The following is a 57,671-nucleotide window of genomic DNA, read 5'->3' as shown; positions in this document are numbered from 1 at the left end:
TACGAACGACATCAAGACCAGTACGAATACCAGAGTCTACGAAGATCTTAAGATCACCTTTTACCGTATCCGCAATGCTTGGCAGTGCTTTAGCACTTGAAAGTACGCCATCTAACTGACGGCCACCATGGTTAGATACCACAATGCCATCTGCGCCGAAACGTACCGCATCTTTCGCGTCTTCTTCATCTAGAATGCCTTTGATAACCATTGGGCCATCCCAAAAATCACGAATCCACTCAAGATCTTTCCAGGAGATAGAAGGGTCGAAGTTTGCGCCTAACCAGCCGATGTAATCTTCTAGCTTTGTTGGTTCGCCACGATAAGTTGAGATGTTACCTAAGTCGTGCGGTTTACCAAGTAGACCCACATCCAGCGCCCAGCTTGGGTGGCGCATCGCCTGGAATACACGACGCATGGCCGCGTTAGGGCCACTCATACCTGAGTGCATGTCACGGTAACGTGCGCCAGGAACTGGCATATCAACGGTAAACACCAGCGTTGTTACGCCTGCTGCTTTTGCACGCTCAAGTACGTTTTTCATAAAGCCACGGTCTTTAAGCACGTAAAGCTGGAACCACATTGGACGTTCAATTGCAGGTGCGACTTCTTCAATCGGACAAACCGAAACAGTCGACATAGTAAATGGGATGCCTTTTTTCTCGGCTGCTTTTGCTGCTTGCACCTCGCCTCGGCGCGCGTACATACCAGTTAGACCAACAGGAGCTAGCGCGATTGGCATTGCCAGTTTCTCACCGAAGATCTCGGTTTCGAGGCTCAAATCTGTCATATCGCGTAGGACGCGTTGGCGAAGAGCGACATCACCTAAATCGTCAGTATTACGCTTCAGCGTGCGTTCGTCGTAAGAGCCGCCATCAATATAATGGAATAGAAACGGGGGAAGCTTGGCTTTCGCGGCAGCGCGGTAGTCAGTAGAAGCTGAGATAATCATAATGGTGTCCTAGCGGTTATTCTAAGCAAAGTTGTGGAGCAATTTGCTCTTTCGTTGAGCCTTCATCGCAAAGCAGTGAAGACATCAAAATGAGTATAGTTACCTATGGTTCACTTACGTTTGAATCGGTGATGTTGGTAACCCATTTACATAATTGGTTGAAAAATTTTATTAAATCACTCAATCAGTTATGCAAACTGGAAAGGGTGACACAGCTGTCGGGGGAATTGATGTAGCAAGCTAAATCAACATGTCGGGGTAGTAGTGCAGACAGCTGTGTCAAATTAGGCAGGGCTGTAAACCCTGCATTTCGCGTTACTTCATTAAGACATCTGTCATTTGGAAGCCATAAATCAGCACCAATCCAATAATGCCTGTCATTACAATGTAGTAGAACGTAGGGATAATCGTTTTACGCAATGTTGCGCCTTCTCGACCAAGCAAACCTACCGTGGCTGATGCGGCAACAACGTTGTGAATCGCAATCATGTTACCTGCGGCAGCACCGACGGCTTGGAGTGATACAACAATCACACTCGAAATAGACAACGTTTGTGCCACTTCGAATTGGAACTGGCTGAACATCATATTTGATACCGTGTTTGAGCCAGCGATGAACGCACCCAGTGCACCAACGGTGGCACTCAGCGCTGGGAACGCAGAACCAACAAGGTCAGAGGCGAAGTTTGCGGTTGTGACGGGCATACTTGCTAGGTCAGCACCGTTGATGCCTGAGTTGATAAAGATACGAACCATCGGAATGGTAAATACCAAGACAAAACCCGCCCCAATCAGTGTTTTGCTTGACTCGCCAAACGCTTCACGCAATGGCTTTACACTACCGCTTTGTAACATTGCAGCAAGTAGTGCGACAAACACCAGAATGCCACCAGGAAGGTATAACGGCTGAATCGCAGCGCTAACGCCAGTCTCACCAAGAATGTTGCTGAACGACAAACTTACGCTTTGTACAAAGCCTTTCAGCTCAGGGCTTACGCGGCTTGCGACGAGAATAACTGCCAGCATTACATATGGAACCCAAGCTTTTACGATGCTCATTGGCTTGCCCGGATTGTCGTTTAGATCGACTTTTAGCGAACCTAACCACTCTGCAGGCCATTTGTCTTCGCTTTCGAAATCCCACTTAGTCTTTGGTACTAAGAAGCCTTTTTTCGCTGCGGTAACAACGATAGACAGACCAACCAAACCACCGATAAGTGAAGGAAACTCTGCGCCCAAGAATACGCCGGTTAACGCGTATGGAACGGTGAAAGAGACACCAGCGAATAGCGCAAATGGTAGAATATCCAGGCCTTCACTCCAGCTTCTGTTCTTGCCGAAAAAACGTGTTAACATCATCGCCATTAATACCGGGATCATCGTACCTACGACTGCGTGAATGACAGCAACGTGTGCTGTGATATCTTGCAGGTACATTTCCCACGTTGCACCTTGTGCGGCCAACGACTCACTGATGTTATGGGTGTCTAAACCTTTGTTTACACCTACGATGATAGGCGTGCCTACCGCGCCGAATGAAACAGGCGTAGACTGAATCATCATGCCCATAAGGACAGCGGCTAGCGCAGGGAAGCCGATTGCAACCAGTAGTGGTGCAGCGATTGCTGCCGGGGTACCGAACCCAGATGCGCCTTCAATGAACGAGCCAAAGCACCAAGCAATGATGATGGCTTGTACACGGCGGTCAGCCGAAATATCGGTAAATCCATTACGGATTGTGGTGATCGCTCCAGTGTGTTTTAAAGTGTTGAGCAAGAAGATGGCACCAAACACGATCCATAGAACAGAGACAGTAATGCCCAGTCCTTGGAATACGGAGGCCAGTACGCGATTGGCTGACATATCCCAAAACATTAGTGCGATAGCGACGGTTAGACCGAACGCAACAGGCATGGCTTTTTTAGCAGGCCAGTTGAGACCAACCAATAAGATGGCGGCAACAACAATTGGCGAAAATGCCACTAGGGCAAGTAGGGTTTCACTCATTTGTACATCCTTCGTACGCTGACTTCTCGAACGGTGTCAATCCGCTGTAGAGGTGACTTTTTGTTGTAATGGTTTTGTTAATTTGGCGTGAATTTACTCCTTTATTTTTTGTTGATATAGGGAAATAATGAAAATAATTAATTCCAAAAGTGACATAATGGTATGAGAGCAGACGACTTAATCCTATTTTCTCAAGTAATCGAACTTGGCAGCTTTAGTAAGGTTGCAGAGGCAAATAACCTTACAAATTCGGTAGTTAGCAAAAGAATGGCGAGGTTGGAGGAAGAAATAGGGGCTCAGCTATTATATCGAACAACGCGCAAATTAACCTTGACCGAGGCAGGTAAGGTGTTACTCCACAGTGCTAAAAATGTGAAGCAGGCCACTCAGGAGGCTATGGATGCTGTTGCAGGCTTTGGAGAGAATGTGAGCGGTCATATAAAAATGTCCGTGCCGTGTATCTCTGGAGATTTGATACTTGCTGATGCTGTTGCCGAGTTTTGTAACCTTCATCCGGGTCTGACCGTGGACATGTCATTGGATAATCGCTTTGTCGATTTAGTGGCTGATGGTTACGATTTAGTCATTCGAACTGGCTACCTAGCCGACTCTAGTTTGATCGCACGACATATTCTCGATTCCCAATGGGTGGTATGCGCGTCACCTTCTTATATTGCGAAAAATGGGAAACCGATCGAGCCGATTGATCTCACCACGCACAATTGTCTGCAATACGCTTACCAAACCACAGGTGCAACGGATTGGGAGTTTAAAGGAGAAGATGGCAATTACATCGTCAAAGTATCGGGCTGCTTTTCTACTGATAACGCGACCGCATTACGTAAAGCCGCTCTGGGCGGCCATGGTATAGCTTACGTCCCGCGATGCTTGGTGTATCATGATATTCGCAATGGCCAACTGGTGGATATTTTTCCTGAACTAGTAGGTAAAAAGTTGGGTATCTACGCGGTGTATCCGTTTACTCGTCAACCACCGAACAAAGTGAAGCTGCTTATTGAGCACATTCGCGACCGGTACTTAACGATATCTCATTATTTCTAGGTTCTTCATAGATTTAAAACAATGTCGTTGAAATCAAAATTGGGTGCTCTAAGGTAATCACCGCAATAAAACGATTGAAGATAAACAACTTAATAAAAACAACGGAGTAACACGGACGTTATGCATTACCCAAAAACACGTAAAGATTCTGTCGTGGACACTTATTTTGGTCACGACATTGCCGACCCTTATCGCTGGTTAGAAGATGATCGCAGTGAAGAAACCGCACAATGGGTTTCGGGTCAAAATTCGGTCACCTTCGATTTCCTTGGTCAGATACCGTACCGCCAACAAATCCGTGACTTAGTGGCGAACAGTCAAAACTACGAAAAATATTCCCAGCCATTTGTACGTGGTGACTACACCTACTTCTACAAAAACGACGGTTTGCAAAACCAAAGCGTATTGTATCGACGTAAAGGCGAGGGAGAAGCCGAGGTTTTCCTTGATCCAAATACTTTCTCCGAAGAGGGCACGACCTCTCTTGGCGAAGTCAGCTTCTCTAAAGACTACCGTTTGGTCGCGTATTCCATCTCAGAAGGGGGTAGTGATTGGCGTAAGATCTTTGTCATTGATATGGAAACCAAAGAACAGTTAGAGCCTGAGATTGTTGATGCGAAGTTTACGTCGATTTCTTGGCTGGGCAGCAAAGGCTTCTATTACTCAAGCTACGATAAGCCGCAAGGCAGTGAGTTGTCTGCTCGAACTGAGCATCACAAGCTTTATTATCATGAACTTGGTACCCCTCAATCTGAAGATAAAGTGATTTTTGGTGAGTTGGATACGCAAGTTCATCGTTATGTGTCTGGTACGACGACGACAGATGATCGCTTCCTCATTATTTCTGGCGCAGAATCTACATCGGGTAATCGTCTGTTTTATATCGATTTACAGTCTGACTCCCAAGCAATTGTGACGCTGCGCGATACAACGCAAGGCGACACCTACTTAATTGATAGCCAAGACGCAACCTTGCTGCTTTACACCAACCTAGACGCGCCGAATGGCAAAGTTGTCAGCTACAACACTCAGACAGAACAATGGGCTGACGTGATTGCTGAACAAGAACAGCCGTTAGAAATCAGCAAAGGTGGCGGTTATCTGTTTGCGACTTATATGGTAGATGTGCTTTCTAAAGTGCAGCAGTTTAACTACCAAGGTGAGTGGATTCGAGATGTACAATTGCCGGGAGAAGGCACGGCTTATGGTCTGGCGGGTAAAAAAGAAGAAACCACACTTTATTACACATTCACTAACTACGTGACGCCTCCGACGATCTTCTCATTTGATGTCGAATCTGGTGAATCCACACTGTTTCAGGAATCAAAGGCACCGTTCGATCGTAATGAGTATGAATCAAAACAGGTGTTTTACACCTCAAAAGACGGCACGCAAGTTCCGATGATCATTTCATACAAGAAGGGCGTTGCACTTGATGGTAGATCACCAACCATGTTGTATGGTTACGGCGGTTTTAACATCAGCCTTACTCCAATGTTTTCTGGCAATGTAGCCAACTGGCTAGAGTTGGGTGGTATATACGCTGTCGCCAACATGCGAGGCGGCGGTGAATACGGTAAAGCCTGGCACAACGCAGGCACTCAGCAGCAAAAGCAAAACGTGTTTGATGACTTTATTGCGGCGGCGGAATACCTGATTGAAAACGACTACACTAGCTCGGATCGCCTAGCGATTCGCGGTGGTTCTAATGGTGGTTTGTTAGTTGGAGCGTGTATGACGCAACGCCCTGAACTATTCAAAGTCGCGCTGCCTGCGGTTGGCGTGCTTGATATGCTGCGTTATCACACGTTTACTTCTGGAGAAGGCTGGAAGTATGACTATGGCACGTCGGAGCAAAGTGAAGCGATGTTCCAATACTTGCTTGGTTACTCTCCTGTTCACAATGTAAAAGAAGGCGTGCAATATCCTGCTACCTTGGTGACAACTGCTGATCACGACGACCGAGTTGTGCCAGCACATTCGTACAAATTTATTGCGGAGCTGCAAGACAAACAGCAAGGCGCTAATCCAGTATTAATACGCATTGATGTCAATGCAGGTCATGGTGCAGGAATGCCGCTGAGTAAGCAAATTGACCTCACCACAGACGTGTATGCATTTACGTTACATAATATGGGTATTGAGTCGATTTAATGCCCTAGTTGTTCGAAGCTTCTGAGAATAAAAAAATGCCGCGACAGTGTCGCGGCATTTTTCATGGTTGGGGGAACTCAATTCATACTGTTTGCCAGTATTTGAGCCAGGTTGACTAAGTCTGACTCTTGAACCAACCAGTCTCGGCGGCCAAACCGAAAGGCAGCTACGCCATTCTTAAGACAAGATGAATTTATCACCTTTTCTTAATCCTAGTTTATGAATATGAAACTGTGATGAACCTAAGCCGCATTGTGCTGATTTTCACTGTTTTCAAGATCAAATGAGGCATCTATCAGTTTTTTCGTGTAGTCATTTTTAGGGTTTTGGAAAATCTTTTCGGCCGTACCTTGTTCCATGACCTCGCCCTTTTGCATGACTAGAACACGATCAGAGAGTGCTTTAACTACTGATAGATCGTGGCTAATAAACAAGTAGCCAATATTGTGTTTTTTCTGCAAATCTTTCAGGAGATCAATCACAGTCAGTTGAACCGAGCGGTCCAATGCAGAGGTTGGCTCATCAAGCAAAATAAACGAAGGCTCAAGAATTAGTGCTCGCGCGATAGCAATACGCTGACGCTGGCCTCCCGAAAACTCGTGTGGATAACGGTTGATGGACGCGGGATCTAAGCGAACCTCTCGAAGCACGTCGCGTGCTTTCTGCATACGTTCTTTTTTACTCAACATTGGCTGGTGGACAGTTAATCCTTCAGTGATGATCTCGCCGATAGTCATACGAGGAGAAAGCGAACCATAAGGGTCTTGGAATACCATCTGAACGTCTTTTTTCAGCTCAAAACGTTCTTTGTTTGTCAGCAAGGCCATATCTTGGCCTTTATATTCTATTTTGCCAGTTGAGGGCAGTAGACCTATCAAAGCTCGGCCGAGTGTAGACTTACCTGAACCGGACTCCCCAACGATCCCGAGGGTCTCTCCTTGTTTAAGCTCAAGAGAAATGCCTTTTACCGCTTCGAAGTACTCATTCTTGCTCGCAATAAAATGCGACTTTACCAAGAATTTGACTCGTATATCGTCAGCCTTTAACAGCTGCGTAGCACTTTCGCTAATAGGCTCCTTACTGCCTTTAGGAATCGAATTGATTAGCATACGTGTGTATTCGTGCTTTGGGTCCTTGAAGAGTGTTTGTGTTTCGCCTTCTTCGACGACTTCTCCTTTACACATCACAATGACACGGTCTGCAAAGTGTTTTACGACGCCTAAGTCATGAGTAATAAATAGGATTGCCATGCCCATCTGAGCCTGAATTTCTTTAATCAGGTGCAACACTTCTGCTTGAACCGTGACATCCAACGCCGTTGTTGGTTCGTCGGCGATCAAAATATCGGGCTCGTTAATCAGTGCCATCGCAATCATGATACGTTGCAATTGACCACCAGAAAATTCGTGTGGGTACTTGTTGTACGCTTTTTCTGGGTTTGGCATATGAACCAATTCAAACAGCTCTAACACCTTTGCTTTTGCTGTTCGTTTGTCGACCGGGCGGTGACACATGATGGCCTCAGCGACTTGGATACCCACCCGCATGTACGGGTTTAGTGAGGTCATCGGCTCTTGAAAAATCATGCCAATGCGATCACCGCGAATACTTTGCATTTCACGCTCTGTTTTATCCAAGATGGAGCTACCCTCAAACATGATGGATGAGCTTTCATGCAAAATAGCGTTGTCTGGCAGTAGTTTCATCAGTGCATTGGTTGATACTGACTTGCCAGAGCCAGATTCGCCAACGATGGACAGCGTCTCGCCTGCTTTTAAATCGAAGCTAACATTCTTTACTGCATCGACGATCCCATCGTTTGTCGTAAAGCTGACTGATAGGTTGTTCACCGAAAGAATGGTTTTAGAAGACATCACAGATCCTTGTGGTTGATAAAGCAAATGATACTCAAGCAATGGACAGTACAAACCTAGCTGGCCTCAATGCTTGAGCTTTAGATTAATTATACAGGTGAGAAGGCGAAGCTTTTGCCGAACTCATTGCTTGCAAATGTAAGAACTGCTCATGCGCGCGCGTTACGTGCTCGAGTTCTATCATCCATTGAGCATTACGTTGGGCAGAGCAAAATGCCGCCATGTGAGCTAATAAGTCTTCGCTCTGTTGACCAAGTAGGTGACCTACGCGCTCAATCAGTTCATGGCTCTCTAGCTGCAAAAATTGAAATAGCGCGTAAGTTTGATTGAGTATTGAGAACGCATCATGCTGTAAGCCGAGTTTGTTGAGAATCTCTGATTGCGTCACGCTAGCATCTCTAAGTCCCGTAATGAGACATACAAATTGGCAAGGTTTAGTTTGTGCATTTTCTAGCGCTAAATGAATGTGGTTGGGTAGATTGTTGAGCACGTCGTCATATAAACGATGAGCTTCTGGCCAATGGCCTTGTTCCATCAGTTGCTCCGCTTTTAAGTAGCGCATCCAGCATTGCTCAATATTCATATCCATCTCCACAACATTTGATTTGTTTAGATATTAAATGAAATTGATTATCAATTGCAAGTGCGTGTTAATATCACTTATGTGTTCATAAAATGTCCAATCAATCTAGGGTGGAAGGTAAATCACTTAAAATTAAGCAAATAATCTCTACACTCAAATAACGAAAATAAGAAAAAAGGAAGTGGATATGGCAATACTAAGATTGGAAGCTAAGCAGCTATATTCTGTAGCAGATCTAGAGAATATGCCATGTAAGTCGACCAAGGAGTTACCTCCAATTGATGAAATCGTGGGCCAAGAGCGCGCGCAAAAAGCGGTCGAGTTTGCGATGTCCATCAAAGAGAAAGGGTATAACATCTACGCCATTGGTCAGAATGGGCTAGGTAAACGCACCATGATCTTGCGCTATCTGAATCGTCACCAGCACGATGCAGCAGCCCTGTTTGATTGGTGTTACGTTGCGAACTTTGAGGATACCCGTACACCAAAGGTATTAAAGTTGCCTTGTGGTATCGGAAATAAGCTACGTGTTGATATTGAAGCTTTAATGGGCAAATTATTGAATGCTTTACCCCTAGCATTCGACAATGAAATGTACTTTAGCCGCGCTGAGCGATTAAAAAATCAATTGGCAGCTAAGCAACAAAACGAGCTGGATCGTATTAGTCGAGAGGCAAAAGAAAAGGGCATCAGCCTAACACTGACTACGCAGGGGGATTATCAGTTTGTCGCCATGAACGGTGATGAGCTTCATACGGAAGAGTCTTTTGATGTACTAAGCAAAAAAGAACAAGAGCAATTCAGCGATGCTATTGATGAACTCGAAGTGCGATTGCGCTCGATGGTTCGTGAGCTTACGGAGTGGGAAGAGACATACAGCGATAAAATCAAAAAGCTCAATGATGAAGTGACGCTTGATGTGATTACTCACTTCATCAAAAAACTCAAAGTGGATTACGCGCAATATTCCGAAATCAAAACCTACTTAACTGAGCTGCAAAAAGATATTGTTGAAAACGCAGATATTTTCCTTGACCAAAGTGGCGAGCAAGGCGAAATTGCGACGGCATCCTTGGATAAAAAATTGCCACGTCGTTATAAAGTGAACGTCTTGGTAAGCCGTAAAAGCAGCGAATTTCCTATCGTTGTTGAAGAAAATCCCAATTATCATTCACTCTTCGGGTCGATTGAGACTGCCACTTTCAAAGGAACGGTGTTTACCGACTTCTCGCTGATTCGTGCAGGGAGCTTGCATAAGGCGAATGGCGGCGTTCTATTAATGGATGCTCAGAAAGTACTTGAACAGCCTTACGTTTGGGATGGTTTGAAGCGCGCATTGCGTGCTCGTCAATTGAGTTTTACGTCTCTAGAAAAAGAAGTCACATTGACGGGGGCGGTATCACTCGATCCTGAACCGATTCCGCTTGATATCAAAATTATCTTATTTGGTGATTATCGAACTTACCAATTGCTCCAACATTACGATCCAGAGTTCAGCGAGTTGTTCCGTGTGACGGCAGATTTCGAAGACGAAATGAAACGTACGCCGGAGTCTGAGCTGCATTACGCGCGCTTTATCTCTAGCGTGGTGCATGACAACAATATGCTGCATTGCGATCGCAAAGCCATTGCTCGGATCATCGAATACAGCTCACGTTTGTCTGGCGACCAATCCAAGCTATCTCTACATTCGGCTAATATCGCCAACTTGCTTCGAGAGTCGAATTACGTGGCTCGTCAAGCCAACTCCAACATGATCCGTATTGGTCATGTTGAAGAGGCGCTCAATAACCAAGAAATGCGAGTAAGCCGATTACGCGATAACGTAATGGAAACCTTTATTAACGGCACAACGCTGATTCGCACCGAAGGAGAAGCCGTAGGCCAAGTGAACGCACTTTCGGTATTGAGCACTAGTGACTACATGTTTGGTGCACCGAATCGCATCACAGCGACGACGTGTTACGGTGATGGGGAGGTTATCGATATCGAGCGCAGCGTGGATTTGGGGGGCAGTATTCACTCTAAGGGTGTGATGATTTTGTCTGCCTACTTATCTTCCGTATTTGGTAAAACGGCACGAGTGCCATTAACGACAACCATTACCTTTGAGCAATCTTATGGTGGTGTTGATGGTGATAGTGCCAGCATGGCTGAGTTATGTGCGGTTGTGTCTGCTTTTTCAAAGCAACCAAATCGACAAGACATTGCGATAACAGGGTCGATGAATCAATTTGGTCAAGCTCAGCCTATTGGTGGCGTAAACGAAAAGATCGAAGGCTTTTATGATGTGTGTGTAATTAAAGGTCGTCATGACGGGCAGGGGGTCATTATTCCGCGCTCTAATGTTCACAATCTAATGCTTCGTTCCGACATCGTGAAAGCAGTCGAAAAAGGCGAGTTTAATATTTGGGCGATTGACCATGTTACTGAAGCTATCGAATTGTTTACGGGGAAAGTTGCTGGTGAGCCAACTGATGAAGGTTCTTATCCAATCGATACCATTTTTGGCCTTGCTCAAGCTAAGCTCAATTCGTTGAGAAAATAGGCTGAAACCGTCCTAAATGTGAATGTATCTCATCATAAGTGATCATAATTTATCATAACGACAATATCCCGACGCTACTGTCGGGATATTGTCAATAACAGATTGAAAATGGAGAGTTTTTGTACTAGACAAAAGTGTGATCGACCTCTAATATTCGCCACTTGTTTATTCGTCTGGGAGTTATCCCGTCGCAAGGAAGCATAGATATTCAAACTGCCGAAAAGTAACGTTGTTATAAGCACTGCTCGAGTTTGTTTGGATATAGACATCACGCATACAACTGAGGCCCTGTCATGCAGTTATCACTGAAAAATTTGTCAGTACGAACGCAAATTTTGGTTCCGGTATTATTTACCGCGATTGTTTTGTTTATTGCTCTTTGGATTACTAAAAACAATCTTCAAGCAGAGCAAGATGTTATTGCTTCCAACCAAGAATCTTTGGTTTTTCACAAAGACACATTGGCGAGTATTGACGACCAAATTTACCCTCTGCGCATAAGCGCGGTTTACGCTATTTACGATGCTTCTCGTCGTGAGAATTTTCTAACCGAATTGAAAGAAGGCTTAAAGCAAGTTGATGCCGATTTAAGCGCAATTGAAGCCCGAAACCTATTCCGTGACGATGCCGTTAAAGTTCGCCAAGCAATTGAATCCTATGTGCGATATTCAGAGCGCTCAGTTGCTTTCTTCAACCAATACGATCAAGGTTTGAAATCGGATAGCGAGTACCGTGCATTTGTCAAAGAGTATCGCAATGTTGGCCGAGAAATGGTCCAACAAATTAACACACTATCAAAGCATGTAAACGAGCAAGCTGAACAATCTACTATCAGAAGTCATCAGCAAAATGAACGTGTGCAAAATAACGCTATGTTGACGGTTTTAGCGGTATTTGCTTTCTCATTGATAGGCGCTTGGTTCCTATCTGGCATGATTGTTACACCAATCCAAAAGCTGCAAGAAGTGATGCGTCAGTTAGCAATGGGTAATCTATCTGTACGTGCAGATGTCGATGGGGACAATGAGATCTCTAAGCTGAGCAAAGATGTAAACCAAACCGCAGAGCAGTTATACAACACTGTGGACCAGTTAACCCGTATTAGTGAGGAAGTTGCATCTGCATCGACCGAATTAGCTGCGGTAATGACGCAAGCGGAAGCGAACGCGAACGCTCAATAAGAGTTGGCGGAGATCGAGCAAGTTGCATCTGCGGTTAACGAGCTTGCAAGTACTGCGAATAATGTGAGTGATAACGCGACCTCTGCTGACGCAACCGCGCGTGAAGCTGATGGACTTGCTCAATCAGGTTTGGCTATCTTCCAAGAAAGTGCGGAAGCAAGTGCGCAAATGTCTCAAGCATTGAACGATGCAGCGCAAGTTGTTTTGCGTCTAAAAGAGCAATCTGTACAGATCAACGATGTTATTGAAGTGATTCGCGGCGTATCTGAGCAGACCAACTTGCTAGCATTGAATGCTGCGATTGAAGCGGCGCGAGCTGGTGAATCTGGTCGTGGTTTTGCGGTAGTAGCTGATGAAGTACGCATGCTAGCAGCGCGTACTCAAGACTCGACACAAGAGATCCAAACGATCATTGAAGAGCTTCAAGCGCAGTCTGGGCTGGCGAATGACAGTATGCAAGTCAGCCTTGATATGCTTAGCCGCAACAACGAGCTGACGCAACAAGCGAATGAAGCGTTGGTTGGAATTACCGAGTCGGTCGCCAACATCAACGATTCAAACACGCAAGTAGCAACCGCAGCCGAAGAGCAGTCTCAAGTTACTCAAGATATCAATCGCAACGTGGTTAACATGTCGGAGCTTGTAAACCAAAATGTAGCGGGCATCAGCCAGAGTGCAAGTGCGAGTACTGAGCTTTCATTACTTGCAGAGAAGCAGAAAGAGCAATTAAGTTTCTTTAAGCTTTAATTTACCATCTACTTATCAAATCTCTAAATCCCTGAGTGAATGCTCAGGGATTTTTTTGTTTGTAATAATCGGATTTATTATCAATAAGTCTATCTAAAACAGTCAGTTAACAAGATTTTTTTGCGGGCAATATCACGTTTTGTGATATTGTTTTTACATTTTTTTCGTCAATTTTTTTTGACGCGAACATTTTTTTTAACTCAACCGATAACTTGATGGTTGAGAGGTATTCATATCGTCATTTTAAGTGGTGTTTTCTTCTATAAGCGCTGTTTATTCAACACGTTGCGTGAAAAATAACAGCTGCTACTATGCCGCCAGTTTTCTCGTTGGTACAGAAAAGTCCTGTTTTTCTGGTGAGAAAGCACATATAAAACAATGATATGGAAAATAACAATGAAATTAAAAACTTTAGCTGTAGCAGTGGCGCTAATGGCATCAGGATCTCAAGTTGTCGCTTCAGAACTATACAACCAAGATGGCACTTCTCTTGAGATGGGCGGCCGCGCTGAAGCGCGTCTTTCTATGATGGATGGTAAGGCAGAAGACCGTACTCGCATCCGTCTTAACTTCCTAGGCAAACAGGAAATCAATGAAAACCTATACGGCGTTGGTTTTTGGGAAGGTGAGTTTGTAACTAAAACTTATGATGTATTTGATTCTAAAGGTAACAAAGTTGGTGAGACAGATAGTCTTGAAACTCGTTACGCTTATGCGGGTCTGGGTGGCAAATACGGTGAAGTAACTTACGGTAAAAACGACGGCGCACTAGTGGTTCTTACTGACTTTACTGACATTATGGCTTACCACGGTAACACAGCAGCACTTAAACTGCCTGTTTCTGACCGTACAGATAACATGCTGTCTTACAAAGGCCAATTCGAGCAACTAGCTGTACGCGCTAGCTACCGTTTTGCTGATCGCACAACAGATGCACAAGGCTTTACAGACAACGAGGAAGATGGCTTCTCTCTATCTGGTGTTTACGCGTTTGCTAACACTGGTTTTGAACTAGGTGCTGGTTACGCAGATCAAAACGACAGCGATGAGTTCATGCTGGTAGCTGCATACTCTGTAGGTGACTTCTACTTCGCTGGTAACTACACTGGCGCGGATATGGATGTTGCAGGTAAGACTTTTGATTACAAAGGCTACGAACTAGCCGCTGCTTACACTATGGGTCAAACTGTATTCACTTCTACGTTCAACAAAGGTGAACTAGAAGACGCAGATACTGTAGAAAACCTAGCTGTTGATGTAACTTACTACTTCAAGCCTAACTTCCGTGGCTACGCATCATACAACTTCGATCTAATGGATAACGAAGGCGCGGCTGAAAAAGATGAGCTAGCGCTAGGTCTACGTTACGACTTCTAAGTCATGACTCTTATCTAAGATACTGCCTTATTCTTAGTAAATAAAACCCCTTACTGAAAAGTAAGGGGTTTCTTGTTTTCTAGCACTTCAAAGCTTCTTGATAAGCGATAGGGGTTATCAAATCTATCTTTTTAGTGTGAGCTTAGTACCATCAAATTTGAGGTGACTGAGGAGGTTTTTAGCGTTGTTTTTACCAACCTCATCAAACTCCATTCCGTAGCGAGCATAGTGCGTTGATTTTTGTAAATTACAAATACGACCTCGCAACGGCGCTAGCATACGACTTTCTCCGGGCATCGTTAGATCCAATGAAACGTGGTCACCAACCTGAAGTGGTCGGCTCATCGGTGATGTTACAAAACGACAGCCACTACGAGATAAATCTCTTATTTCGCATTCAGTTCGATAGGCTTCTAAACAAACACGCGCTCTCAAATTTACTTCGTAACGCACTTCTTTGCGAAGCTGAAAGACCTGCATAGTGTTGGGTAGGTCTAGCACCAAAATTGGGTACGGATCGCCTAGTCGATGCTGTAATTGGGCCCGAAATGGGATAACGGCCCCTTCACCTCGATGAGAGTAGGCTTTTACATTGATCCAAAAGCCTTCTTGAAAATAGAACTTCAAGTCTTCATCGGAGATGTTCGGAACCTCTATCAATGCAGTATTATTTGAGTGACAGCCAACAAATGTGCTGGTTGTAATAAACTTTGTACCAACGGGGGTGGTGACGTTTAAGCTCACTTCACTGCCATGTTCGACCATTGCCATTGCATCGGTGCTATTTAATGTACTTGCCTGACGTTCTGGTGCCTTCTTGCTTTGCAGAGGTAGCTTGCCGTCTCTGGCAATTGGGCTCATATTTCTCATTATAATTGTCGTACCTGATGTAAGAAGGTAATCGCGTGAGGCGAAGCAGCACTCTCGCATGGTATCGATTTTATTCAGTGATATAGTTTGATTCAATCAATCTGTAACAAAAATTAGAGAGCAAGATATGCATAAAGTAACTCATGAGACCACGAATAGTACATTCTGGGTTGATTTAGAGCAGGGTTATAAAGCCAAGGTGATTTATCAGCTTAAGGGTAATGTCATGCACATTACATCAACGGTTGTTCCTGAAGCACTGCGAGGTAAGGGGTACGGAAAAGTGATGATGGAAGCGGTGTTGCCAGAAATTGAGTCACTCGGTTATCAAATCAAACCAGTTTGCCCATATGTTATTCACTACATGGAGAAGAACCAAACGTGGTCACATCTGCTCGCATGATGAGTAACAACCACCAACGCTACCAAAATATTGGCCAGGAACTCAATCTAGGTAATTACCGCTCTGTAGAAGTCATACAATCGCTATGGGGAGGCTATGGAGAGTTAGTCCAAGTTACTTATTCTACTCGTTCGGTGATCATTAAGCATGTAAAACTCCCTAAGCCTTCAGAGCATCCTAGAGGCTGGAATACGGACCGTTCTCATCAAAGAAAGTTGCACTCTTATCAGGTGGAAGTGAATTGGTATGAGTATTTTTCCGGAGGGGTGGATACTCGCTGCCGAGTACCACAAGGTCTAAAAACGTTCCAATCGGAGAATGAATGGCTCATTGTGATGGAAGATCTCGCCGAGGTGGGCTTTCCAAAAGTCATCACAGATGCACAGCTAAAGCATCTACAAGCCTGCCTCACTTGGTTGGCGAACTTTCATGCGCGATACATCGATGTTCGTTCGGATAAGTTGTGGCATACCGGTACATACTGGCACTTAGCAACCAGACCCGACGAGCTTGAAGCATTGCAAGACACTGAGCTACAAAATGCGGCTCAATTGATTGATCAAACGCTTTCGCAAGCTAAGTTTAAAACACTAGTACATGGTGATGCCAAATTGGCGAACTTCTGTTTTGATGAAGAAGAATCAAGCGTTGCTGCGGTTGACTTTCAATACGTTGGATGTGGGTGTGCAATGAAAGATGTGGCACTGTTTATGAGTAGCGCCGTTAAGCCAGAACGTTGTGCAGAGATGGAAGTTTGGGTTTTGGATACGTATTTTGCTCAGTTGCAATACGCGCTAATGGTCTATCAACCGAATCTTGACCCTAATGAAGTCGAGCGTGAATGGCGTCCTTTGTTTGCTGTGGCTTGGGCAGACTTTCAGCGATTTGTGAAAGGTTGGAGTTCCGACCACTGGAAGATCAATCCCTACACAGAAGCATTGACTCGCAGAGCGTTGGCTTACTTACGAAAGTGAGTCGAAGTTTAAAAAGAAAAGCCTCCAATTAGTAGGAGGCTTTGTTTTATCTTTGGCCTGGTCTGATGCGCGCCATGTAATAGGTATTGATGAATTCACCATCACGGAAGGAACCGTCAATCGCTTCACCCTCAATTTGAAATCCATGCTTTTTATAAAGCCCAATGGCGGCGTCGTTATCGGCATTGACCTCTATCTGAATTCTTCTCACATTTAACCAGTTATCTGCTAGTTCAGTGACTGTTTCTATCAATTTGCTACCAATACCGAGTCCGTGGAAACTATCATGTACTCCGATGCCAAACGATGCCGTGTGCATCGTTCTTGGACGTAGAGAGTGGTGAAAGCCAATATTACCGACGACTTTACCATCAATTTCAGCGACATAGCTATAAACACCATCAGGTATGTTTGACAATCTTTCCACCCACATCGCGAGCGAAGGCTTTGGGAGTTGCAGGGTTTCACGCTGTGCTTTTGGTTGTGAATAGATTTCTACGAGTGCCGCTGCGTCTTCGACGGTCGTTGGACGTACGATAATTTCCATGCCTCTCTCCTTCGCTTTTTAGTTTTAATTTTTAATCTAACCACAGTTTTCTTATTTGGATAGTATTTTTTTATGTTTAATGGATAAATGCCTTTTAAATTAGCTTGTTATGATGTCTTTTTTTTAATTTTCAGTAGTGATTTATCATCGAATTGAGCGAATAGATTGCAAAGGTGTTGAATTATTGTACTGAGAATGGTGCGTACTGCAGAGTATCGTGGTGAATTTCATGTCGCAGTAAATAAACGCATTTAGTCAAACTGTGATGACGGCACTGTGCGTCAGTTGACTTGAATCAATAGAGGATGGGGTTACCTCCTATGAGGTATAGGGAAACGACACGTTTAGGGCTATTTATGCTTAACTTGATAAGGGAGTTTTGTTGAGGAAATAGCATGAAATCCTCTCAGTCTAAAATATCGCAAAGTCGGCGCCGATTTTTGCGTGATACAGCTCGAACTGCGGCTGGTGTTGGCGCAGCTGCGTGTGTATTGGGCTTACAATCGCTACAAAGCCAAGCTCGAGAAACCAAAGGTGTGCCTATTCGTCCGCCTGGTGCACTGCCGGAAGGCGATTTCGAATCAGCTTGTATTCGATGTGGCTTGTGTGTTCAGGCATGTCCTTACGATACCTTGAAACTTGCGACATTACTTTCACCCGTCGCGACTGGCTCACCTTACTTTACTGCACGCGATATTCCCTGCGAAATGTGCGAAGACATTCCTTGTGTTGTCGCTTGTCCGAGTGGGGCGCTGGATCCGAAACTAACCGATATTGATGATGCTCGAATGGGTACAGCGGTTCTTATTGACCATGAAACTTGCCTTAACTGGCAAGGGTTACGATGCGACGTTTGTTATCGCGTTTGTCCGCTGATTGATGAAGCCATCACGTTAGAGATGGTTCACAACGATCGAACTGGCTATCACGCCAAACTTATCCCTACAGTGAATTCCGAAGTGTGTACCGGATGTGGTAAGTGTGAACAAGCGTGCGTGTTGGATGTCGCTGCTATTAAAGTCGTCCCGACGGATTTGGCGAAAGGCAAAGTGGGCAGCCACTACAATTTTGGTTGGAAAGAGCTCGACAAACCACTCGAAAATATCCTCCCTAGTGAGACGCCTGTGCCGGAAGGTGCGCTTGAATCGCTAAAAGGAGGTAAGTAATGGCAAAGAATTTAGCTCAAAATGCTGGCAAAGAAGCGCTTGAAAAGCTTGGTTGGTGGCGCGCGCATCGGTTTTTGATTTTACGTCGGCTATGTCAGTTCACCATCATTGCGCTATTTATGGCTGGGCCGACGCTGGGAATTCTAACTGGTAATCTGTCATCAAGTATGTTGCTCGATACCGTGCCGTTAAGTGACCCGTTAATCGTGCTTCAAGTTTTGGCGACAGGGCATGTTCCGGAGTTTAATGCGTTGTTAGGCGTAGTGATTGTCGTGGTGTTTTACGCGATTTTGGCGCCGCGCGCATTTTGTGCTTGGGTGTGCCCGTTGAACATCGTGACAGACTTGGCGGCGTGGTTGCGTCGAAAGTTCAACATTAAAGCGAGCTATCGTTGGTCTCCCATGATTCGTTATTGGCTGATCCCTGTTTTGATGTTGGGCAGTGCGCTATCTGGCGCGATTCTTTGGACATGGTTAGATCCAGTTGCGGCACTGCATCGCGGGTTGGTGTTTGGTATGGGCGCAGGTTGGGTGCTAATCGCCCTAGTGTTTGTGTTGGATTTACTCTTGGTTGAGCATGGGTGGTGTGGGCACTTATGTCCACTGGGGGCAACCTATGGCGTGATAGGCCGAAAAAGCCTGTTGCGCGTTACTGCTGTTCGGCGCGAAGATTGCACCAAATGCATGGATTGCTTTTACGTTTGCCCAGAACCAGAAGTGCTTCGGCAGCCTTTGAAAGAGGGAGATCGTCGAGTTATGGATCAAAACTGCATTAGCTGTGGCCGTTGTTTGGATGTGTGTCCAGAACATGTGTTTGAATTTAAAAATCGCCTATCAGTAAAAGTCATTGATTAAGCCACTGAGCACATTTACTCATGCTTTAGTTCTCTTGATACTTGAACATCGCGCTTAGCCAAGGAATTGAGTGCGATGTTTATCTTCATAACAATATTCCTCAGCCATATCAGCTTGCTCTGGGTTGAAAATAATAATGATATTGCGAATTTGTTACATTTAAAGCTATGATGATGCCTTCATATTTAAAGGAAACATCATGACTACCTCATCGCACGGCTGGAGAACGCCGCAAAATTTCCTCCTGTTAATTTCCATTATCGTGCCCATTGCTTTTTCTACCTGGATGGCGTTGTTGAACAACTTTGTTATAGAGAAAGCAAACTTTGATGGTGCCGACATAGGCCTATTGCAAAGTGTGCGCGAAATTCCGGGTTTTTTGGCCTTTACCGCCGTGTTTGTATTGCTGTTTATCCGAGAGCAACGCTTTATGCTCGTATCTTTGGCGATGCTTACGCTTGGTACGGCATTAACAGGTTATTTTCCCACTTTGTACGGTCTACTTTTTACAACCTTGTTAATGTCCACCGGCTTCCATTACTTTGAAACACTCAAGCAGTCTTTGTCTTTACAATGGCTATCTAAAGAAGAAGCGCCAGAAATGCTGGGTAAGTTTATTTCTGTTGGAGCTTTGGCTTCTCTGTTTACCTACGGCGCCATTTGGGTTTCGCTCGAACAGCTCAAACTTGATTTTAAAACGGTCTATTTAATGGCTGGTGGTTTAGGTTTTGTGCTCATTTTGGTGATGGCATTTGCCTTCCCACAATTTAAGACAAAAGTGCCTCAGAACAAGAAGCTCATCCTGCGTAAACGTTACTGGTTATACTATGCGCTTACGTTTATGAGTGGAGCACGCCGTCAAATTTTTACGGTGTTCGCTGGTTTCTTGATGGTAGAAAAGTTTGGTTACTCCGCCGCAGATATTACGTTGCTGTTCCTGATTAACTATGTCTTTAACTTCTTGTTTGCGAAGCGAATAGGCCGTTTTATCGGCGTTGTAGGTGAGCGCAAAGCGTTGATGTTTGAATACGTCGGTTTGATCTTCGTGTTTGTCGGGTACGGTTTGGTGCAAACGGCTGAGTGGGCGGCAGCATTGTATGTTGTCGATCATCTATTTTTCGCGTTAGCGCTTGCGATTAAAACCTACTTCCAGAAAATTGCCGACCCAGCAGATATGGCGTCGACCGCGGGCGTTGCGTTTACGATTAACCATATTGCGGCGGTTGTAATACCTGTTACGTTTGGTGTGATTTGGCTGGTTTCACCTGCTAGCGTATTTTACATCGGCGCTGGTATGGCAGCAGTGAGCTTGCTGTTGTCACTCAATATTCCAGCGAAGCCGGAAGAAGGCAACGAAACTCGCTTGTTGAAGTGGAGTTAAGTTGGTACTCACTATCTAATCATTAAAGCGAATACCTGTAATTAGACTCGCTAAAAAGGGTGCTTATGCGCCCTTTTCTTTTTATTGCAAATAGATAATCCCTCCAATGGTTGTCAATGCATGCCACGTCCGTTAGGGTTTAGAACTAAGTATTTCGAAATAACTTGGGCATAACTGACGCGAAACAATAAGAGGGGAGCTATACAGTGCAGATACATGGCAGAGAGTTGGATTTAGATCTAGGAAGCCGTCACATCGTTATTCAGCGCCGCTATGAGGCGTTAGGTGCTGCAAACGACCTACTCATTGCTATTTGGTTTTTAATTGGTAGCTTTTTCTTTTTGAATGATTCGTTGATTGAAAGTGGTACTTGGCTTTTCATTGTAGGCAGTGCGCAGTTGATCATTAAGCCCCTGATAAAACTGATGAGTTTAGTTCATGTTGGTCGTTTGAATAAGCAACTTTCTGGCACATCAGCGAGCCGCTGAAATTACCGCTTCTTTTGAATACTTGCAAGCAAGAAGCCAACAGGCGAGTTATCGAGGGGAAAGACGGAAGATAACGTGGTCACAACACTAACCACGTTATGTTCAGTTTGAAGCTTCAGAATTTAAAACGGATACCAGAACAGTTGTGTGTCCATCACACGCTTGCTGATCGCAGCAATCACTATCACCGCAATCCCAGCCATGCAGATCATATCGGCTTTGGTCAGTGGTTTTAAGCTGTACCAAGTGCGAGAGGAGTGGCGGCCAAAACCACGTAGCGTCATCGCGTTTGAGATTTGATCGGCTCTGTCTAAACTAGAGAAAATCAGAGGTCCAAGAATCTTCGCGACGTTCTTCATACGATTGAACAACGGAGCCTTCTTGCTCAGTTCTACTCCGCGTGCTTGTTGCGCGTGCATGATGTTAACAAAGTCCTTTTTCACTTCCGGCAAGTAGCGCAGCGTTAAGCTTACGGCATAGGCGATTTTGTAAGGTACACCCAAGCGGTTCAAGCTGGCTGAAAACTCCGTCGGGTGAGTGGTAAATACAAACACCAACGCGATTGGAAACATGCTGAAGTATTTCAACGTCACTGTTACTAGGTAAAACAACGTCTCTTGAGTGAGCGAGTAATTACCGGGTAACGAGAGTAAAACCGTTGATGAGCCCATGAATTCAGTACCTTGTTGCGGTGCTAACGCGAACATAAACAGGGCATTGATCAGCAATACCGTGCCTGTACCCAGTAAAAGCGGTTTGTAGACATGAAATGGCACTTTGGTCATTTTCAATAAGCCTAAACCAAGCACGATCAACAGCGCGATGATTCGCAAGTCAAATGTGGTCAACACCACCGTCACCCAAGCAATGAAAAGCAAGAACTTAGTAATGCCATTCAACTTATGAAGTGGTGATTGGGTATCGATGTAGTTGATACCAAACTTCATCTTATTGTCTTTCATGCCACCGCTTTCTCTAGTTGGTTTACGTCGTCGCTTTTTTGTTGGCGGTGCGCTTTTTCTACATTGATAAAGTGCTGCATAAAGCCATTGGTGTCTTCGATGCCAACTTTCGTAGCCAACTCAAACAGACTTGTTGTGGTGAGGTTCGCTTGGTCTAGTAACTCTGGGCTGCTGAATACCTGCGTCATTGGTGCATCCGCGACTAATTTACTGTCTGCAATCACAATAGAGCGCGTAGTGTATTCCAGCACTAAATGCATGTCATGAGAGATGATCATCACGGTTACGCCCAACTCGCGATTGAGCTTTTCGATGAAACTCAGCATAGACGTGTAGTTTCGATAGTCCTGACCTGCCGTCGGTTCATCAAGGATCAGAAGCTCTGGTTCCAATACCAAAATTGACGCAATGGTTACGCGCTTTTTCTGGCCGTAGCTCAATGCTTCGATTGGCCAGTGGCGGTATTTGCTCAAACCGCACAGCTCAAGGACTTCAAGTACTTTAGCTTCGATTTGTTTCTCTTCAACGCCACGATTACGGAGGCCGAAGGCCACTTCGTCGAAAATCATGTGATGGGAAATCATGTGATTCGGGTTTTGCATCACCACGCCCACTTTCTGGCTGCGCTCGAAGATGGTTAGTTCGTTAAGATCTTGACCATTCATACTCATTGAGCCGCTATCCGCTTCAATAACGCCCATAATCAGTTTGGTGATGGTCGATTTACCCGAGCCATTTTTGCCAAGTACAGAGACAAACTCGCCACGCTTGATGTCAAAACTCACGTCTTCTAACGCGTTTTTCTCACCGTCGTAAGAATAGGTGAGGCCACGGACTTCAAGCAAAGTCTCGGCTGGCGTTTTGGGCGGTTGTGCTGTTGAACCATCAAACCATGCTTGTACTGCCGGTTTATATTGCTCCAACGGTAAGGTAGTTAAGCTAGAAGGTTTTGCATCGCCCTCAATCGCGCAGCCTGCTTCTTTCAGTGCTGAAATATAAAGCGGTTCGCGGATGCCGTAATCTTCTAGCAAAGGCGACGCTAAAATTTCATCTGGCGTTGTATCGGCAATGATTTTGCCGCTTTCCATCAAGATAATACGGTCAACTGAGCAATGCAGAACGTCTTCAAGACGATGCTCAATGATTACGATGGTTTTGCCCGTTTCGCGGTGTAGATCATCGATGATCTCGATGGTTTTTTTACCCGTTTTAGGGTCAAGCGCAGCTAGTGGTTCATCAAACAAAAGGATATCGACATCATCGACGAGAATGCCCGCCAAAGAAACACGCTGTTTCTGCCCGCCAGATAAATCGTGGGGTGAGCGTTCTAGCATCTGTTCCAAGTCGACCATTTTGGCCGTGGCTTTGACCAATGGGTACATGTCGATATTTGAAGTTAGCTGGTTCTCCAGCGCAAATGCAATGTCTTCGCCAATGCTCAAACCGACAAATTGGCTGTCCGTATCTTGCAGTACGGTGCCAACTTGCTCAGTGTATTGGTGCATGTCGAAAGGGGCGGTGTCTTGACCATTGATGGTCAATGTTCCACTGGTTTCCCCTTTGATTGCGTGTGGGATCAGTCCGTTAAGACATTGCCCAAGGGTAGATTTACCACTACCACTTGGACCGATAATGACGATTTTCTCTCCTTTCTCTATCCTTAGATTGATATTTTTTAGCGTCGGTTTGTCCAGCGACTCATATCTAAAAGAGAAGTTAGAAAATTCGATTGTCATTCGACATTAAGCCTCTGTTAAGTTACGGCTTTGCTTGTTACGTTTAGCGACAGATTTAAGAATGAAGAAGCCAACAATAGCAATAAGAATGGTGTTACCGATCGCGATAATAGAAAGCTGGGTAAACACTTTAGTGAACGGTTCTGCGTATAAAATCGTGTCGAGGAATGCAGAGCAACCGTAACCAAATACGTTGCCTAATAGCGCAAGTACTACGAATAACGCGAAGTCTTTCATATTGAAATCACCTTTCTCCAAACGGTAGCGCGTTAGAGAAGGGAATAGACCGATAATCAAACCAACAATACCTGAACCAAGTACCCAAGTGAGCCATACGCCCCAACCTGCAAATAGGTCAGTAACCCAGTGACCAATAAAACCAACCAAGAAGCCAACAAGTGGTCCAAATAGTACTGAGAACAATGCTAATACTGCCATTGCTGGTTTTAGCGTTGTGTTTGCAAACACAGGGATGCCAAACATAGGTAAGCCGCCGATACCGTAAAGAGCAGCACCGATTGCAATAACCACAACAGTTTTAGCGGAAAGATTCATAGATAACCTCAGTTCAATAGTCGATTTTAAAGAACGTTTAATTGTTTTGTCGGAAAGCGTTAGTTATTTGATTGTGTAACATATATTCAAAACAACCAAGCTGCTTATTGTTTGCTCTATTTTTCTTCAGGAAATGTGTGATTTGATTCACGTATCCCTTTGACTGGCTTTGGTTTTAGCAAGCATTAAAAATAAGGCGCGCATTATACAGAATATTAATAAAAGTGGGAATGCTATCTATCTGGATGGCTAGAATGAATCAGGGGCTGATCGTCAGCCCCTGATTACACTGTTTGATGTTATTTTTACCGATAAATGAATGCGCTATATGTTCATTAATGGTCGAGGTATAAATAGTTCTGCCAGCTCTTCATACGAATAAGAACTTTGCGCATCACTGATACGTGAGTAAAGCTGTCTGAATAAACTGCAACTTCAACCGCAGTACCCATTGGTAGGTGGTATCCACTCAAGTCGTCGGTAATTTTCAGCTTCGCAAAAACACGTCCGCTCGTGCGCAAGGCATCAGTCCCAAGCAGAGCGCCTCGCGCTTGAATTTGGCTTTCACCAATGGCTGGAATCACGTCAATGACTTCGCCACGGAACACTTTGCCCGGAATTGCGCGGAACATAAATTCTGCTTCAAAGCCTGGCTTCAAGCGTTGTAATGAGTTCTGTCTGAATGCCGCGGTGTACGTAATGTCTTCGGTATGTACGAAGGTCATTGCCGGGGCAAGTGGCAACGGCACAGCCATAACACCAGGACGCAAAGCCAATTGCGTAACGTAACCATCGGTTGGCGCACGAACGACGGTTTGCTCTAGGTTAAACTCTGCTTTACGCAGCTCGGCAAGAAGTTGCGCGACTTGGGTATTTTCGCCTCCGATTTCAGAGTCCAGAGCGATTTGCGCTTGTTCTTGTTGCAAAATCGCAACGTCTAACATGGCTTCTGCCGCTTTATACGCTTGGCGTCGAGTATCCAAATCTTGTTCAGTAAACGCGCCACGATCAAAGCCCCTTTGATATCGGCTGAATTCCCTTTGTGCTTTATCTCTGTCCGCTTGCGCTTTCAATACAGCAGCTTCTGCCTCTCTTAGATCCGACTCTAAGCCCAACGCACCTTGGCTTGCTTCTTTGACTTTCGCTTCCAGGCGAGCAACTTCTGCTTCAAAAGGCACAGGATCGATTTTGAAAAGAATATCGCCCGTTTTGAGCGGTTGGTTGGCCTGGACTGGCACTTCCACCACGCGGCCACGCACGCCAGAGACGATAGGCGTAGTCGGGAACACTTGGTTACCCAATTGAGTAAATGGGTGGTTGTAGTTCATAAGCAGCACGAGTGTGCCCACTAACACTACGCCGCCAAGTACGGCGGTTGGAACGGTCCATTTGTTTAGAGGAATATTGAAAATTTTAAAAATGGCAATACAAAGAGCGGCGTAAGTCAGAATCAGCAATAAGTCCATTATTCGTCCTCTTTACTTTGTTCAGGCAAAGGCTTTTGCTGAATCTTTTGTTGTTTCAACATCGATACTTCGTTTTTGAGTTCGTTGACTTCATCGATGAGTTCTTCAAGGCGGTGATGAATGTCGTGTGTTTCTTGTTCTAGTTGTTTAAAACCCCAGCCGCGTTCCTTGCGCCATAATGTTGCCCAGATCCATAAAAATGGCCACAGCGCATGCAAAGTGAAAAGGCTGACCCAGCCAGCGTAGTGAATTGCGTCTTGGTGCGGGTGCTCTCTCTCTTTGGCGATTTCATATGGAATATCATGAATGACAATGATTCCGTAAAAGATCACTAAAGCAACGAAGATGAGTAACCCAAGTGCAAAATAGTCTAGAAACATCTTACCTACCTGTGCTTATTGCGAAATGGAAAATCTACGTAAATTAACAATTTAAGTATTTGTCTTAACTACAGATGAATCAAGCGGTTTTTATGTAGGAATTATGTTTATGCGATGTAAGTATCCACTGATGTTTATTGGCAGTTAAGGTGTTGCTGAATACTTATTTAAACAAACAGTGAAGTGATAGAGGAAGGATAAGTAAAAAGTATAACAAAGCCCCAGATGTCAACCGGGGCATGGTTTAAAGTTCGGTACAGACTTGGTTTCTGCCGTTGGCTTTGGCGCGATAAAGAGCTTTGTCTGCACGATAAAAAGTTCGCTGAGTATTCTCGCCTTCTCGATGCAAGGTAATCCCTATGGATACGGTCAGCCCCCGTTCACCAAGAATATCGTCCCAACCATATTGATAAATCCGTTCACGATAATTCTCGGCATGCATTTCTGCGCGTTCCAGTTGGGTATTCTCAAGGATCACGAGGAACTCTTCACCACCAAATCGTACGCACGATGCGCCTTTAAATCTGAAGTAGGACGCCAGTTCCTGTGACACACTTTTGATCGCTTTGTCGCCCACCAAGTGGCTTAGTTCGTCATTGATGGATTTGAAGTGATCGATATCGATGACCATCAATGCAAATGCAGTATCGTGCAGAAGTAGATCTTTTAGTTTAACTTCTAACCAGCGTCGGTTGTGTAAAGACGTAAGTGGATCGGTAAAGACGTCCTGCTGTAGCTGAGCAACAGTATTTTTATGCTGCTTGGTGGTTTCTTTTAGTTCTTTGTTTTCTAGCTCTGACAAAATGAGTTTGAGTTGTAACTCAAAGCGTGAAAGTCGGCGTAGTTGAGCAGACCCTAACTCACCGATCGGAATATGTTTTACAAGATCAGATTCGATTCTATGCGCTTTTTTTTCACAATTTAATGCTTCTTGATACACCCCTTGAGAGGCGTAAACTTGACTCATCGCGTTATAAAAATGCTGAGTAACGATAGGAGATAGCTGCTTTTGAATCCTTTTACTGATGGAGTCCAGCGTTAAGTTAGCTAAAGAAGTGTGCCCTACACCGTTTAGACAATACGCAGTCTCAATTTTGACCATCGTGGATAACCAGTATGTCGTGGCACTACCCGTTGTATACTGAACATTCGAAATAGCCAGCAACGCATTGGGGTAGTCTTCTTGCAGACGATGTAATTTGGCTCGGTAGAGGTGAATTTGCGCGGCGAGGTTTTTATCACTGACGAGAATGCTCAGTTCTTCACATTCACTCAGCAACTCTTTGGCGTCTGCGGTACGGTTTAAGCTGATATAACATGCAAGCATGTACAGCTTGTAACGAAGGCGTAGGGATCGACTGCCAATAGCGTGATCGATAGCATCTATTTTTTGATAATAACGTAATGCACGTTGGTGATCCCCATAGGCATCGCACAAATTACCCATTCCAATAATGGCCAATACGTACTCATCAATATAGCCGTACTCGACGGCGATATTGGTTGAAGCAACATACTCGGTTAATGCCGCATTGTAGTCACCTAATTCAACTAAACGCTCACTCAAGCTTGCTTTCACAGAAAGAATATCTTCCGCATCTTCTGGTAAAACAAGCAACTCAAGGGCTTGTTTCAATTCACTAATGCTGTCGTTGAGCTGTTTGATCTCTCTTCGATACTCGGCGCTAATGATATAGCAATGCGCTTTCTCACGGTTTGTTGACGCAATATGTAACCCTATGTGTTCCCATAGCGTAATCGCTTCTTCACCTGAAACGGAAGAAGGATCGATACCTGCGTCAGTCACCTTGCTAAGCAGTTGTTCCATTCTTCATTACCTCAATATAACTTTCTTCGAGCTGTTCTAACGTGAATGGGAAGGTCAGGATATCTTGCAAATACAGTATCGGTTTCGGGCCTTTGATTCCGCGTCGCTTCCATGGATAGATGTCTAACATCGCTTGGACAGTGCGGTAGACCTCTTCTGCTGCTTGACCTTTTTCTGCAATTAACATTGCTAGCCTGTTACTGGAAATTCTCGAGATGAGGTCGCTGGAGGTTGTCAATGCATGAACGAGCTCGGTACAAACATCGAGAACTTCGGGGTTTGAATGCTGAATCATAATGATGGCGTGGTTAGAGCGTTTGAGCTCCGTTTTAAACAAAACTAACTGTTCCCACCAGTAGGTCTCAGAAACGACATTAGAGAACTGTTTTTCAGGGTCGTATTCGTGTTGAGAGCGAATATGATTGATCAGCTTACGTGCTCGCTGCTCTAGTTGGCGTTTAGAGCCTCTTGCTTTATCCATGCTGATTCGATGAGTTTGTTCTTTGAGCATTTTGAGTGCGTGCTTACGGTATTTCTTGAACGCGTTAAACGCAGACTCAAAGTCACCTTGTTCTTCAGCGACTCGTGATTGTTGGAAGCAAATTTGGCTGAGTAGCTCACCGTGGTCGAAACTGAGTGCAGACTCTTCTGCTGCAAGTAGCAACTTGGCAGCGCTGTCTGTATTTTGGCGCAAAAGCTCAAGTCTTGCTCGGCTAATAAAAGAGTGTGCTTTCATCCAAACGAGGTCATGCTCAATGGCAAGCTGGTGGGCTTTTTGGGTGGCTTCTTCGGCCGCATCAAGGCGTTCTAGTCCAAGCAGTGCTAACCCTTTAAAGTCCCAGATCTCGGCTTGCCACGTACTGTCATCATGATCTTTTAATACTTCGGTTGCTCCATCCAGTACCGTAAGCATCTCGACAAACTTATTTAGTAAGTAATAGTCCCAAGCTAATAGGATGCACGCTTTGCCTTCTAACCAAGCAATACGAACATTGTTTGCCACTTTAACGGCTAACTCATGAGTTGAAGCGGCAAGTTGGTGTTCATTAGTGATGCGCCATACATTACCAAGCCCAATTAGAGATTCGATTTGAATTTCAACATCATCAACAAGAGCAGATTGTTCGAGCGCATTAATCCAATATTGTTGCGCGGAATAATACTTTGCTTGGCCCCAATATTGGAGTGCAAAAAGATGGAGAATTTCCGGGAGATTATCGTCGGTTTCAAGCTGTGTTTGTTTGCTGTAAGCGTCTTTGACGAGTTTTAAGCCTTGTCGGTAATCCATTAGGCACCAACAGCATTGCGCCATGATGAGTAAGGCTTTGATCTCTCCGTCCACAAATAAAATTTGTTCCGCGCGGATACGATATTGCTGCGCAATATTAAAGGTATGTTTAGGGGCCGATTTTATTTGGCCTTTAAGCTTAGTGAGATCATCTTCTAGCTGAATTTGGTTTTTATCCAACGTTCACATCCATGACTATCGAACTGGAAATCACACCTAATATTAAGTGGTTAGATGTATGTTTCTTTACCAAAGCGATGCGGATAACGTTTTGGTAAACGATCAGGGGCCGTAATGTATACCGTTACAACCCCTAATTACTACATCTAAATTACCAATAGAATAGCTACGATAGGAGCTGTTTGATTGTCAAAGGTGCATCAGAGACTTCTAACCTTTGTGCAGCGGTAAGACCTTGTTTATCCTGATAGCACAAATTATGCCAAGCTCTGAATATATCTAAAAGAGGTAAAATACCAGCAGGTCGTAATTTGCGACGTGGCTCGTTAATGAAGCTTTCGAAAAGGATCTGAAAGCGGTTTTGATAAAACTTCACATGACGAGTTGTCGCAACGTTAAACCATTTTTCAGGCTCATTTTGATCGCCAGCGAGGTAGCAAATGCCTTTGTGGTTTTCGTTTTGACTAGAGATTGCCCAACGATCGCGCCACCAACTCATATAGGCGATATCGACTTTGCCAAAGGGAGTACTCATGTCCCAACTAGCGTCCTCTTCTACGTACATCAAGTCGACACTTTTCTCTTTAATGCGAGGTAAACAAACGCTCAGTGCAGCCGAACGTAGTAGGGGATCTTGAGGCATGTATAGAGATACACGTTTGTTTGGGCAGCACATATCAAGTACGTGCAAATAGTGTGCATATGAGGTGTATGGTGGACGGACTAATGCCCCTTTTGAAGGGTAATGAAATACAGATAGATTACCAAGAGGGTCTTCTACGTTACCGCGAGCCAAAATTGTTTGGTATTTTTGGTCAATTCGCTCTCTGAGGTGATGAGAAGGTTCCGCAAGCGGCTCACTTGCTTCCGCTACGTACTCCTGGGAAACAAAACGAGACACCTCATCGTAAGGATTATGATCGAGCGTTGCGATTGGCTCTTCATCAGCGGAATAATTGACGTGCTGGCAAAGAATATAGCCAGAATGCGCTTCGCCAGAAACAATCCAATACACACCATTATTGCTGTTCGGTTGCAATGCAATATAGTTTGAGGCCAATTCATAATGCGTTGCGTGGTTTACCCAGCGCGCATCAATGGTTGCCAGCTTACGGCGGCAGCGGCTAGCTATATGGTCAACATGGTCGTAAAAGGTTTTTGGGTTAATACTAAGCTTACGGCAGATTTCTCGTACGGAATATCCCGTAAACAACAAGCCCATCAAGTTCTCTTGAAATTGAAGCTTCTTGTTGGCACCAGACCACTTGTCGACAAAGGTACTTTGACACACTTTACAGCGGTAACGTTGGCGATCGCCACTGTAACCGAAAGCGTGATAGAGGTGTTTGTGAGTGTGGACAGAAAGTCCAAAGTTGTCGCAATCATCATTACGGCAAGCAGGCAACCCGTCACTGTGGACGTGCCGCAGGCGATGAAGTTCGTTCACGACATCGCGATTATTAAGTAAGGGGGGGAAAGCTCCACATTCACGGCATACCATCGCCGGACGCTTAGGGTTCGCATGTTGCAGAACGTAACGCTTTGCATCACTCAATCCAAAGTTGTCACACGCCAATGTTTTACAAAAGTTGAGTTGTAACCCATCTGCGTCTTTTGGCAGTTCGCCGTTAGACACAATCGCCCCCTCGGGATAATTCGGGCAGCCAGCATAACTCTGGCTGCAAATTATTACTTACTATTTGTTCTTAGATGTTGATTGCAGTTTCTAGTGCAACTTTCATCATGTCGTTGAACGACTTCTGACGCTCTTCTGAGCCTAGTTTTTCACCACGGATGATGTGGTCAGAAACTGTCAGGATAGTCAGTGCTTTCGCGCCTAGGTCAGCTGCTACGCCGTAGATACCAGCCGCTTCCATGTCTACACCTAGGATGCCTAGTTTTTCCATCTTCTCGAAGATGTCTGCTTCTGGTGTGTAGAACAGGTCTGCAGAGAATACGTTACCTACTTTTACAGGCACTTCCTGAGCGCGTGCTTGGTTAACTGCTTCTTCTAGAAGACCGTAATCAGCGATTGCTGCGAAATCGTGGTTGTTAAAACGGATACGGTTAACTTTAGAGTCTGTAGAAGCACCCATACCGATAACAACGTCCATTAGTTTCACGTCGTCACGTACTGCACCACAGCTACCCACACGGATAAGGTTTTTCACGCCGTATTCAGCGATTAGCTCGTGTACGTAGATACAGCAAGACGGGATACCCATGCCGTGGCCCATTACAGAAACTTTTTTGCCTTTGTAAGTGCCAGTAAAGCCGAACATGTTGCGAACGTCACAAACTTGTTTCACATCTTCTAGGAACGTTTCAGCGATGTATTTAGCGCGCAACGGGTCGCCTGGCATCAGAACTGTTTCAGCGAAATCACCTGGTTGTGCGTTAATGTGTGGGGTTGCCATAAGTGCTCTCCAAAGTTTTGTTTTGATAAAACGCCTCTATTATAGAACGCTATTACCAATTCTGTTGAACTTGTTCGTTTTCGTTGAGGCAATAATATCGGGACGTACAGTAGCCCCTTGAGAGCTTAGTCACAAAAACCACGCATTTAGAAACTGCAACTCCTATTGATAACTAAATCTGTTGAAACCAAAAGAGCAATCGATTTGCTTTTGAGCAGTTTGTCGATTGCGCGCACAAATTCTTTGTTTTTGGGCCAAACTTTTTTCTGAAAGCTGGTTGATCGAAATACTTTCGAGTGAAGTAAAACGATTAAATTGTACAACTTATTTTCTTGTACAATCTGGAAAGGCTTGCTATAAGTTATACAACAAAACTTTTTGTATAGGGATGCGTCATCATGGAATCTTCGATCAAAGTAGGTATCAGTTCGTGTGTTTTGGGTGAACGAGTGCGTTTTGACTCTGGTCATAAGGTGAGCAACTTTGTGACTAAAGAGCTTAGCCCGTATTTTGACTTTATTTCGGTATGCCCTGAAGTCGGCGTAGGTATGCCAGTACCCCGTCCAACCATTCGTCTTGTTTCTAATGAAGAGCGTGTTGCATTGGTTGAAACCAAAAATCCAGAAAATGATCATACCGACAATATGCTCACTTACTCGGCCAATAAAGTAGATGAACTTCAAAGCGAGCAGCTTTGTGGTTACATCGTTTGTGCTAAGTCACCAACTTGTGGCATGGAGCGAGTCAAGGTTTACAGCAAGAACAGTGCTGCGAAAGAAGGTGTTGGCTTGTATACACAAACATTGATGCAAAAAATGCCTTGGTTGCCTGTTGAAGAGGATGGCAGACTTAACGACCCTGTATTGAAAGAAAATTTTATCACTCGAGTATTTTGTCTAAATGACTTTTACGACTCGATGGATGGTGAGCCTACTCGTGGCAAAATCATCGACTTTCATTCGCGCTACAAACTGACGTTAATGGCACACCACCCAGAGTCATACCGCTCCCTTGGCCGCTTAGTCGCTGATGTCGCTAATTATGAAATTGAAGACTTTTACCAAGAGTATCGTTTAGGACTTATGAAGGCGTTAACGAATCGGGCTAGCCGCAAAAATAACACAAATGTGTTGATGCATTTACAAGGATACTTCAAACGCTCACTAACTAAAGAAGAAAAAGAAGAGTTAGCGACAGTGATTCACGACTACCGTATCGGAATGCTGCCTCTGTTAGCACCACTTACATTGATTAAGCATTACTTAAATACTTACCCAGACGAGTATTTAGCAAAACAGAAGTTTTTAGAACCGTATCCGCAGGAGATGAGATTACGCTATGGTTTGTAGTTCAGAAGAAAAACTATACGCGATCCGAGATGTCGCAGAAATCACGGGTGTAAAACCAGTTACGCTGAGAGCTTGGCAACGAAGATACAACTTGATCCAGCCTCAGCGAACAGAAAAAGGACACAGACTCTATCGCCAGCAAGATCTCGATACGATTCGCGAAGTCCAGAGTTGGCTCGCGAAGGGGATTTCGATTGGTAAAGTGAAGGGGCTGCTAGGAAAAAGCGCCGATGTCGAAGTCAAAAACGAGGTTCGCACACTCGAAGAAGTTGAAAACATGCTGCTTGCGCTGTCTACCCTGAATCGAGGAAAAGCAGAGAGTTTACTTGCCTCTGTTCTTAAAGAGTATCCACTAAAACTCGTTATTGATCAGTTTATTAGCCCAGTATTTGATGCGCTAGACATGGTGAAAGGATCGCTGCGATCTTTACAGGTCGGGTTATTTCAGACTTGTTTGATCACTCGACTTGCCCTCGTTATCGATTCTGAAAACAAAGCCGCTTCCAAAGGAAAGTGTCTGCTCATTAGCTTTGAACAAAACAGAGAGTCTGAGAGTTGGATTCAAGCAGCGAAGCTTTGCGAACAAGGGTATCACACGACTTTAATCGATAAGGTTGATGATGTTTCTGGTCTACTAGATCACGAGGTCGTTGAAAATGGTTCGTTTATCTACCTTTTCTCCAACAAAGCGCTAGCTGCTAAACAAGTAGCGTCCATCAAAATGCTTCACGCACAACTAGGTGATCGGATGGGGTGCTCTGAAGTGATAGAGAAATTACACCTAACTTAGTAGACAAAAGATAGGAGCTACCATGATTTTAGTATGGTTTCGACGTGACTTACGTACGTTAGACCACACGGCACTCAAAGCGGCATTGGATTCAGGTCAGCCTGTCGTCGCTTGCTTTATCGCGACGCCAGAGCAGTGGCGGGAGCATCACATGGCGCCGATGCAGGCAGACCTCATTGCTCGTCGCTTAGCTTGTCTTAACGAGGAGCTTGAAAGCCTTAATATTCCCTTTTTGTACAAAGAGGTACCGTCGTTTTCCGATTGTACAGATGTGATTAGTGGGTGGGCGGAAACACTTGAAGCTACGTCTGTCATGGCAAACATTCACTATGAGGTGAACGAACGAGAGCTCGATACACAAGTAAGTGAAGCGTTAGCTTCTCACGATATCGAATTTGAACTGTTTCATGACAAATGTGTGCACGCGCCAACGACGGTTCTTAATAAGCAAGGCGAATATTTTAAGGTGTTTACGCCATTCAAGCGTGCTTGGTTAACGCAGTTCCATATGCCGACGGTAGTAAAACCTCACGAGCAAGCGCCACTCAATAAAAAGGTACTCGAACAATTGGAGTCGGCTCGATTTAATTCAAGCTTCACATTTAGCTATCCTCGAGAATCCAGTGAAGACTGGCTGGCTTCGACTAATGATATTTTGAAGCAGCTTAGGGAATTTGCACGGGAGCGCAGTGACGCGTATCAAAGCGAGCGAGACTTTCCAGCTATTGATGGCACTAGCCAACTGTCTCCATACCTTGCGATTGGCGCGCTATCACCAAGGCAGTGTATTGCTCGTTTGTATGCTGAAAATCAACAAAATGACCTTACAGAAGGGAAAGCAACTTGGTTAAGTGAGATCATTTGGCGTGAGTTTTATCAGCACCTATTGGTTTTCGAACCAAAACTCGTCAAAGGCAAAGGATTTATCGATTGGGAGGATAAAATCCAGTGGTCCTATGATGAGAAAGCCTTTGAGCGATGGAAGACAGGAACAACAGGATACCCAGTCGTTGATGCAGCAATGCGTCAGCTCAATCAAACAGGTTGGATGCACAATCGATTACGTATGATTGTCGCGAGCTTTCTTACCAAGGACTTACATATTGATTGGCGATGGGGAGAAGCGTACTTCATGAGTAAGCTGGTGGACGGCGATTTTGCAGCGAACAATGGTGGCTGGCAATGGTCTGCTTCTACGGGCTGTGACGGGCAGCCATACTTTCGTATTTTCAACCCGATAAGCCAAGGCGAAAAGTTCGATGCTAATGGTGAATTTGTGCGCCACTGGGTACCAGAAATCAAAAGTGTACCGAACAAATACATCCATAAACCTTGGACTTGGGAGGGCTTTTCTTTACTGGAATATCACAAGCCGATGGTTGATCACAAGACAGAAAGAGAGATAACCTTACAGCTCTTTAAAAGTGCCAAGGAATAGAGTGAAATGCTTAGCAAAAAGCGATCAATGAGTTTCGCAAAACGTACCCTGCTATCTGTGTCGTTATCTTTAGTGAGTGGTCTATCATTCGCTAAGATGTACGAATTACCAGAGGATGGAAGCCGTTTAATTGGTCGCCTTGAAAACCACGTCGTGCAAGAAGGCGAAACCATGGCAAATATCGCTAAGCTCTACGATGTGGGTATGCTAGGTTTAATGGCCGCAAACAAAGGCGTGGATCCCTTCTTACCAGAAGAGGGGCATGTTCTTACTATTCCGACACAGCTAATCCTCCCAGACGTACCTTATAAAGGTATCGTTATTAATCTAGCCGAGCTGCGCTTATATTACTTTCCGAAAGGAGAGAATATTGTCCATGTATTTCCTGTCGGAATTGGCCGAATAGGGCGCGATACCCCAGTAATGACAACGCGTATCAGCCAAAAACGACCGAACCCTACATGGACTCCTCCAGCCTCTATTCGTGCCGAGTACAAAGCAAAGGGCATTGACCTACCAGCCGTTGTTCCTGCGGGGCCTGATAATCCACTTGGTATGTTTGCATTGCGTTTAGCTTACGGGAATGGCGAATACCTAATTCATGGTACCAACAAGGACTTTGGGATTGGTATGCGAGTCAGCGCGGGTTGTATTCGTATGGACCCAAGTGACATTGAGTGGTTATTTGACAAGGTTCGTAACGGCGAAGACGTTAACATCATTAACCAGCCTATCAAAATGACACTTGAGCCTGACAGAAGTGTGTTCTTAGAAGCACATGAGCCTTTGACTCGTAGTAATGGCGAGAAAGATGAACTCAAAGTGCCGAAAGAGTTAAAGTGGTGGCTGGATGAATTCGGTATGAAAAACGTGAAGGCTAAAGCAGCAATCGCTGCACAGAATGGGGTTCCTGTCGAAATAACCGCGCCTTAACGGGCGTTAAGACGCGGTATCAAATCTTACTTAGTGTAAGACTGAGCGATGTTATCGATACGCTCGTTAGCACGCTCAGCTTCTTCTTGAGCAGCCATTGCTGCTGCGCCTGATTTTTGAACGTCAGATTGAAGAGCTTGTACGTCTTGGCTTAGTTGGCTAACTTGGTTGCTTAGTTCGTCTAATTTTGCTGCATTTGCTGTAGCTGCGTCATCAGAAGAAGCACAACCGGCTAGTAGAAGTACTGAAGTTGCTGCAGCTGCGATCAACGTTTTGTTCATATAAGAACTCCTTGCTTATAGTGAAAGTCTCGCCACTAACTATTATTTTATACAGTAGCGAGGTTAAATGTGGTTACATTTTATCAGTACATGATGTAGCAAAAGTCAAAAAAACCCAAGAATTTCATGGAGTACCTGACGTCAACTTTTACCTGAACTTAACAAAGTTTAACTACCTATCCTTTATTTCGTTCTCACAACAGTTTTCATAGCAGGTGTATTTGCCACGTTCCTGATATCAATAATTTAGACGATATTGACACAAATGAAAGTTTATTGGCCCAAATAACTGCTATTTACGTCGTTTTGTTGAAGAATAGAAGACATATCTGAAAGGCCTTTCATTAAACTTCACGTTCAGATGCACATCAAAAAGGCTAGGGTTTACTCTGAACTGAGCCACAAATGATGTTTTACCGTCACCACAGGGAATTAGTTTGTGTGATCTCTATCTATACTCCTATGATTTGCGGTATTATACCGAGCTTTATTTTTTTGCTGCGTTAGAGCGGAAACGACACTACAGAGCGCTCAGACGCTGACTGATTTATTGGAGAATACTTTGCAATTTAAAGATCTAGGCCTAGACAACCGATTGTTGAAGAACCTAAAACACTACGATTTTAAAAAAGCGACTGACATTCAGCAGCAGGCGATTCCTGTTGCGATTGCAGGCAAGGATCTATTGGCATCTTCGAAAACGGGTTCGGGCAAGACTTTGGCGTTTGTATTGCCAATGCTTCATAAGTCTTTAAAGACAAAATCGTTTTCTGCGAAAGACCCTCGCGCGGTTATCCTTGCTCCTACTCGTGAGTTAGCGAAACAAGTATATGGTGAGCTTCGTTCTATGCTAGCTGGCCTATCTTATGAAGCAGCACTGATTTTGGGTGGTGAGAACTTTAACGATCAGGTAAAAGCTCTGCGTCGTTACCCGAAATTTATCGTGGCGACACCAGGACGTTTGGCTGATCACTTAGATCATCGTTCGCTTTATCTGGATGGTTTGGAAACGCTGATTCTTGACGAAGCAGACCGTATGTTGGATTTGGGCTTTGCACCAGAGCTTCGTCGCATTCATAAAGCAGCCAAGCATCGTCGTCGTCAAACGTTGATGTTCTCTGCGACATTAGATCATGCAGACGTCAATGAAATCGCGGCTGAAATGCTCAATACGCCAAAGCGTATTGCTATCGGCGTTTCTAACGAAGAACATAAAGATATTACGCAAAAATTTTACTTGTGTGATCACCTGGATCATAAAGAGGCAATTTTAGATCGTGTTCTTTCTGAGGCTGAATACCGTCAAGTTATTATCTTTACGGCAACGCGTGATGATACTGAGCGACTAACAGAAAAGCTGAACGAAAAGAAACTGAAGGCTGTAGCACTAAGTGGTAACTTGAACCAGACTCAACGTAACACCATTATGAGTCAGTTTGAGCGCGCAGTGTTTAAGATCCTTGTAACGACTGATGTTGCTTCCCGCGGTTTGGATATTGCAACTGTGACACACGTCATCAACTTCGATATGCCAAAGCATACCGAAGAATACGTACACCGAGTTGGTCGTACTGGTCGTGCTGGAAACAAAGGGGATGCAATCTCTCTTGTTGGTCCAAAAGACTGGGATAGCTTTAAACGTGTAGAAGCATACCTACAACAAGATCTTGAGTTTTCAGTGTTCGAAGATTTGAAAGGTAAGTTTAAAGGCCTTAAGCCACCTAAACCAGATTTTCGCAATAAGAAAGCGACCGCAAAGAAAGCTCGCCCTCAAGCGAAAAAGTCGGCGAAAAAACCAGCTAAGCGTGACAAGAGCTTCTACAAAAACGTATCTGTGGGTGATGATGTCTTCATCCCTAAGAAAAAACCAGCGGCACCGAGCTCTGAAGAGTAAAAGCTGCTGTAGTTTCCCATTGATTTTAGTTCTTAAAAATCCGAGTGTTCGCACTCGGATTTTTTATGTCTGTCGCTAGGTGAAATAGCGCCTTTCCATACTCACTCGTTTGTCAGCTTTTATATTTGTCTGGTTGTATATAAACAGCATAGAACGCTAATTTAGGAAGTTATTAAGTTTTATTACCTCGGTCAAAGCAAACGTTTTTCCTCACACACTAGATAAAAATCTCACATGATTGTGAAAATGATAATTGATCTCATTTTTATTTAAGGGCAGAATACGCGCCATTGTATTAATCCTATAAATGAATTCGCTCTCTATATGAAATTTACTCATGTTTTTTTAGGGCTCATAATTACCTCTAGTTCTGGCTTTGCTGCTGATGATTTCAACTGGCTTCGAGATGATGCTCGTAAAGATGAGCGAGTTCTTACCTACCTAACAGAACAAAACCACAAAACTGAACAGCACCAAAAAAGTTATCAGACGTTGACAAAAAACCTACTCACGCAGTGGGATACCATGGTGGCAGACAAAGGTGATAAGCCATGGTCGATCATGAGTGGAAGAGAGTGGACGCTAACGCGTCGCGATGGTCGTTACTTACTATTATCCCGTGCGAGTCAACATGCACCAGAAAACGTGGTGTTCGATTTCGATGAACGACAATCTGCGCATCAGTACTACCAACTTGGTCAATGGCAAGTGAATGGTGACACGCTCCTTTTCACGGAAGATATCGACGGTAGCGAACAATATCGTGCTGTGGTTGTTGATTTACTCTCCGGCCAATCTACGGAACTGGCGACGCACGTCGATAGTGGCGTATTGTTGTCACCTAACGGGAAAGTGGCATTCCTTGTTGCAAAAGAAAAGCGCACTCAGCGACCTCATCAGATCTTACGTATCTCCACTGAATCTTTGGCAAAAACAGTCCTATGGAATGAACCCAAGTCAGATTGGTTACTTTCTTTCTATCGTGCGGCAGATAGCCGTTATGCTGTGCTGCAAAGCAACAACGAGTCAACAACAGAGCAGAAGCTTGTCGATCTAGAAACGGGCACTGTCTCAGATTCATTGCGAAAGCCTGAAGTGGGTGTGGAATATTACGCGGATGTGGCGAAAGGTTACATTTATCTTAAAAGCAACCTGGAAGGAAAGTTCGCCCTTTACCAAGCCGAACTCGCACCGCTTGGCGCAACATGGCAACGCTTCACCAATCCTCGTGAGCCGCTTGAACAGTTCTACCTTTATGATGCAGGAGTTGTGGCACTTAGCAAGCCAAACAATGTGTCGACTTTGACGGTGTATTCTTACCAAGGTCAGGAAAAAGTGATACTGCCATTGGAACACGATGGTAATGTCGCTTGGCTAAGCACGTTGGGCGATTTTGAATCAAACAAAATTCGTATCCGAAGCATGTCGATGACTACGCCTCCTCAGTGGGAAGAGTTCGATGTAAAAACGCTGAATAAATCCTTGTACTCTCAAGATGCTTACCAAGACTTTGATAGTCAGCGTTATGTAACCCAACGTATTTTTATTAAGCACGACGGCGTTTCTGTCCCGGTCTCTTTGGCGTATCGCAAAGACAAATTGCACCCACAATCTCCTGTGTTGATTTACGGTTACGGCGCGTATGGTTTTACGATGAAACCGTACTTTATGCCTCAGGTTATCAGTTTACTCGACCAAGGTGTGATTTACGCTATCGCCCATGTCCGTGGCGGTGGGTACTTTGGCGATGAATGGCACGAGCAAGGCCGTGGTGTGCGAAAAGCCAATTCTATTGGTGATTTTGTCGCGGCCGCGAAGGCGCTGCAAACATTCGAACGTGGCAATAGAGAGGTTTTCGCCATCGGTTCTAGTGCTGGTGGTACGTTGGTGGCCGGAGCGGTTAATCAAGATCCTAAATTGTTTTCAGGTGTCGTACTTAAAGTGCCTTTTGTTGATGTGGTTGCAAGTATGTCGGATACCTCACTTCCGCTTACCACACAGCAGTATGGCGAATGGGGTAACCCAACCAAACCTGAACAATTGGCGTTAATGAAGGCGTACGATCCGATTCTCAATATCCATAAAAACGCTTACCCACCCATGTTGGTTCAAGTCGGTTTAATCGATCAGCGCGTGCCATATTGGGAAGGCGCAAAGTATCTCGCTAAAGTTTCAGCGTTAAGTGAGCGCAACGGGCCGTACTTGTTGCAAACTAATTTTAATTCGGGCCACCAAATGGACCCGCGACAAGCGCAAGAACAACAAGCAAAAGAATACGCATTTCTACTATCACTCATTAAAACATCTAAAGCGGAGCAGTAAATGAAGCTTACCCCAGTGTCAGCGGCAGTACTTTTGGTACTTGCTGCCAGTCAAGTGCACGCCGAATCTAAGGTTTTCTCAATGGAAGAGGTGGTGGTAACCGCCAATAAAATCGATCAGCCATTGTCAAAAGTGGCAGGTAGTGTCGCGGTTATCACAAACGAGCAAATCGAAGAAAGAGGCGAGACCGAGCTATATGACGTGCTGCGTAACGAACCTGGTGTAAGCGTGACGGGCGGTGCAGGACGTCCGCAAAACATTACCATCCGTGGTATGACGGGTAACCGCATTATGATCGTTCGTGATGGCATTCGTTCTGCGGATGGCTTCGGTGCGAATGACATTAATGATGCAGTTGGGCGAGATACTTTTGATTTATCCAATTTTGAATCGCTGCAAATCATTAAAGGGGCAAGTTCTTCGGTGCATGGCTCTGGCGCGATCGGCGGTGTGGTGATTTTAGAATCCAGTCAGCCGGGTGATTTCTTAAAAGACAAAGACTTCTACACCGATGTTTCCGGTACTTACACCGACATCAGCAACAAGTACAAAGGCACGAGTAATCTAGCTTTCCGTTCCGGTGATACAGAGAGTTTGTTTAACGTTTCATACTGGCAAGGACAAGAGACACGTAACTTTGATGAAGATTTGTATAACCGCGACCTCGATGGTTACAGCGGTGCTTATACGATCAACCACTTTTTCAATGAAGAGGTGATGTTGAAAGCCAAAGCGGAACTCTACACCCAGAACCAAGAGCGTTTGGAGGGTTCACCGTCCATTCAACCTGATGGAATTTGGCATATTGAAGACTTTGCTGAAGATGAAACCTCCGAAGAGTACAGCGCTTACATTGGCGCAGAGGTGACACCGATTAATCCAACTTGGTTCGAAGAGTTGGATACCAAAGTTTACTGGCGTCACACCGAAGTCGTGGAAGACACCAACCGTTTAATGCGCCAAGTGGATCACAATGGTTTGATCACCAAACGTCGCGAGCTGGAACACAAAACCTTCATTGACGAGACAATAGGCTTCCGTGGTGACTTCACCAATACGATTTATGCAGCAAGTGCAGAGCACCAATTGGCTTACGGTGTCGAGCTTGCTACTGACTACTACGAACGCACAGATAGCGATTCCAAGATTGATTGGAACGGAGTAACACCTTCGACCAAACAACCTTTCGCTCCTGCTCGTGCTTATAACATTGGCTTGTATGTCCGAGACATGGTGGAACTGGATAAATGGACCATCACAGGTGGCCTACGCTTTGATGCGCACCGTCTCACGCCAGACGGTGCGGGTGAAGTGGGCGGCTTCCCATTAAAAGACATGGATAGCTCAGAGGTATCTCCAAGTCTTTCGGTTTCTCGTGAAATGTTTGCCAACAACATCGCTTATGTATCTTATAACCATGGTTACCGTGCTCCGGAATACGATAAAGCGTATGGCTTCGTAAGCCACGACTTTGTGCCGCTCACGCCGTTTGTCATTGCACCAAACATGGATCTAGAAGCTGAAACTTCCGACTCATTTGAAATCGGTAACAAGTTCGATAACGGTCGTGCGTATGTCTATGCGTCTTTGTTCTACAACAAGTTTGAAAACTTCATCGACGTTGTGACCACGGGCTTTGACTCAAGCAATGGTAATTACATTAAACAATACCAAAACCTCGATGGTGTCGAGACGTATGGTGCAGAGCTTTCTGCAGGTTACGCGATCACTAAGCGATGGAACATCAGCACCAAGTTTGGCTACGTAGATGGCAAAGACGCGGAAGGTGAATACGTTCGAAGCATTACGCCATTCGAAGGTAACGCTCAACTGAAATACGCCGACCAAGACTTCAATGCTTACGTGGCTTGGAACTGGGCCGCGGCAATGGATCGCGTTCCTAAATGCCAGACCACGCTTGGTCTAGCGACAGATTGCGCGCAGACAAGTGCGTGGAATACGTTTGATATCGGCGCAACTTACCACGTTTCCAAAGACCTTCGTGTTAGCGCAAACATCATCAACCTATTCGACAAAGAATACATCCGATACCAAGACGTAGCGGGTATCGTTGAGGAAAGTAAGCGTTACTCAACTGAGCCAGGGCGCTACTTCACGCTGACTGCAAAATACGAATTCTAGGACGAAATCATGAAGCTAAAACCATTGGCGTTTTCACTGCTTATTGCATGTACCCCTGCGGCGCTAGCTGCAGAGTGGGATTATCCCTCAACGGATTCTGTGGTGACCAATGAAGCGCAAGCGAAAACTTATCTAGACAGCCACTACTCAGAAGCGGGCGAGTTTAAGTTCCGTTACAAAACCCAGTCTCAGCTTGGCAAGCATTACAATTTTGATGTTTGGGTTAACGGTGAATATCAAGCACAGCGTGCCCTCGTAGTAACAACCGATAAAAATCATCACGTTGTGCGAGTGTTTAAGAGCCTTGACGATACGATCATTCGCAACGGTAAACCAACGGTTGCAATGGAATTGGAATCGCCTCGCCAACTGCAAGCACAAGAGCCACCGGCTTTGAGCTCTGGAAGTCTGGTTGATGTTGAGGTTTCTTTATTCAACCCAGATCTTCGCACCATGCAACAGCAAGCAGCACCAGAATCGACGTGGTCAGCACTGTCCGATTACCCTCAGCCGATCGAGTACGTCACCAAGTCGATTGAGGTTTTAAAGTCGGGAGGTAAGTTCTATCTCTCTAACCCAAGATTAAAGCAAGTGGATGCGACGGGTTTATTTGCAGCCCCAGCACCTGGTGAAGTGCCTGTACTCGATACGTTGGACTTTCTCAGCGCAGAAGGGGTTCAAGCATTTGACAGTGTTGATGAGATGCAAAGCACCGAGTTTGGTGACAATGCGTTCCCACAGTTGATGGCTTTTTATCATCTTGATAGCTCGATCCAATATCTGACAAGCCTGACTTACGACTTGTTTGATGAACCGCTTCGTTTTGACGCTCGCGGTTTATCAAAAGATAACTCTACTTACTATTACGGTCCGAAAGCACTCATGCTGGGTGTCGGTGGTGTTTCTCCGGATGCAGTCGATGCTGATGTCGTGATACACGAGCTTGGGCATGGCATTCATTACCAAATCGTACCGGATTGGGCGTACGGTCACACTGGTGCTATCGCAGAGGGTTTTGCTGATTACTGGGCGGGCAGCGCGAGCTACCGCATTCAATATTTGGATGCTTCGCGTCGTGGTCAAGAATTCGAGTTAGATACGGTGTTCAACTGGGACGGTGTGTTCGGAACACGCAAAACAACTCGTAGCTTATGGAACCAAAGAGCACGTTACTTCGAGAGCTCAGAGTACCCAGCGCACGTCAGTGTGGGCGGTGAACTAGGTGACGAGCTATGGTCAACGCCGCTGTTTCAAGCGCTTAAAGCATCGGTTGAACGATACGGTGATGATACCGATAGGGTGTTCCGCGAGTTTGACGCCATTGTTCTTGAAGGCATGTACGGCATTGGTCGTGGCGTGAAAATGCATGATCTGGCGGAGTCGACCGTGTTTGCCGCAAACATCTTGTTCCCAAATAAAGACTACGCTCAATTCCTGACGGACAGCTTCAACAGACACAACTTACTTAAAGCGCCTCTTCGTGTTCGCTATGACGCTCGATACATCGCACAAGGTCAAGACGTTGGTTTGAGCCTGAGCCAAACTGGCCGTGAAGCGAGCATCAAAGGGCAATGGCAGCTAAACAACGCATCTGTTTTCGACTTTGATGAAACGCTTTCTGACTCGACCTCAATGAAGGTGGCGTTACCAAGCGGTCTAACATGTGGCACGCAATTCGATTCCTCTATTTCATTGGATTATCAATTTGCTGAAGGCCTAAAGACTCACCAGTGGAGTGAAAAGGTGATGCTGGTTAATGGTACGCCAGAGCTCGATATCCAGCCTCAACCAGTGAACTCCGCTTTGCCGGAACAGGGCGACAGACTGTTCGCTCAGACGCTATCGGACAAGTCACGCACGATTGATGATTCGTTTGCGGTTTACCTGAACATCGAACATGACTCACTGCAAGATCTGCAAGTGACGCTAGTGTCTCCACAAGGCAAATCGGTCGTGCTACTTAGCCATCAATCAAGCAATACCAAAGGATTTAAAGGTTACTTCACCGCTCAGTATGCCGAGGAGTTACAAGCACTTGTCGGTCAACCGAGTTGGGGTACTTGGCGTCTCGAAGTGTCTGACCGAGTGTCAGGGAATTCTGGGGTGTTGAAAGAGTGGGGTGTGAGTCACTTTGCTCAGTATCAGTGTAGTGCTGATACCACTAAAGAAAGCAGTGGCGGTGATTCAGGTGGCAGTGGTTCGCCTTGGACCTTGTTAGGACTTGTCCTGCTTTCAATGGTGAGAGTGATTCGCTCTCGTTAATTAAAATCAAAAGAAGATAAAATCTATGAAGTTTCAATATTCTTTCGTTGCTATGTCACTAGCCCTTGCTGGCTGTGGCGGAGGTTCTGGTGGTGACACGTCGGCACCGACCTATGATGTAGCTGGCACCATCGTTTCTGCAGGTACACTTCTTGATACGCCAGTATGTATCGATTTAAACCAAAACTACGTTTGTGATTCCACTGAACCGAGTGCTAAAACGGATAATGCCGGTAAATTTAGCCTGACTTCAAGCGACAAAAACGTACTAACCAGCACCATTCTTGCTCAAGTTGATCAAGGTTCAAACCAAACGTTGCGTCTTGCGGCTCCGGGTCAAAATTTAGCAACGGGTAACACGGTCAATGGTGTAACAACGTTGCTCGCGGGTCTTGTAATTGACGGTAAAACCGTTGCTCAAGCTGAAGAGATTGTGAAAGCGCAACTCGCCGATGCCGGCGTTTCTCTTTCTGGTACGGTGATGTCTAACGCAGAAGCTAGCGAGCTAGACAAGCTAGAGCAAAACACGGTTGTGCTATTAGCTGCGATGCAACCAAAGCAAATGATCAAAGGCGTAGCGCTGCTTGCTCAAAATCTTAGCTTCCAAGGTAAATCGTTGGCCTCTGATCTTCTGTCTGAAGCGGAAGTAAGTGCATTTGCTGAAGAAATTGTAGCGGTTGCTGAACAAACGGTTGGTAGTAACGATACGGGCGCCGTTCTTTATTTTGCTGAAGGAGCAGCAGACGTTGCTGAGGTTCAAGCGTCTTACCCTGGTCAAGATGCAGAATACGGCTTCGACAAAGAGGACAAGCAAACGTCGACAGGCGCTGGCTTTAAGTTCGTTAAGCTAGATTCACAAGGTGCAGCTTTAGCTGCAGATGCGACTGAGTGGGCTTGTACTATGGACGAACGTACTGGTCTTGTTTGGGAAAACAAGAGTGCGGATGCGAGCTCGGTTCAATTTAAAGATCGCCTATTTGCGTTTGAGTCTGAAACATTTAAGCCGTATTACGAAGATCTTGAAGTCGTTGGTTGTGTGGATGCTGCTGATGGCATCTGTTCAACAAGCCAATATGTTGAACATATAAACAAGCAGTCACTATGTGGCATTAGTGACTGGCGCCTACCAACATACCAAGAGTTCTACGATGTTCTCGACTTAGGTGAGACAGAGAAAGACGCCGACGGCAATGTCTATGGTATGACGACAGCTTACTTCCCTCAACAGGGTAAAGGCAGCCCAGATGCTAATTCAGGTGCTATTTGGCTAAGTGATTTCACATTTAATAATTACTCTCCTGCTAACTACGAAGGTGCACTTCAATTTGCAGTGATTGCAGCGAAGGGCGCTGACCGTGGCCACGTAAGCTTTGTTGAAATTTATTCTGACAAAGTAGAGCGTGACACAGGCACGTCATTCCAATTCCCAATCCGTCTAGTAGCAGTAAAGGGCCAATAAGATGAATAAATTAATAACTGTACTATCTCTTGCTTTGGCTTCTCAAACTGTAATGGCTGCACAAGAGTGTTCTACTGACTTTGCTAAAACGGCACCTAACACGCGTTATACATATTCTGAGAGCGGTACCGTAACTGACCTGAAAACAGGTCTAACATGGATGCGTTGCCCTGTTGGTTCAACGTGGAATACGGCAAACGAAGCTTGTGATGGCGCTGCGACTAAGATGTCATGGCAGTTAGCGCTATCAACCGCTGAGCAAATCCGCAATGAATCAGGTAATCATGCTTTATATGACTTCGCTGGCAAAAAGAATTGGCGCATACCAAACATTAAGGAGTTAGTCGCGTTGACAGAACGTGCTTGCCATAGCCCTGCGATGAACGGCACTGCATTCGCAAGTGGCTACACGCTAGAGGTGGGTGACTATGCTGGTTACATCTGGAGTAACACACCAAACGGTGATGGCTCAAACGTTATGGTGTTTGATTCATTTAATGGTGAGGTTTACAACTGGAACCCACTAGAGTCAACGAACATTTCCTCTGTTCTGCTGGTTACTGACGAGGAGTAATCACCCCGTTGGATTTTCACGAATCCAGATGTTAATAAGCTCCGCCAGTGCGGAGCTTTTTCTTTTCTAACCTTTGGAACTTATCGTGTTGAGCAGAGTATTTAAACTTGGAACTGCTTAAGCTGATGTTTTTGGTTTTCCGCTAAGCCAGACAGTTCTTGCGCTGCTGCGGCTGATTGCGTAATGCCAGTTACGCTCTGGCTCACTAGTTCATAGATGTTCGTTAAGTTGTTGTTGATATCAGCCGTGACCTGTTTCTGCTCTTCTGATGCGGTTGCAACTTGAGTGTTGATTGAGTTCAGATCGGCGATAGCATTACTGATATTAGCAAGTGATTGGCTAACTTCTTGTGTCAGAGCTTGGTTGTCTGACAACATGGCTAAGCTGGAATGCATACTTTCATTTGCGTGACCAGATTGTTGCTGTAGCTCTTCTATAATGGTTTGGATCTCTTTGGTGGACTCCTGAGTTCGCGCTGCCAGCATACGTACTTCATCGGCCACTACCGCAAAGCCTCGGCCACTTTCGCCCGCTCGTGCAGCTTCAATCGCTGCATTCAGTGCAAGTAGATTCGTTTGCTCAGAAATACCTTCAATCACTTCGATCACGCGACCAATGTGTTCTGATTGTTCTTTTAGCGAAGTCACGACGGCAGCGGCTTCGTTAAGTTGTTCCGCCATCTTTTCACTTGCGCGAGTACTTTCCCCAAACATGCTTATACTTTGTGAGGTTAACGTACGTGCTTGATTTGATGCACTATCGGCTTCTTGTGCATTGGTCGATACTTCAGCTGCGGTCGACTCTAGCTGATTGATCGCCGAGGCTACTTGCTCAACTTCTTGCTTTTCTTGATCCGAGTTGACGCTGCTTTGAGTCATAACAGTTGCTAACTCGGTTGATGCTGATGCCACATCTTCACTAATGCGAACCAATGCGCTTACAGTTTCACGCAGTTTTTCTATGGTCTGGTTTACATCTCGAGCCAACTGAGACACTTCGTTTTTCCCGATGGCTTCGGCCTTAACTAGTAGGTTTCCCTTCGCGACTTCCTGCATCGTTACTTGAAGGTTACGAATCGGCGCAACGATGTAGCTGGCGAGTACCCAACTAATAAGTGAAGCAGCACTCAAGATCACCGCAAGCGAGACGGTGCTGTAAGTGAGCGTGGTTGAATGTTGTTCGCCATTCGTTTCGACTTCATCGGTGACGATTTGATTCAATTGTTTAGATAGTTTGTCGATGGCGTTGATCATCGCTTCGCCAGCTAATCGATACTCAGCCATTGCAGATTCGTACTTTTGATTGAAATCAGAGGTGGTGTAATCAGAAGAGTGTTTAGTGGTGAGCAGAGGTGTCATGGTAACGCGAGTGAAATCAACATAGTGATTCATGGCCTTACGCATAGCATTGACTTCATTTTGAACGCCAGGGAGATTGTCGATGGAGTTAAGAAAATCGCGGTTTTTGTTTTGTCGCTCAGAAAGCTCTTGGTTGAGAGACTGAACATCTTCGGCTCTAAATAGACTATAAATGGCTTTGATGCGCATGGCGTAAGTGTTGTCTACGATGCCGCTAAGTTCCTCTTTGTGAATGATTAGCTTATGGGTGGAAGCCGAAACCTTATTGAATGCTTGATCGAGTTTACCGATTCCGACACTCAGTCCAATGATGAGTAATATAACTGTGAATAGAACAGGCAGAAAAACCTGAAGTTTAATAGAAAGCGTACTAAGAAATTGACGCATGAGATTGACCCTCTATCGGTTTGATTATTATCTTTTTTATAAATAAGCATTTCGATTTTAATTGTTACATTTGCCAAATCAATGAGTTACTCATATCTAATTGTTATGAAATGTACCAAAATCGATGGGGTTATCATCTTGAACATGAGGCAACGTTATAAAAACGTTACGTTCAAATTGAGAGAGGGATAAGTCGCGGAATTAATAGTTAGAAATGACAACGTGTCATAGAGGGTTCAACTAAGTGAAACACAACTGTCATATTCAAATTCTAAAGTGAGCACCGTTCAAGTGAAACACAACGGCAATAAAGCCACTTAAGGAAATTGTGATGAAAAAGACAGTAATCGGTGCAATCGCACTTCTAGGCGCAATGGCAGTGACTCCTGTTTCTGCTAAAGAAACTATCTCTGCAGTGGGTTCTAGCAGCGTAACTCCACTGATGGAAGTTTTCTCTGAAACGTACATGAAGAAGAACCCTAACGTATTTATCGAAGTTCAAGGTCCTGGTTCTTCAGCTGGTGTAAAAGCAGCGAAAAATGGTTCAGCAGACCTTGGTATGTCTTCTCGTAATCTAAAAGACTCTGAAAAAGAATCAACACTAATCGAAGAAGTGGTTGCTCGTGATGGTATCGCAGTGGTTGTTAATCCACAAAACAAACTGCCAGGTCTAACAGCCGAGCAAGTGACTGCAATCTACAAAGGCGAAGTATCAAACTGGAAAGAAGTCGGTGGTGCAGACAAGCCAATCGTAGCCATTACTCGTGACACAGCTTCTGGTACTCGTGGCGCATTTGAAGACATCATGTCTCTAAAAATGAAGATTTCTGGTAAGAAGGTATCAGCTATCTCTCAACGTGCTCAAGTTGCAAACGGTAACGGCGCACTGAAAACAATGGTTGCATCTAACCCATACGCAATCGGCTACATTTCTCTTGGTACTGTAGACAACACTGTTAATGCGCTAGCAATCGACGGCGTTGATGCAACGGTAGCTAACGTTAAAAACGGTTCTTACAAAGTAGCGCGTCCATTCCTTGTTCTTTACAAAGAAGGCAAGCCATCAACAGAAACGCAAAAATTCCTAGACTGGATGCTAACTGACGAAGCGCAAGCGCTAGTTGACCAAAAAGGTTACATCTCAGTTAACTAATCCCATCGGGACTCTAAAGTTTGCTCAGCCCAACGTTTCGGGCTGAGCCTTTTCTATCCATTGTGTTCAACGGCATTGCCCAGAACCGTGAGATTTTTAAATGACCATCGCAACAAATAGTGAAAAGCTTATGAATACTGACGCTAGAGCTATCAGCAAGTCAGGCCTACGCGAGAAGCGTCGTGTAGACTGGAAAGAGCGCATCTTCCACGGCTTGTTCCTAACGAGTGCCGTAATCGGCATTGTTTCATTGGCCGTTATTGCATACTTCATCGTTCGAGAGAGTATTCCGGCATTCCAAGAAGCAGGCGTATCGGGCATTGTCTTAGGACAAAACTGGTTACCACCTGCGCTTTACGGTGTCGCCACCATGATTGTGGCATCTATCGTATCGACGGCTGGTGCTGTCATTGTTGGGGTTCCAATTGGTGTTCTGACCGCCATTTTTATCGCTGAAATCGCACCAAAGCGATTAGCAGACATTATCCGTCCAGCGGTTGAGCTGCTAGCCGGTATTCCTTCAGTGGTCTACGGTTTCTTCGGTCTGGTTATTATCGTTCCATTGATTCAGAAAGTATTTGATGTACCTGCAGGTAACACTATCTTGGCCGGTATTATTGTTCTTGGTGTGATGATTCTACCAACAGTAATTACGGTTTCTGAAACGTCTATTCGCGCTGTCCCTCGTACTTATAAAGAAGGTTCTTTGGCACTGGGCGCATCGAAAATCTACACCATCTTTAAGTTGCTCGTTCCAGCGGCTCGCTCAGGCATCATGACAGGTGTGATACTGGGTATCGGTCGTGCGTTGGGTGAGACCATGGCGATTATCATGGTTATGGGTAACGCGCCGGCAATGCCAGAAGGCATCTTGGATTCGGCTCGTACACTAACTGCAAACATCGCTATTGAAATGTCTTACGCAAGTGGTGTTCACGCGAACGCACTTTACGCTACAGGTGTAGTACTTCTGGTCTTCATCATGTCGTTGAACGCTGTACTACTGTACCTAAACCGAGAAAAAGCGAAGTAATCGCTCGTTAAAGGTGACTATTATGGATCGCGCAAAACTAAAAAAAGCACGCCAGTTCAAAGATAATGTCTTTAACGCATTTGTCTGGATTTCGGCAGCACTAACGGTAGGTTTCTTGTTCTGGATTATCTGGTACATCTTATCAAACGGTCTACAACACGTAGATTGGAACTTCATTACTGATAACTATACGCGCACAGGTGAAGAGCACGGTATCTTCCCAATGATTGTGGCGACCATTTACATGGTTATCGCTTCTATCGCAGTGGCAGCGCCACTCGGTATCATGACGGCAATCTACTTGACCGAATACGCGAAAGTGGGCAGTCGTTTGGTGAAAATCATCCGATTCTGTACCGAGTCATTGGCGGGTATCCCGTCGATCATTTTCGGCCTGTTTGGTATGACTTTCTTCGTGGCGATTCTTGGCCTTGGCTTCTCGATTCTGTCGGGTGCATTGACGCTAAGTATCTTAATCCTGCCAGTTATCATCCGTACAACGGAAGAAGCGCTGATGGCAGTACCACAAACGTACCGTGAAGGCTCTTATGGCCTCGGTGCTTCTAAGATTTACACTATCTGGCGTTTGATTCTTCCGAGCGCAATGCCAGGTATCTTAACCTCGGTCATTCTAAGTATTGGTCGTGTCATTGGTGAGTCTGCTCCAGTATTCCTGACAGCAGGTATGGTTGCACGTATTCCGGATTCTTTATTGGATTCAGGTCGTACGCTAACCGTTCACCTATACAAACTGACTACCGAACTGTTTACCGTTGAAGAATGGAATCAGGCTTACGGTACGGCAACAGTGCTTATCGTAGTTGTTCTCTTGATCAACATGGTAACGAAACTGATTGCTAGACGTTTTAACACCGCAACTTACTAACAACACTAATTAAGAACGCACGTTAAAAGACACGAATTCAAGAATTAAGAGATTAAGACAATGAACAAATTTGATATTGAAAACCTAGACCTATTCTACGGTGACAACCAAGCACTGAAATCGATCAACTTACCAATTCCAGTTCGCCAAGTAACTGCACTTATCGGCCCGTCAGGTTGCGGAAAATCAACGCTTCTACGCTGTTTGAACCGAATGAATGATCTAATCGAAGGCGTGAAAATTACAGGTAAATTGGCGATGGACGGCGAAGATATTTACGGCAACATTGATGTTGCTGACCTTCGCATCAAAGTCGGCATGGTATTCCAAAAGCCAAATCCATTCCCGATGAGTATTTACGAGAACGTGGCTTACGGCTTACGTGCTCAAGGTATCAAAGACAAAAAGACAATTGATGAAGTGGTAGAGCGTTCGCTGCGCGGTGCTGCACTTTGGGATGAGGTGAAAGATCGCCTTAAATCACACGCATTCGGTCTTTCTGGTGGGCAGCAGCAACGTTTATGTATTGCACGTACAATCGCGATGGAGCCGGATGTGATTCTGATGGATGAGCCAACGTCGGCACTTGACCCAATTGCGACACACAAAATCGAAGAACTGATGGAAGAGCTAAAGAAGAACTACACCATCGTTATCGTGACTCACTCAATGCAACAGGCGCGTCGTATCTCTGACCGCACTGCGTTTTTCCTAATGGGTGAACTGGTTGAGCACAACGATACGCAAGTGATCTTTAGCAACCCTCAAGACGACCGTACTCAAGGCTACGTAAATGGTGATTTCGGTTAATCCACCGTATTTACAAGCATAACTAAATAACTATAAGCGATGGTAACTTTGCCCCTCTTGATGAGGGGCCTTTTTCTTTTTAAGTCGTAGGCTTAAAACATCTACCAACACAAAAATCTTGTAAATAAGTACAACTTTCCTCCCCAGTTTATAAAGCATGTAACTTATGTGAAACATGGCTTTAAAAGTGCTGAAGAGCTCTCGAATGTAACACTAAGTCTGATAATTTTGCGAATGACTTAACAGCTCAAATTTGAACGTATTGATTGCATATCATGGCCTAAGTAGTTTTTTATCGAGGATAAAAAAGTAGATTAGGTTGGTAGGGTGAGTTTAAGAAGTTTTACAAGAAAAGTGTCTTCAACGAGGGACCATCGGTTGCTAGCGGAGGCAATCTTTGATCATTTAGAGAGTCTGTTCTCCCCTCAAGCCCTCGCTATTTTTGAAGATCCTTCAATTAACCCTCGTCATTCAATGAGCTTCTCTCGCGGAGAGCTTTACCCAACCCAAAACTATCCTGAGACATTCTGGGAGTGGGCAAGTCAGTTTGATACCTCTGAAAGCATCATACCTCTGGCGATCAACACTTGTAACTGGAATCACACCCGAGATTTAGGCGGTGATAGTTACATCATGATGCTCGACAACACGCCTATCAAACGTACCTACCTACTGATTCAATCTGTACATGCTCGCACAGCACATAATATCTATGAAGAAAGTTACGACGCAATGCAGCTCGCAGCGGCGCGTTGGCAATGTATTCGTGCTGAAAAAAATGCCTCGAAAGAGATCAGGCACAGAGATATTCGTGAAGCGCAATATGTTGATGAGATTAGCCAACGCGAGCGCTTTATCGAAAATATGAAGTTAGTTCAGCAAGTTGCACTCGAAATCTCTAATCCTGATTCTTTAAAGGACTTGTACTACAAAGCCGTCGAAGCGTTACGTGAACGACTTGGGTTTGATCGCTCTACACTGATGCTTCTCGATATGAAAAAGCGCAGCTTCAGTGGTACATACGGCACGGATGAGTCAGGAATTACGATTGATGAATTTCACACACAATACGATTTACATCAACTTAGCGAGGAGTATATCACCGCGTTATCTAGCCTTGAGAGCAACTTAGTGATTGTAGAAGACGCGCCAATATACACAGCAGGCAAGGTCATCGGGCAGGGCTGGAATGCGATGTTGATTTTACGCGATGGCAATGAACCGTTTGGGTGGTTCGCGCTAGATAACTTTATTCATCGTAAGCCGATAACGGCATATCAAAAACAGATGTTGGACTCGTTTGGTTCACTCTTCTCTCAAATTTACATTCGTAAGCGCCAAGAACAAAACGTACGCATGTTGCATTCAAGCATGGTTGAGTTATCACGTTGCACTACTGTCAGTGGAGTATGCAAATCGGCCGTCACTTTCGCCATTAAAAATCTTGGTATTGATCGAATGGCGGTGTTTTTAACTGATGAAAATTGCTCTTACATGCAAGGAACGTGGGGTACCGATATTCAAGGTAACGTGGTGGATGAATCTTACTTCTTTGGCGAAACCCAAGATTTCTCTCTTATAAATTTGGCTCGCTCAATGCCAAACGAAGTCGCATTTGAAGAATCAGTGCCTATTTATCATGACTGTAATATTGTTGGCTTTGGTTGGGCTGCGATGACGGTATTGACTTCAAATAGCAGTGGTCCTATCGCCTTTATCGCTGTTGATAATTTGCTGACACGTGCGCCGTTAACTTCTCAGTTACGTGAAGTGATTCGTATGTTCGCGTCCAGCTTAGCTGAAGTATTGCAACGTACTCAAGCTCAAGAGGCGATTCGCGAATTAAACGAAAACTTAGAGCTGGAGGTTCAGAACCGAACAAAAGAGTTGGAGGAAGCCAATCGACAGCTTGAGGTACTTTCTAAGCTCGATCCTTTGACGCGTCTTGGTAATCGCCGCATGTTAGAACATGTGATGCAAAAATATTGTGCCCTAGAGTGTGAAGACGACATGTCGTTTGGCCTGATCCTGATTGATATTGACCATTTTGGCTTATTCAATAATCACTATGGTCATCTCGAAGGCGATATCGCATTGATGCGAATTGGCTATATCTTGGATCATCATACCAAAGGTGAAGATGAAGTTTTTTGCCGTATCGGAGGTGAGGAGTTTGCATTGCTCATGATTGGTTCTGAGCAAGAGGAGGTCCGACTGAGAGCAGAGTGCATTCGTCAGTGCATCGAGGGCGAGGGGATAAAGCATCGACATAACCCAGAAGGGGAGTTACTTACCGTTTCAGTCGGTTACTCCTGTTATAAAGCGAAAGGCAAAGACTTTAATTTCGACCATTTATATCAGTTGTCGGATAAGGCACTCTATCAAGCGAAGAATCATGGGCGAAATTGTGTAAGGCGATACGAATACGAGCCCCAAGTTTTGTTGAGTAAGTGATGTTCATAAGAGCAACTTGATAGGGAAGAAGCGGCGGTTGGTGCTCTAGATAAAACCGCTAAAGCAAAATTTGGCCGGATAAGAGAATTGGCAGCTCATGAGAGCTGCCATTGTTATCTAGTTATTTATAGCTTTTCGAGTTGGTGGTCGGTTTTCGTTACGTTTGCTTTGCCAAGGTTTTGAATTTTCGCTAACAGCGAATCAGGGCTCCAAGGTTGTTGGTTAGCACTAAAACGCGCTTGATTCATGGCATTAAGCTCTTGCTTAATTGCTTGTACGTCACCAGGGTTTAACCTGTCTTGATGAGTGGTTAAATACTCATTTACAGAGCGTTCAATTTTCGCAGCATCGCCCTCTTCGATGACTTTTTTTAGCGCGTCGATGCAAAGTGGTTGTTCAGTATTTGAAACCGTTCCACTCGCTGTTATTGACCGCTTTTTCCATGCCCAAATTGCGATTCCCAATGTCATTATCCAAAGCCCTAAGAAAACAAAGGTTAACGTTCGCCAGAGACTGTTTACACCGCCGCTTGATTCAGGACTAGGGGCTGGCACTAAAGGCGCTGAAAGAGGCGATTCCGGCAACGTGATTAGCCCAGTGTCATTTTTCTCTACGTCTAATGTTAGCTCTGGTAACGTTGTTTTCTTCGCTTCATCATTTTGACTGTCCCACCAGTTCACGTCGTATCCTGGTAAGGTATATTTCCCGGCCTCTGTAGGAATAATGACTTGCTTCACCGTCATGGTAACGGTGCCATCTCTTCCGCTATCGAACTTAGGTTGTTCGGGATACACGCGCAGTGAACTCGGGTAACTAATATTGACTCGTGGCAGATATTCGGCTTGTGTACCGCGAGCCTTAACTTGAATGGTTCGAGTGAGTGAAGAACCTTGCTTTACTGTGTTGATCGCGTTAATCGACAGTAGGTTACCTTGATCGTCTTGCCAGCTCTGTGTCATTTCTAACGCTGAAGCAGGAAGCCATTCACCTTTAAATTCGCTCGGAATCGGTTTGACCGTGATTGGCATGCGTTCCGCTTTGGTGTTGATAGGCATTATTTTGGTTGAGCCCGTCAAGCTGTCGCCATAAATATAAGAACCGGTCAGTTTAGGACCTATCAAGGTATAAGTGCCTGGTTGATTGGCCGTTAGGCGAAACGACTGCTCTATGACCGCTACTTCTAACCCATTTAAGATCTTCTGTCTTTGCTGTAAGCCACCCAGTGCCTCAAGCTTCATGCCTTCAATTTGCGGAGGTACTATTTGTGGGTTATCTAGGCGTCGAGTGTCCGCTTTGATTAGAAGCTGTATACGTAATGTTGCAGATTGCTGAGGGTAGAGCGTACTGTTGTCGACCGTAATATTGAAGCTAAATAGATCATCAAGATTGGGGTCTGTTTGGCTCGCGTTGACATGTAGTTTGATCGGCTCCGTTTTCATACCATCAGCGGAAAAACTTGGAATAGTCAGAACACCTTCTTTCATTGGTGCAATTGAGATACTCCACTCGGTACGCACTGATTTTCTTCCGTTAATGTTATTGCTAGAGCGGCCATAACGAGGTTGACCCAAGAAGAAGTCTTTCTCTAGAACATTGAAGTCGATTGAGTCTGAGCTGAGCTCAGTATCTGAAATGATTCTGAGGTTAATCACTTCATTCTTGGCTACTTGTGTTTTATTCACACTAGCTTGAAGTGTCTGTGCCATCACCGAGAAACTGGATATTAGGCTGGCCACAAAAATAAAGACCAGTTTTACGCCTTTGTTCATCACAGGCTTACCACTCCTTTTGAGATTGTTGTGGAGGTTGTTTTTGTTGCGCTTGAAGTTGCATTTGCGCACGGATCAAAAAGCTTGGGTCGCGAGCACTTTCTACTGCTTCTAGTCGACGGAACTCAGGATCATCCTGATGCATTTTTTCGGGATGCGCTTTAGCCTGTATTGGTTCATCTTGATCCTTCACTTGCTTGTCATCTCGTTGCGGTTGATGTTGTTCCGTTTTTTGTTTTTCTTTTTTATTTTCAGAATCTTGCTGATTTTGTGACTGTTGTCCTTGCGCTTCTTTCCCTTCGTTTTGAGACTTTTGTTGCTGTTGCTGTTGCTGTTGCTGTTGCTGTTGCTGTTGCTGTTGCTGTTGCTGTTGCTGTTGCTGTTGCTGTTGCTGTTG

At 44.9% G+C, this 57,671-nt stretch carries 43 protein-coding genes and 2 pseudogenes (1 of these 45 running past the window's edge); 26 read left to right on the top strand and 19 right to left on the bottom strand.

What is annotated here, in order from left to right; all coding sequences use genetic code 11:
* A protein-coding gene (gene lldD, locus R7E38_RS00340) for an FMN-dependent L-lactate dehydrogenase LldD (protein ID WP_115386802.1) crosses the window boundary here: on the bottom strand, nucleotides 1-952 show its 5' portion. It extends 188 nt beyond the left edge of the window; only the first 952 of its 1,140 coding nucleotides appear in the window; it begins with the start codon at nucleotides 950-952; its stop codon lies beyond the left edge, outside the window.
* Nucleotides 953-1,267: 315 nt separating this feature from the next.
* Nucleotides 1,268-2,959 carry an L-lactate permease gene (locus R7E38_RS00335; protein ID WP_005375111.1) on the bottom strand — a complete coding sequence of 564 codons (1,692 nt, stop codon included), beginning with the start codon at nucleotides 2,957-2,959 and terminating at the stop codon, nucleotides 1,268-1,270.
* 162 nt (nucleotides 2,960-3,121) lie between these two features.
* Here R7E38_RS00335 and R7E38_RS00330 point away from each other — a divergent pair, with 162 nt between their 5' ends.
* Both R7E38_RS00330 and R7E38_RS00325 read left to right on the top strand, forming a co-directional pair.
* Entirely contained in the window at nucleotides 3,122-4,021 is a 900-nt protein-coding gene (locus tag R7E38_RS00330; RefSeq protein ID WP_005375112.1) for a LysR family transcriptional regulator, read from the top strand.
* A 120-nt stretch (nucleotides 4,022-4,141) separates the two neighbouring features.
* The gene (locus R7E38_RS00325) at nucleotides 4,142-6,175 is read left to right on the top strand and encodes a prolyl oligopeptidase family serine peptidase (protein WP_226082787.1); all 2,034 of its coding nucleotides are present in this window, start codon (nucleotides 4,142-4,144) and stop codon (nucleotides 6,173-6,175) included.
* Nucleotides 6,176-6,417: 242 nt separating this feature from the next.
* Here R7E38_RS00325 and R7E38_RS00320 read toward each other — a convergent pair whose 3' ends face one another.
* Together R7E38_RS00320 and R7E38_RS00315 are read right to left on the bottom strand one after the other, a co-directional pair.
* Nucleotides 6,418-8,049 (bottom strand): ABC transporter ATP-binding protein, encoded by a 1,632-nt coding sequence (locus R7E38_RS00320; protein WP_005375114.1) that lies wholly within the window; start codon nucleotides 8,047-8,049, stop codon nucleotides 6,418-6,420.
* 85 nt (nucleotides 8,050-8,134) lie between these two features.
* Nucleotides 8,135-8,632, bottom strand: coding sequence for a hypothetical protein (locus R7E38_RS00315; RefSeq protein ID WP_017635485.1), 498 nt, complete (start codon nucleotides 8,630-8,632; stop codon nucleotides 8,135-8,137).
* 187 nt (nucleotides 8,633-8,819) lie between these two features.
* On the opposite strand from R7E38_RS00315, the gene R7E38_RS00310 reads away from it, so the two are divergent.
* From R7E38_RS00310 to R7E38_RS00300, 3 genes and pseudogenes are all read left to right on the top strand, one after another.
* The gene (locus tag R7E38_RS00310) at nucleotides 8,820-11,180 is read left to right on the top strand and encodes a Lon protease family protein (RefSeq protein WP_054574916.1); all 2,361 of its coding nucleotides are present in this window, start codon (nucleotides 8,820-8,822) and stop codon (nucleotides 11,178-11,180) included.
* Between the two features lie 293 nt (nucleotides 11,181-11,473).
* A pseudogene (locus R7E38_RS00305) lies at nucleotides 11,474-13,108 on the top strand (methyl-accepting chemotaxis protein).
* 396 nt (nucleotides 13,109-13,504) lie between these two features.
* Nucleotides 13,505-14,485, top strand: coding sequence for a porin (locus R7E38_RS00300; protein ID WP_025768571.1), 981 nt, complete (start codon nucleotides 13,505-13,507; stop codon nucleotides 14,483-14,485).
* Nucleotides 14,486-14,608: 123 nt separating this feature from the next.
* On the opposite strand, the gene R7E38_RS00295 is transcribed toward R7E38_RS00300, so the two are convergent.
* Nucleotides 14,609-15,355, bottom strand: a complete 747-nt coding sequence (locus R7E38_RS00295; RefSeq protein ID WP_042521645.1) for a flagellar brake protein — start codon at nucleotides 15,353-15,355, stop codon at nucleotides 14,609-14,611.
* Between the two features lie 127 nt (nucleotides 15,356-15,482).
* Between R7E38_RS00295 and R7E38_RS00290 the strand changes: the two genes are divergently transcribed.
* Together R7E38_RS00290 and R7E38_RS00285 are read left to right on the top strand one after the other, a co-directional pair.
* Nucleotides 15,483-15,758: a GNAT family N-acetyltransferase gene (locus tag R7E38_RS00290; RefSeq protein WP_017635482.1), complete on the top strand. Its 276-nt coding sequence runs from the start codon at nucleotides 15,483-15,485 to the stop codon at nucleotides 15,756-15,758.
* Nucleotides 15,755-16,732, top strand: coding sequence for a phosphotransferase (locus tag R7E38_RS00285; protein WP_017635481.1), 978 nt, complete (start codon nucleotides 15,755-15,757; stop codon nucleotides 16,730-16,732). The genes R7E38_RS00290 and R7E38_RS00285 overlap by 4 nt, the downstream gene beginning before the upstream one ends.
* A 46-nt stretch (nucleotides 16,733-16,778) precedes the next feature.
* Here the strand turns inward: R7E38_RS00285 and R7E38_RS00280 are convergent, their stop codons facing one another.
* Nucleotides 16,779-17,279 (bottom strand): GNAT family N-acetyltransferase, encoded by a 501-nt coding sequence (locus R7E38_RS00280; RefSeq protein ID WP_017820512.1) that lies wholly within the window; start codon nucleotides 17,277-17,279, stop codon nucleotides 16,779-16,781.
* Nucleotides 17,280-17,674: 395 nt separating this feature from the next.
* On the opposite strand from R7E38_RS00280, the gene napG reads away from it, so the two are divergent.
* The 4 genes from napG to R7E38_RS00260 all read left to right on the top strand — a co-directional run bounded on the left by napG (nucleotide 17,675) and on the right by R7E38_RS00260 (nucleotide 21,168).
* The gene (napG, locus tag R7E38_RS00275; RefSeq protein WP_064376387.1) at nucleotides 17,675-18,445 is read left to right on the top strand and encodes a ferredoxin-type protein NapG; all 771 of its coding nucleotides are present in this window, start codon (nucleotides 17,675-17,677) and stop codon (nucleotides 18,443-18,445) included.
* The gene (gene napH, locus R7E38_RS00270; RefSeq protein ID WP_226082792.1) at nucleotides 18,445-19,299 is read left to right on the top strand and encodes a quinol dehydrogenase ferredoxin subunit NapH; all 855 of its coding nucleotides are present in this window, start codon (nucleotides 18,445-18,447) and stop codon (nucleotides 19,297-19,299) included. Before napG ends, napH begins: the two co-directional genes overlap by 1 nt.
* 199 nt (nucleotides 19,300-19,498) lie before the next feature.
* Nucleotides 19,499-20,680: an MFS transporter gene (locus R7E38_RS00265; protein ID WP_005375129.1), complete on the top strand. Its 1,182-nt coding sequence runs from the start codon at nucleotides 19,499-19,501 to the stop codon at nucleotides 20,678-20,680.
* A 206-nt stretch (nucleotides 20,681-20,886) separates the two neighbouring features.
* Entirely contained in the window at nucleotides 20,887-21,168 is a 282-nt protein-coding gene (locus R7E38_RS00260; RefSeq protein WP_025768568.1) for a YrhK family protein, read from the top strand.
* A 122-nt stretch (nucleotides 21,169-21,290) separates the two neighbouring features.
* Here the strand turns inward: R7E38_RS00260 and R7E38_RS00255 are convergent, their stop codons facing one another.
* The 9 genes from R7E38_RS00255 to deoD form a co-directional block, all read right to left on the bottom strand.
* Nucleotides 21,291-22,130 (bottom strand): energy-coupling factor transporter transmembrane component T family protein, encoded by an 840-nt coding sequence (locus tag R7E38_RS00255; protein ID WP_213910471.1) that lies wholly within the window; start codon nucleotides 22,128-22,130, stop codon nucleotides 21,291-21,293.
* Entirely contained in the window at nucleotides 22,127-23,866 is a 1,740-nt protein-coding gene (locus R7E38_RS00250; RefSeq protein WP_047104520.1) for an ABC transporter ATP-binding protein, read from the bottom strand. Before R7E38_RS00250 ends, R7E38_RS00255 begins: the two co-directional genes overlap by 4 nt.
* A gap of 6 nt (nucleotides 23,867-23,872) precedes the next feature.
* The gene (locus R7E38_RS00245; protein WP_005375133.1) at nucleotides 23,873-24,421 is read right to left on the bottom strand and encodes an ECF-type riboflavin transporter substrate-binding protein; all 549 of its coding nucleotides are present in this window, start codon (nucleotides 24,419-24,421) and stop codon (nucleotides 23,873-23,875) included.
* Between the two features lie 335 nt (nucleotides 24,422-24,756).
* Complete coding sequence (locus R7E38_RS00240) at nucleotides 24,757-25,887, bottom strand: HlyD family secretion protein (protein ID WP_005375134.1); 1,131 nt, start codon at nucleotides 25,885-25,887, stop codon at nucleotides 24,757-24,759.
* Nucleotides 25,887-26,267 carry a DUF3302 domain-containing protein gene (locus R7E38_RS00235; protein ID WP_005375135.1) on the bottom strand — a complete coding sequence of 127 codons (381 nt, stop codon included), beginning with the start codon at nucleotides 26,265-26,267 and terminating at the stop codon, nucleotides 25,887-25,889. The genes R7E38_RS00240 and R7E38_RS00235 overlap by 1 nt, the downstream gene beginning before the upstream one ends.
* Nucleotides 26,268-26,511: 244 nt before the next feature.
* Entirely contained in the window at nucleotides 26,512-28,095 is a 1,584-nt protein-coding gene (locus R7E38_RS00230) for a GGDEF domain-containing protein (RefSeq protein WP_149191631.1), read from the bottom strand.
* The gene (locus R7E38_RS00225; protein WP_226082794.1) at nucleotides 28,079-29,563 is read right to left on the bottom strand and encodes a hypothetical protein; all 1,485 of its coding nucleotides are present in this window, start codon (nucleotides 29,561-29,563) and stop codon (nucleotides 28,079-28,081) included. The genes R7E38_RS00230 and R7E38_RS00225 overlap by 17 nt, the downstream gene beginning before the upstream one ends.
* A gap of 166 nt (nucleotides 29,564-29,729) precedes the next feature.
* Entirely contained in the window at nucleotides 29,730-31,199 is a 1,470-nt protein-coding gene (locus R7E38_RS00220; protein WP_005383936.1) for a hypothetical protein, read from the bottom strand.
* A 70-nt stretch (nucleotides 31,200-31,269) separates the two neighbouring features.
* Complete coding sequence (gene deoD / locus R7E38_RS00215; protein ID WP_318081636.1) at nucleotides 31,270-31,980, bottom strand: purine-nucleoside phosphorylase; 711 nt, start codon at nucleotides 31,978-31,980, stop codon at nucleotides 31,270-31,272.
* 398 nt (nucleotides 31,981-32,378) lie between these two features.
* Here deoD and R7E38_RS00210 point away from each other — a divergent pair, with 398 nt between their 5' ends.
* The 4 genes from R7E38_RS00210 to R7E38_RS00195 are packed head-to-tail and all read left to right on the top strand — an operon-like array spanning nucleotide 32,379 to nucleotide 36,490.
* Entirely contained in the window at nucleotides 32,379-33,329 is a 951-nt protein-coding gene (locus R7E38_RS00210) for a YbgA family protein (RefSeq protein ID WP_017635475.1), read from the top strand.
* Nucleotides 33,319-34,119, top strand: a complete 801-nt coding sequence (locus tag R7E38_RS00205; protein ID WP_033906723.1) for a MerR family transcriptional regulator — start codon at nucleotides 33,319-33,321, stop codon at nucleotides 34,117-34,119. The genes R7E38_RS00210 and R7E38_RS00205 overlap by 11 nt, the downstream gene beginning before the upstream one ends.
* A 22-nt stretch (nucleotides 34,120-34,141) precedes the next feature.
* Complete coding sequence (gene phrB / locus R7E38_RS00200; protein ID WP_047104510.1) at nucleotides 34,142-35,557, top strand: deoxyribodipyrimidine photo-lyase; 1,416 nt, start codon at nucleotides 34,142-34,144, stop codon at nucleotides 35,555-35,557.
* A gap of 6 nt (nucleotides 35,558-35,563) precedes the next feature.
* The gene (locus R7E38_RS00195; RefSeq protein ID WP_017820509.1) at nucleotides 35,564-36,490 is read left to right on the top strand and encodes a L,D-transpeptidase family protein; all 927 of its coding nucleotides are present in this window, start codon (nucleotides 35,564-35,566) and stop codon (nucleotides 36,488-36,490) included.
* Between the two features lie 26 nt (nucleotides 36,491-36,516).
* Here the strand turns inward: R7E38_RS00195 and R7E38_RS00190 are convergent, their stop codons facing one another.
* Nucleotides 36,517-36,771, bottom strand: coding sequence for an Lpp/OprI family alanine-zipper lipoprotein (locus R7E38_RS00190; protein ID WP_005375145.1), 255 nt, complete (start codon nucleotides 36,769-36,771; stop codon nucleotides 36,517-36,519).
* 550 nt (nucleotides 36,772-37,321) lie between these two features.
* Between R7E38_RS00190 and R7E38_RS00185 the strand changes: the two genes are divergently transcribed.
* The 6 genes from R7E38_RS00185 to R7E38_RS00160 all read left to right on the top strand — a co-directional run bounded on the left by R7E38_RS00185 (nucleotide 37,322) and on the right by R7E38_RS00160 (nucleotide 47,424).
* Nucleotides 37,322-38,665, top strand: a complete 1,344-nt coding sequence (locus R7E38_RS00185) for a DEAD/DEAH box helicase (protein ID WP_151515347.1) — start codon at nucleotides 37,322-37,324, stop codon at nucleotides 38,663-38,665.
* A gap of 324 nt (nucleotides 38,666-38,989) precedes the next feature.
* On the top strand, nucleotides 38,990-40,987 hold the full coding sequence (locus R7E38_RS00180; RefSeq protein WP_226082800.1) for a prolyl oligopeptidase family serine peptidase: 1,998 nt from the start codon (nucleotides 38,990-38,992) through the stop codon (nucleotides 40,985-40,987).
* Nucleotides 40,988-43,129: a TonB-dependent hemoglobin/transferrin/lactoferrin family receptor gene (locus R7E38_RS00175; RefSeq protein ID WP_213962330.1), complete on the top strand. Its 2,142-nt coding sequence runs from the start codon at nucleotides 40,988-40,990 to the stop codon at nucleotides 43,127-43,129.
* A 9-nt stretch (nucleotides 43,130-43,138) separates the two neighbouring features.
* A complete protein-coding gene (locus R7E38_RS00170) occupies nucleotides 43,139-45,391 on the top strand; it encodes a proprotein convertase P-domain-containing protein (RefSeq protein ID WP_262627095.1) in 2,253 nt (750 codons plus the stop codon).
* Nucleotides 45,392-45,416: 25 nt separating this feature from the next.
* Nucleotides 45,417-46,850, top strand: a complete 1,434-nt coding sequence (locus tag R7E38_RS00165; RefSeq protein ID WP_213962332.1) for a DUF1566 domain-containing protein — start codon at nucleotides 45,417-45,419, stop codon at nucleotides 46,848-46,850.
* Nucleotide 46,851: 1 nt separating this feature from the next.
* The gene (locus tag R7E38_RS00160; protein WP_213962333.1) at nucleotides 46,852-47,424 is read left to right on the top strand and encodes a DUF1566 domain-containing protein; all 573 of its coding nucleotides are present in this window, start codon (nucleotides 46,852-46,854) and stop codon (nucleotides 47,422-47,424) included.
* A gap of 101 nt (nucleotides 47,425-47,525) precedes the next feature.
* Here R7E38_RS00160 and R7E38_RS00155 read toward each other — a convergent pair whose 3' ends face one another.
* Nucleotides 47,526-49,169 carry a methyl-accepting chemotaxis protein gene (locus tag R7E38_RS00155; RefSeq protein WP_213962334.1) on the bottom strand — a complete coding sequence of 548 codons (1,644 nt, stop codon included), beginning with the start codon at nucleotides 49,167-49,169 and terminating at the stop codon, nucleotides 47,526-47,528.
* A gap of 331 nt (nucleotides 49,170-49,500) precedes the next feature.
* On the opposite strand from R7E38_RS00155, the gene R7E38_RS00150 reads away from it, so the two are divergent.
* The 5 genes from R7E38_RS00150 (at nucleotide 49,501) to R7E38_RS00130 (ending at nucleotide 55,505) form a co-directional block, all read left to right on the top strand.
* Nucleotides 49,501-50,322 carry a phosphate ABC transporter substrate-binding protein gene (locus R7E38_RS00150; RefSeq protein ID WP_005375153.1) on the top strand — a complete coding sequence of 274 codons (822 nt, stop codon included), beginning with the start codon at nucleotides 49,501-49,503 and terminating at the stop codon, nucleotides 50,320-50,322.
* Nucleotides 50,323-50,422: 100 nt separating this feature from the next.
* Complete coding sequence (pstC, locus tag R7E38_RS00145) at nucleotides 50,423-51,355, top strand: phosphate ABC transporter permease subunit PstC (protein WP_005375154.1); 933 nt, start codon at nucleotides 50,423-50,425, stop codon at nucleotides 51,353-51,355.
* 22 nt (nucleotides 51,356-51,377) lie between these two features.
* Complete coding sequence (gene pstA / locus R7E38_RS00140) at nucleotides 51,378-52,241, top strand: phosphate ABC transporter permease PstA (RefSeq protein WP_005383923.1); 864 nt, start codon at nucleotides 51,378-51,380, stop codon at nucleotides 52,239-52,241.
* A 60-nt stretch (nucleotides 52,242-52,301) separates the two neighbouring features.
* Entirely contained in the window at nucleotides 52,302-53,051 is a 750-nt protein-coding gene (pstB, locus tag R7E38_RS00135) for a phosphate ABC transporter ATP-binding protein PstB (RefSeq protein ID WP_005375156.1), read from the top strand.
* A 327-nt stretch (nucleotides 53,052-53,378) separates the two neighbouring features.
* Nucleotides 53,379-55,505 (top strand): GGDEF domain-containing protein, encoded by a 2,127-nt coding sequence (locus R7E38_RS00130; RefSeq protein WP_054574929.1) that lies wholly within the window; start codon nucleotides 53,379-53,381, stop codon nucleotides 55,503-55,505.
* A gap of 125 nt (nucleotides 55,506-55,630) precedes the next feature.
* Here the strand turns inward: R7E38_RS00130 and R7E38_RS00125 are convergent, their stop codons facing one another.
* Together R7E38_RS00125 and R7E38_RS00120 are read right to left on the bottom strand one after the other, a co-directional pair.
* The gene (locus R7E38_RS00125) at nucleotides 55,631-57,277 is read right to left on the bottom strand and encodes a BatD family protein (RefSeq protein ID WP_171342471.1); all 1,647 of its coding nucleotides are present in this window, start codon (nucleotides 57,275-57,277) and stop codon (nucleotides 55,631-55,633) included.
* A 4-nt stretch (nucleotides 57,278-57,281) separates the two neighbouring features.
* A pseudogene (locus tag R7E38_RS00120) lies at nucleotides 57,282-57,671 on the bottom strand (hypothetical protein); the annotation flags it as partial.

It is taken from the genome of Vibrio sp. Vb2131 (assembly GCF_033338535.1).
Taxonomy (GTDB): Bacteria; Pseudomonadota; Gammaproteobacteria; order Enterobacterales; family Vibrionaceae; genus Vibrio; species Vibrio alginolyticus.
Note: the sequence above shows the minus strand (reverse complement) of the source record. Positions and strands in the feature narration are given on the sequence as shown.

Bases quoted from the DNA above. Each gene is read 5' to 3' on its own strand.
- R7E38_RS00335 (WP_005375111.1), bottom strand. From the start codon at position 2,959: ATGAGTGAAACCCTACTTGCCCTAGTGGCATTTTCGCCAATTGTTGTT.
- R7E38_RS00330 (WP_005375112.1), top strand. From the start codon at position 3,122: ATGAGAGCAGACGACTTAATCCTATTTTCTCAAGTAATCGAACTTGGC.
- R7E38_RS00325 (WP_226082787.1), top strand. From the start codon at position 4,142: ATGCATTACCCAAAAACACGTAAAGATTCTGTCGTGGACACTTATTTT.
- R7E38_RS00320 (WP_005375114.1), bottom strand. From the start codon at position 8,049: ATGTCTTCTAAAACCATTCTTTCGGTGAACAACCTATCAGTCAGCTTT.
- R7E38_RS00315 (WP_017635485.1), bottom strand. From the start codon at position 8,632: ATGAATATTGAGCAATGCTGGATGCGCTACTTAAAAGCGGAGCAACTG.
- R7E38_RS00310 (WP_054574916.1), top strand. From the start codon at position 8,820: ATGGCAATACTAAGATTGGAAGCTAAGCAGCTATATTCTGTAGCAGAT.
- R7E38_RS00300 (WP_025768571.1), top strand. From the start codon at position 13,505: ATGAAATTAAAAACTTTAGCTGTAGCAGTGGCGCTAATGGCATCAGGA.
- R7E38_RS00295 (WP_042521645.1), bottom strand. From the start codon at position 15,355: ATGAGAAATATGAGCCCAATTGCCAGAGACGGCAAGCTACCTCTGCAA.
- R7E38_RS00290 (WP_017635482.1), top strand. From the start codon at position 15,483: ATGCATAAAGTAACTCATGAGACCACGAATAGTACATTCTGGGTTGAT.
- R7E38_RS00285 (WP_017635481.1), top strand. From the start codon at position 15,755: ATGATGAGTAACAACCACCAACGCTACCAAAATATTGGCCAGGAACTC.
- R7E38_RS00280 (WP_017820512.1), bottom strand. From the start codon at position 17,279: ATGGAAATTATCGTACGTCCAACGACCGTCGAAGACGCAGCGGCACTC.
- napG (WP_064376387.1), top strand. From the start codon at position 17,675: ATGAAATCCTCTCAGTCTAAAATATCGCAAAGTCGGCGCCGATTTTTG.
- napH (WP_226082792.1), top strand. From the start codon at position 18,445: ATGGCAAAGAATTTAGCTCAAAATGCTGGCAAAGAAGCGCTTGAAAAG.
- R7E38_RS00265 (WP_005375129.1), top strand. From the start codon at position 19,499: ATGACTACCTCATCGCACGGCTGGAGAACGCCGCAAAATTTCCTCCTG.
- R7E38_RS00255 (WP_213910471.1), bottom strand. From the start codon at position 22,130: ATGAAAGACAATAAGATGAAGTTTGGTATCAACTACATCGATACCCAA.
- R7E38_RS00250 (WP_047104520.1), bottom strand. From the start codon at position 23,866: ATGACAATCGAATTTTCTAACTTCTCTTTTAGATATGAGTCGCTGGAC.
- R7E38_RS00245 (WP_005375133.1), bottom strand. From the start codon at position 24,421: ATGAATCTTTCCGCTAAAACTGTTGTGGTTATTGCAATCGGTGCTGCT.
- R7E38_RS00240 (WP_005375134.1), bottom strand. From the start codon at position 25,887: ATGGACTTATTGCTGATTCTGACTTACGCCGCTCTTTGTATTGCCATT.
- R7E38_RS00235 (WP_005375135.1), bottom strand. From the start codon at position 26,267: ATGTTTCTAGACTATTTTGCACTTGGGTTACTCATCTTCGTTGCTTTA.
- R7E38_RS00230 (WP_149191631.1), bottom strand. From the start codon at position 28,095: ATGGAACAACTGCTTAGCAAGGTGACTGACGCAGGTATCGATCCTTCT.
- deoD (WP_318081636.1), bottom strand. From the start codon at position 31,980: ATGGCAACCCCACACATTAACGCACAACCAGGTGATTTCGCTGAAACA.
- R7E38_RS00210 (WP_017635475.1), top strand. From the start codon at position 32,379: ATGGAATCTTCGATCAAAGTAGGTATCAGTTCGTGTGTTTTGGGTGAA.
- R7E38_RS00205 (WP_033906723.1), top strand. From the start codon at position 33,319: ATGGTTTGTAGTTCAGAAGAAAAACTATACGCGATCCGAGATGTCGCA.
- phrB (WP_047104510.1), top strand. From the start codon at position 34,142: ATGATTTTAGTATGGTTTCGACGTGACTTACGTACGTTAGACCACACG.
- R7E38_RS00195 (WP_017820509.1), top strand. From the start codon at position 35,564: ATGCTTAGCAAAAAGCGATCAATGAGTTTCGCAAAACGTACCCTGCTA.
- R7E38_RS00190 (WP_005375145.1), bottom strand. From the start codon at position 36,771: ATGAACAAAACGTTGATCGCAGCTGCAGCAACTTCAGTACTTCTACTA.
- R7E38_RS00180 (WP_226082800.1), top strand. From the start codon at position 38,990: ATGAAATTTACTCATGTTTTTTTAGGGCTCATAATTACCTCTAGTTCT.
- R7E38_RS00175 (WP_213962330.1), top strand. From the start codon at position 40,988: ATGAAGCTTACCCCAGTGTCAGCGGCAGTACTTTTGGTACTTGCTGCC.
- R7E38_RS00170 (WP_262627095.1), top strand. From the start codon at position 43,139: ATGAAGCTAAAACCATTGGCGTTTTCACTGCTTATTGCATGTACCCCT.
- R7E38_RS00165 (WP_213962332.1), top strand. From the start codon at position 45,417: ATGAAGTTTCAATATTCTTTCGTTGCTATGTCACTAGCCCTTGCTGGC.
- R7E38_RS00160 (WP_213962333.1), top strand. From the start codon at position 46,852: ATGAATAAATTAATAACTGTACTATCTCTTGCTTTGGCTTCTCAAACT.
- R7E38_RS00155 (WP_213962334.1), bottom strand. From the start codon at position 49,169: ATGCGTCAATTTCTTAGTACGCTTTCTATTAAACTTCAGGTTTTTCTG.
- R7E38_RS00150 (WP_005375153.1), top strand. From the start codon at position 49,501: ATGAAAAAGACAGTAATCGGTGCAATCGCACTTCTAGGCGCAATGGCA.
- pstC (WP_005375154.1), top strand. From the start codon at position 50,423: ATGACCATCGCAACAAATAGTGAAAAGCTTATGAATACTGACGCTAGA.
- pstA (WP_005383923.1), top strand. From the start codon at position 51,378: ATGGATCGCGCAAAACTAAAAAAAGCACGCCAGTTCAAAGATAATGTC.
- pstB (WP_005375156.1), top strand. From the start codon at position 52,302: ATGAACAAATTTGATATTGAAAACCTAGACCTATTCTACGGTGACAAC.